Source organism: Pseudomonas sp. NY15356 (genome assembly GCF_048068175.1).
Lineage (GTDB): Bacteria > Pseudomonadota > Gammaproteobacteria > Pseudomonadales > Pseudomonadaceae > Aquipseudomonas > Aquipseudomonas putida_K.
Genome location: NZ_JBLUPW010000012.1, coordinates 1 through 55507, shown reverse-complemented (window position 1 = coordinate 55507; position 55507 = coordinate 1). Strand labels below are relative to the sequence as shown.

The 55507-nt window shown below is 63.9% G+C and carries 52 protein-coding genes, 1 tRNA gene and 2 pseudogenes; 35 read left to right on the top strand and 20 right to left on the bottom strand.

The window, feature by feature from the left end; translation table 11 throughout:
- Positions 1-19: 19 nt before the first annotated feature.
- Positions 20-1237 (bottom strand): glycosyltransferase family 4 protein, encoded by a 1218-nt coding sequence (locus tag ACNFCI_RS12065; RefSeq protein WP_368829204.1) that lies wholly within the window; start codon positions 1235-1237, stop codon positions 20-22.
- 166 nt (positions 1238-1403) lie between these two features.
- Here ACNFCI_RS12065 and ACNFCI_RS12060 point away from each other — a divergent pair.
- Positions 1404-2126: pseudogene (locus tag ACNFCI_RS12060) on the top strand (PAS domain-containing protein); the annotation flags it as partial.
- A 162-nt stretch (positions 2127-2288) separates the two neighbouring features.
- Positions 2289-2720 (top strand): methyl-accepting chemotaxis protein, encoded by a 432-nt coding sequence (locus ACNFCI_RS12055; RefSeq protein WP_411969659.1) that lies wholly within the window; start codon positions 2289-2291, stop codon positions 2718-2720.
- A gap of 59 nt (positions 2721-2779) precedes the next feature.
- Here ACNFCI_RS12055 and ACNFCI_RS12050 read toward each other — a convergent pair whose 3' ends face one another.
- Complete coding sequence (locus ACNFCI_RS12050) at positions 2780-3424, bottom strand: hypothetical protein (RefSeq protein ID WP_368829202.1); 645 nt, start codon at positions 3422-3424, stop codon at positions 2780-2782.
- 81 nt (positions 3425-3505) lie between these two features.
- Positions 3506-4255 (bottom strand): sulfate transporter CysZ, encoded by a 750-nt coding sequence (gene cysZ, locus ACNFCI_RS12045; RefSeq protein WP_084858543.1) that lies wholly within the window; start codon positions 4253-4255, stop codon positions 3506-3508.
- 327 nt (positions 4256-4582) lie between these two features.
- Here cysZ and trxB point away from each other — a divergent pair, with 327 nt between their 5' ends.
- Positions 4583-5545, top strand: coding sequence for a thioredoxin-disulfide reductase (gene trxB / locus ACNFCI_RS12040; protein ID WP_224456886.1), 963 nt, complete (start codon positions 4583-4585; stop codon positions 5543-5545).
- 136 nt (positions 5546-5681) lie between these two features.
- Here the strand turns inward: trxB and nadC are convergent, their stop codons facing one another.
- A complete protein-coding gene (nadC, locus tag ACNFCI_RS12035; RefSeq protein WP_084858541.1) occupies positions 5682-6530 on the bottom strand; it encodes a carboxylating nicotinate-nucleotide diphosphorylase in 849 nt (282 codons plus the stop codon).
- A gap of 246 nt (positions 6531-6776) precedes the next feature.
- On the opposite strand from nadC, the gene ACNFCI_RS12030 reads away from it, so the two are divergent.
- From ACNFCI_RS12030 to ACNFCI_RS12010, 5 genes and pseudogenes are all read left to right on the top strand, one after another.
- Positions 6777-8930 carry a DUF1631 domain-containing protein gene (locus ACNFCI_RS12030; RefSeq protein ID WP_368829201.1) on the top strand — a complete coding sequence of 718 codons (2154 nt, stop codon included), beginning with the start codon at positions 6777-6779 and terminating at the stop codon, positions 8928-8930.
- Between the two features lie 75 nt (positions 8931-9005).
- On the top strand, positions 9006-9572 hold the full coding sequence (ampD, locus tag ACNFCI_RS12025; RefSeq protein ID WP_368829200.1) for a 1,6-anhydro-N-acetylmuramyl-L-alanine amidase AmpD: 567 nt from the start codon (positions 9006-9008) through the stop codon (positions 9570-9572).
- The gene (gene ampE, locus ACNFCI_RS12020) at positions 9569-10399 is read left to right on the top strand and encodes a regulatory signaling modulator protein AmpE (protein ID WP_368829199.1); all 831 of its coding nucleotides are present in this window, start codon (positions 9569-9571) and stop codon (positions 10397-10399) included. Before ampD ends, ampE begins: the two co-directional genes overlap by 4 nt.
- 216 nt (positions 10400-10615) lie before the next feature.
- Positions 10616-11731 (top strand): annotated as a pseudogene (locus ACNFCI_RS12015) (methyl-accepting chemotaxis protein); the annotation flags it as partial.
- Entirely contained in the window at positions 11705-12634 is a 930-nt protein-coding gene (locus tag ACNFCI_RS12010; RefSeq protein ID WP_416768004.1) for a methyl-accepting chemotaxis protein, read from the top strand. The pseudogene ACNFCI_RS12015 and the gene ACNFCI_RS12010, both read left to right, overlap by 27 nt.
- Before the next feature lie 14 nt (positions 12635-12648).
- On the opposite strand, the gene ACNFCI_RS12005 is transcribed toward ACNFCI_RS12010, so the two are convergent.
- A complete protein-coding gene (locus ACNFCI_RS12005; RefSeq protein ID WP_324814061.1) occupies positions 12649-13425 on the bottom strand; it encodes a TatD family hydrolase in 777 nt (258 codons plus the stop codon).
- Between the two features lie 2 nt (positions 13426-13427).
- Positions 13428-14423 (bottom strand): catabolite repressor/activator, encoded by a 996-nt coding sequence (gene cra / locus ACNFCI_RS12000; RefSeq protein ID WP_084858535.1) that lies wholly within the window; start codon positions 14421-14423, stop codon positions 13428-13430.
- Between the two features lie 285 nt (positions 14424-14708).
- Between cra and ptsP the strand changes: the two genes are divergently transcribed.
- From ptsP to ACNFCI_RS11985, 3 genes are read left to right on the top strand one after another with little or no spacing between them, the layout of a single operon-like run.
- Positions 14709-17561, top strand: a complete 2853-nt coding sequence (gene ptsP, locus ACNFCI_RS11995; protein ID WP_368829198.1) for a phosphoenolpyruvate--protein phosphotransferase — start codon at positions 14709-14711, stop codon at positions 17559-17561.
- A gap of 1 nt (position 17562) precedes the next feature.
- A complete protein-coding gene (gene pfkB / locus ACNFCI_RS11990; RefSeq protein WP_368829197.1) occupies positions 17563-18510 on the top strand; it encodes a 1-phosphofructokinase in 948 nt (315 codons plus the stop codon).
- On the top strand, positions 18507-20243 hold the full coding sequence (locus ACNFCI_RS11985; protein ID WP_368829196.1) for a PTS fructose-like transporter subunit IIB: 1737 nt from the start codon (positions 18507-18509) through the stop codon (positions 20241-20243). The genes pfkB and ACNFCI_RS11985 overlap by 4 nt, the downstream gene beginning before the upstream one ends.
- A 110-nt stretch (positions 20244-20353) precedes the next feature.
- Here ACNFCI_RS11985 and ACNFCI_RS11980 read toward each other — a convergent pair whose 3' ends face one another.
- Positions 20354-20581, bottom strand: coding sequence for a DUF3820 family protein (locus tag ACNFCI_RS11980; RefSeq protein WP_084858531.1), 228 nt, complete (start codon positions 20579-20581; stop codon positions 20354-20356).
- Positions 20582-20780: 199 nt separating this feature from the next.
- Between ACNFCI_RS11980 and ACNFCI_RS11975 the strand changes: the two genes are divergently transcribed.
- A complete protein-coding gene (locus ACNFCI_RS11975; RefSeq protein ID WP_084858530.1) occupies positions 20781-21257 on the top strand; it encodes a ferritin-like domain-containing protein in 477 nt (158 codons plus the stop codon).
- Here ACNFCI_RS11975 and ACNFCI_RS11970 read toward each other — a convergent pair.
- The 6 genes from ACNFCI_RS11970 to norR all read right to left on the bottom strand — a co-directional run bounded on the left by ACNFCI_RS11970 (position 21254) and on the right by norR (position 28371).
- Entirely contained in the window at positions 21254-22750 is a 1497-nt protein-coding gene (locus tag ACNFCI_RS11970) for a diguanylate cyclase domain-containing protein (protein ID WP_368829195.1), read from the bottom strand. The genes ACNFCI_RS11975 and ACNFCI_RS11970 overlap by 4 nt on opposite strands.
- Before the next feature lie 131 nt (positions 22751-22881).
- Positions 22882-24213, bottom strand: a complete 1332-nt coding sequence (locus ACNFCI_RS11965) for an OprD family porin (protein WP_368829194.1) — start codon at positions 24211-24213, stop codon at positions 22882-22884.
- 205 nt (positions 24214-24418) lie between these two features.
- On the bottom strand, positions 24419-24643 hold the full coding sequence (locus ACNFCI_RS11960; RefSeq protein WP_368829193.1) for a hypothetical protein: 225 nt from the start codon (positions 24641-24643) through the stop codon (positions 24419-24421).
- Positions 24644-24836: 193 nt separating this feature from the next.
- Positions 24837-25571, bottom strand: a complete 735-nt coding sequence (locus tag ACNFCI_RS11955; RefSeq protein ID WP_368829192.1) for a YkgJ family cysteine cluster protein — start codon at positions 25569-25571, stop codon at positions 24837-24839.
- Positions 25572-25723: 152 nt separating this feature from the next.
- Positions 25724-26623 (bottom strand): chemotaxis protein, encoded by a 900-nt coding sequence (locus ACNFCI_RS11950; RefSeq protein ID WP_084858525.1) that lies wholly within the window; start codon positions 26621-26623, stop codon positions 25724-25726.
- Positions 26624-26817: 194 nt separating this feature from the next.
- Positions 26818-28371 carry a nitric oxide reductase transcriptional regulator NorR gene (gene norR / locus ACNFCI_RS11945; RefSeq protein ID WP_324814410.1) on the bottom strand — a complete coding sequence of 518 codons (1554 nt, stop codon included), beginning with the start codon at positions 28369-28371 and terminating at the stop codon, positions 26818-26820.
- A gap of 156 nt (positions 28372-28527) precedes the next feature.
- Here norR and hmpA point away from each other — a divergent pair, with 156 nt between their 5' ends.
- The 10 genes from hmpA (at position 28528) to ACNFCI_RS11895 (ending at position 38820) form a co-directional block, all read left to right on the top strand.
- Positions 28528-29703: an NO-inducible flavohemoprotein gene (gene hmpA, locus ACNFCI_RS11940; protein ID WP_084858523.1), complete on the top strand. Its 1176-nt coding sequence runs from the start codon at positions 28528-28530 to the stop codon at positions 29701-29703.
- A gap of 528 nt (positions 29704-30231) precedes the next feature.
- Positions 30232-30738 (top strand): disulfide bond formation protein B, encoded by a 507-nt coding sequence (locus tag ACNFCI_RS11935; RefSeq protein ID WP_084858522.1) that lies wholly within the window; start codon positions 30232-30234, stop codon positions 30736-30738.
- Between the two features lie 559 nt (positions 30739-31297).
- Entirely contained in the window at positions 31298-32242 is a 945-nt protein-coding gene (gene cyoA, locus ACNFCI_RS11930) for a ubiquinol oxidase subunit II (protein WP_084858521.1), read from the top strand.
- A gap of 3 nt (positions 32243-32245) precedes the next feature.
- Positions 32246-34264 carry a cytochrome o ubiquinol oxidase subunit I gene (cyoB, locus tag ACNFCI_RS11925; RefSeq protein ID WP_084858520.1) on the top strand — a complete coding sequence of 673 codons (2019 nt, stop codon included), beginning with the start codon at positions 32246-32248 and terminating at the stop codon, positions 34262-34264.
- Positions 34265-34267: 3 nt separating this feature from the next.
- Positions 34268-34891, top strand: a complete 624-nt coding sequence (gene cyoC / locus ACNFCI_RS11920; RefSeq protein ID WP_084858519.1) for a cytochrome o ubiquinol oxidase subunit III — start codon at positions 34268-34270, stop codon at positions 34889-34891.
- Complete coding sequence (gene cyoD, locus ACNFCI_RS11915) at positions 34891-35223, top strand: cytochrome o ubiquinol oxidase subunit IV (RefSeq protein WP_043208038.1); 333 nt, start codon at positions 34891-34893, stop codon at positions 35221-35223. Before cyoC ends, cyoD begins: the two co-directional genes overlap by 1 nt.
- Before the next feature lie 11 nt (positions 35224-35234).
- Positions 35235-36122 (top strand): heme o synthase, encoded by an 888-nt coding sequence (gene cyoE / locus ACNFCI_RS11910; protein ID WP_224456863.1) that lies wholly within the window; start codon positions 35235-35237, stop codon positions 36120-36122.
- A 323-nt stretch (positions 36123-36445) separates the two neighbouring features.
- Positions 36446-37654: an alanine transaminase gene (gene alaC, locus ACNFCI_RS11905; protein ID WP_416768001.1), complete on the top strand. Its 1209-nt coding sequence runs from the start codon at positions 36446-36448 to the stop codon at positions 37652-37654.
- A 150-nt stretch (positions 37655-37804) separates the two neighbouring features.
- Positions 37805-38182, top strand: a complete 378-nt coding sequence (locus ACNFCI_RS11900) for a YkgJ family cysteine cluster protein (protein WP_084858516.1) — start codon at positions 37805-37807, stop codon at positions 38180-38182.
- 98 nt (positions 38183-38280) lie between these two features.
- Complete coding sequence (locus tag ACNFCI_RS11895; RefSeq protein ID WP_084858515.1) at positions 38281-38820, top strand: hypothetical protein; 540 nt, start codon at positions 38281-38283, stop codon at positions 38818-38820.
- A gap of 15 nt (positions 38821-38835) precedes the next feature.
- On the opposite strand, the gene ACNFCI_RS11890 is transcribed toward ACNFCI_RS11895, so the two are convergent.
- Positions 38836-39315, bottom strand: coding sequence for a DMT family transporter (locus tag ACNFCI_RS11890; RefSeq protein ID WP_084858514.1), 480 nt, complete (start codon positions 39313-39315; stop codon positions 38836-38838).
- 90 nt (positions 39316-39405) lie between these two features.
- Between ACNFCI_RS11890 and ACNFCI_RS11885 the strand changes: the two genes are divergently transcribed.
- Together ACNFCI_RS11885 and ACNFCI_RS11880 are read left to right on the top strand one after the other, a co-directional pair.
- On the top strand, positions 39406-40323 hold the full coding sequence (locus ACNFCI_RS11885) for a LysR family transcriptional regulator (protein ID WP_084858513.1): 918 nt from the start codon (positions 39406-39408) through the stop codon (positions 40321-40323).
- A gap of 87 nt (positions 40324-40410) precedes the next feature.
- Positions 40411-40797 carry a lysozyme inhibitor LprI family protein gene (locus ACNFCI_RS11880; protein ID WP_084858512.1) on the top strand — a complete coding sequence of 129 codons (387 nt, stop codon included), beginning with the start codon at positions 40411-40413 and terminating at the stop codon, positions 40795-40797.
- 226 nt (positions 40798-41023) lie between these two features.
- Here the strand turns inward: ACNFCI_RS11880 and mnmH are convergent, their stop codons facing one another.
- Both mnmH and selD read right to left on the bottom strand, forming a co-directional pair.
- The gene (gene mnmH, locus ACNFCI_RS11875) at positions 41024-42133 is read right to left on the bottom strand and encodes a tRNA 2-selenouridine(34) synthase MnmH (RefSeq protein ID WP_368829188.1); all 1110 of its coding nucleotides are present in this window, start codon (positions 42131-42133) and stop codon (positions 41024-41026) included.
- The gene (selD, locus tag ACNFCI_RS11870; RefSeq protein ID WP_084858510.1) at positions 42134-43168 is read right to left on the bottom strand and encodes a selenide, water dikinase SelD; all 1035 of its coding nucleotides are present in this window, start codon (positions 43166-43168) and stop codon (positions 42134-42136) included.
- Positions 43169-43291: 123 nt separating this feature from the next.
- Here selD and ACNFCI_RS11865 point away from each other — a divergent pair, with 123 nt between their 5' ends.
- The 5 genes from ACNFCI_RS11865 to ACNFCI_RS11845 all read left to right on the top strand — a co-directional run bounded on the left by ACNFCI_RS11865 (position 43292) and on the right by ACNFCI_RS11845 (position 47394).
- Positions 43292-44146, top strand: a complete 855-nt coding sequence (locus tag ACNFCI_RS11865) for a putative selenate ABC transporter substrate-binding protein (protein ID WP_196143669.1) — start codon at positions 43292-43294, stop codon at positions 44144-44146.
- On the top strand, positions 44143-44937 hold the full coding sequence (locus tag ACNFCI_RS11860) for a phosphonate ABC transporter ATP-binding protein (RefSeq protein ID WP_416768000.1): 795 nt from the start codon (positions 44143-44145) through the stop codon (positions 44935-44937). The genes ACNFCI_RS11865 and ACNFCI_RS11860 overlap by 4 nt, the downstream gene beginning before the upstream one ends.
- Entirely contained in the window at positions 44931-45758 is an 828-nt protein-coding gene (locus ACNFCI_RS11855; protein WP_416767999.1) for a PhnE/PtxC family ABC transporter permease, read from the top strand. Before ACNFCI_RS11860 ends, ACNFCI_RS11855 begins: the two co-directional genes overlap by 7 nt.
- On the top strand, positions 45755-46522 hold the full coding sequence (gene phnE / locus ACNFCI_RS11850) for a phosphonate ABC transporter, permease protein PhnE (protein WP_416767998.1): 768 nt from the start codon (positions 45755-45757) through the stop codon (positions 46520-46522). Before ACNFCI_RS11855 ends, phnE begins: the two co-directional genes overlap by 4 nt.
- A 575-nt stretch (positions 46523-47097) precedes the next feature.
- On the top strand, positions 47098-47394 hold the full coding sequence (locus ACNFCI_RS11845; protein WP_224456851.1) for an addiction module antidote protein: 297 nt from the start codon (positions 47098-47100) through the stop codon (positions 47392-47394).
- A 9-nt stretch (positions 47395-47403) separates the two neighbouring features.
- On the opposite strand, the gene ACNFCI_RS11840 is transcribed toward ACNFCI_RS11845, so the two are convergent.
- From ACNFCI_RS11840 to ACNFCI_RS11825, 4 genes are all read right to left on the bottom strand, one after another.
- Positions 47404-47883 carry a GNAT family N-acetyltransferase gene (locus ACNFCI_RS11840; RefSeq protein WP_084858505.1) on the bottom strand — a complete coding sequence of 160 codons (480 nt, stop codon included), beginning with the start codon at positions 47881-47883 and terminating at the stop codon, positions 47404-47406.
- A gap of 234 nt (positions 47884-48117) precedes the next feature.
- Positions 48118-48375 (bottom strand): DUF3077 domain-containing protein, encoded by a 258-nt coding sequence (locus ACNFCI_RS11835; protein ID WP_172403054.1) that lies wholly within the window; start codon positions 48373-48375, stop codon positions 48118-48120.
- Positions 48376-48389: 14 nt separating this feature from the next.
- Positions 48390-48623 (bottom strand): hypothetical protein, encoded by a 234-nt coding sequence (locus ACNFCI_RS11830; RefSeq protein WP_084858502.1) that lies wholly within the window; start codon positions 48621-48623, stop codon positions 48390-48392.
- A 491-nt stretch (positions 48624-49114) separates the two neighbouring features.
- Positions 49115-49199, bottom strand: a tRNA-Leu gene (locus ACNFCI_RS11825).
- Positions 49200-49307: 108 nt separating this feature from the next.
- Between ACNFCI_RS11825 and queA the strand changes: the two genes are divergently transcribed.
- The 6 genes from queA to ACNFCI_RS11795 all read left to right on the top strand — a co-directional run bounded on the left by queA (position 49308) and on the right by ACNFCI_RS11795 (position 55373).
- Positions 49308-50357, top strand: a complete 1050-nt coding sequence (gene queA, locus ACNFCI_RS11820) for a tRNA preQ1(34) S-adenosylmethionine ribosyltransferase-isomerase QueA (RefSeq protein ID WP_324814478.1) — start codon at positions 49308-49310, stop codon at positions 50355-50357.
- Between the two features lie 14 nt (positions 50358-50371).
- Positions 50372-51487 carry a tRNA guanosine(34) transglycosylase Tgt gene (gene tgt, locus ACNFCI_RS11815; RefSeq protein ID WP_167358102.1) on the top strand — a complete coding sequence of 372 codons (1116 nt, stop codon included), beginning with the start codon at positions 50372-50374 and terminating at the stop codon, positions 51485-51487.
- A gap of 39 nt (positions 51488-51526) precedes the next feature.
- On the top strand, positions 51527-51862 hold the full coding sequence (gene yajC, locus ACNFCI_RS11810) for a preprotein translocase subunit YajC (protein WP_010223473.1): 336 nt from the start codon (positions 51527-51529) through the stop codon (positions 51860-51862).
- A gap of 63 nt (positions 51863-51925) precedes the next feature.
- Positions 51926-53788 (top strand): protein translocase subunit SecD, encoded by a 1863-nt coding sequence (secD, locus tag ACNFCI_RS11805; RefSeq protein WP_084858497.1) that lies wholly within the window; start codon positions 51926-51928, stop codon positions 53786-53788.
- A gap of 10 nt (positions 53789-53798) precedes the next feature.
- Positions 53799-54707: a protein translocase subunit SecF gene (gene secF / locus ACNFCI_RS11800; RefSeq protein ID WP_224456847.1), complete on the top strand. Its 909-nt coding sequence runs from the start codon at positions 53799-53801 to the stop codon at positions 54705-54707.
- 117 nt (positions 54708-54824) lie between these two features.
- Positions 54825-55373, top strand: coding sequence for a glycine zipper 2TM domain-containing protein (locus ACNFCI_RS11795; RefSeq protein ID WP_084858495.1), 549 nt, complete (start codon positions 54825-54827; stop codon positions 55371-55373).
- Positions 55374-55507 lie beyond the last annotated feature (134 nt).

Sequence of the window (55507 nt, the reverse complement as noted above, 5' to 3'; positions counted from 1 at the left end):
CGATGGGGCCTTGAGGTGATCAACCGTGCGGTGCTGTCGAGCCAGGCTTGGTCGCCAACGCACCATTCACTGCTCCGCCATCCTGGCTGGCAACCTGACGGCACGCACCGGCCAGATATCCCTCGAACTGCTCGATGATCGTGGGCCAGCCTTGTCGACTGGCATGCTGGCGTGCATTCAGGCGCACCCTGCGCAAGGTTTCGTCTTCCTCCAGCAACCAGCACGCCGCGTCGATGAACCCCGCCTGGTCACCCGGCATGGCCAGGCTCCCGCTATGCCCATGACGGATATGCTGGGCGGCGGCCGCTTCGTCGTAGGCGACCACGGCCAGGCCTGAGGCCAACGCCTCGAGTACCACGTTGCCGAACGTCTCGGTCAGGCTGGGGAACAGGAACAGGTCGCCGCTGGCATAGTGCTCTGCCAGCGCTTCGCCCCGCTGCGCACCGCAGAACACGGCATCGGGCAGCGACTGCTCGAGGCGCTCGCGTTGTGGCCCGTCGCCCACGACCACCAGGCGCATGCGCCGCTGTGGATAAGCCTTGTGCAGTGCGTCCATGCAGGGCTGCAACAGCCCCAGGTTCTTCTCCGCAGCCAGGCGGCCGACATGGATCACGGCGATATCGTCCGGCCCCAGGCCCCATGCCTGGCGCAACGCTTGGCTACGCCGGGCCGCGTTGAACAGGTAGGCATCGACCCCCCGTGCCATCAGCCCCAGGCGTTCGAAGCCCCGGCGCTCCAGCTCCAGGCGCTGGCTGGCACTGGGCACCAGGGTGACCGCGGTGCGCCGGTGAAACCATCGCAGGTAATGGGTGAGCAGGCGGGTCAGCAGGCCCAGGCCATATTGCCCCGAGTATTGCGGGAAGTTGGTATGAAAACCGCTGACCACAGCGATGCCCAGGTGGCGCGCGGCACGCAGGGCGTTCAGCCCCAACGGGCCTTCGGTAGCGATGTAGAGCACATCCGGGCGTTGCCGACGCCAGCGTCGTACCAAGGTGCGCTTGGTTGTTTCCCCCCATTGTAGGCCCGGGTAGCCGGGCAACGGCCAACCGCGGCAGAGCAACAGGTCGTCGGTGTCACGACTGGCGTTGTCGCTGGCCTGGCGAGGGCGTATCAACTCCACTTGGTGCCCGCGTTCACGCAAGCCATCGCTGAGGCGGCCAAGGGTATTGGCCACGCCATTGATTTCGGGTGGAAAGGTTTCGGTGACCAGGGTGATGCGCAGGGGCGGTATGTTCATGACAAAAGTGTCCGCCTGGGCTGTTGCGTTCATGTGACAGATTCGTGGCTGGCTGGTGACGCGGGTTTTGCCCGTGTGAACATTTCCTCGCGGGGCACTCAAGAATCCTTCGGGGCCAGCCGATGCAGAAGTATCCAACGGTCGGGGTGCGCTCCCGGGAGCGGTCATGTTCAACAGCAAACTCAAAAAAGAAATCCAGCAACTGCGCGAGGACCTGATGTCCGTCGAGCAGGTCAAGAGCAGCCTCGACAGCGAGATGCTGGTCTTGCAGCTTGGCCCCGACGGTCGTATCGAGACGGTCAACAGCAACTTCGAGCAGGAGATGCTTTACCGCGCCGAACAACTGATCGGGCGCAATATCGAGGACATCGTCCCAGCCCATGTGAAGCAGCTGGACTTCTATCAGCGCATGAAAGGCGCCATTACCCGTGGCGAGCACCTCAACGGCGCCTTCCGCCTGCTGCGTGGCAATGGCCAGGAAGCCTGGCTGCGTTCGATCCTGCAACCGGTCAAGAGCAGCGACGGGCGAATCCGCTATTTCAGCCTGCATTCGAGCGACCTCACGCGCACCATCGAGACCTCTCGCGAGCATGAAAGCCTGATCAAGGCCTTGATGCGTTCGACCGCGCTGATTGAGTTCAACCTGCAAGGCGAGGTGCTGACCGCCAATGACCGTTTCCTGCAGGCCATGGGGTATTCCCTGGAACAGGTGCGCGGCAAGCATCACCGTATTTTCTGTGAACCTGAGGAAGCCAATTCGCCGGCCTACCAGGCCTTCTGGGACAAGCTGCGCCGTGGCGAATTCGTCGCCGACCGGTTCAAGCGCATCGACGCCCATGGTCGGGTGGTGTGGTTGGAGGCATCCTACAACCCGATCATCGATGCCCATGACGTGCTCTACAAAGTGGTCAAGTTCGCAACCGTGATCACTGACCAGGTCAACCAGGAGCTGGCTGTTGCCGAGGCTGCGGATATCGCCTACAACACATCGTTGGGCACCGATGCCAGTGCGCGCAAGGCCACGGATGTGGTGACCCAGACCGTCGATGTGATGCGTGGCCTGGAGCGTTCCATGCAGGACGCGGCCCAAGGCATCCAGGCGCTGGATACACAATCTCGGGTGATCGGTTCGATCATCAAGACCATCAGCGACATCGCCGGGCAGACCAACCTGCTGGCGCTCAACGCGGCTATCGAGGCGGCGCGGGCAGGCGAGCAGGGTAGAGGCTTCGCGGTGGTGGCCGACGAGGTGCGCCAGCTGGCCTCGCGTACCAGTACGGCTACCGACGAGATTGCCAAGGTGGTTCTGCAGAACGAGCAACTGGCCCAGGCGGCGGTGGATATCATCGACACCAGCAAGCGCCAGGCTGAGCAGGGGTTGGCGTTGGCCGCCGATACTGGTGGGGTGATCGTCGAGATCCAGGAAGGTGCGCAGAAGGTGGTGGATGCGGTAGGGCGATTTTCCAGCCAGTTGAGCCTTTGAGCGAGCGCTGAAAAAGGCCTGCGCCGCAAACTGCGCGCAGGCCCGGGGTATTTCAGACGTCAGGCGATCACACCTACCTTCATCATCATGTCGAACGTTTCTTGCAGGGCGGCCCAGAAGGTGCCGTCGGTATCGGCAAGTACCTCACCTGTACGATGGTCTTCATACTCGACGAGTGCCGGCTTTTGCAGGTTTCCGGTAATCAGTGCCCAGGTCAGGAATATGGCGGCAGGAGAGCGCTCGGAGAAATCATCCTTGATGTGGATGAGCCAATCCCCCGAAGGATCCAGACCATGGTTCGACAGGACGTCCTGAAAAACGAAGTGCACATGCGTCTGCACTTTGTCGAATGCTTCGTGCTCCGCATTGGTGAGGTCCGGCCCCTCCTTACCCACGCGACCACGCAGGCCCAGCGGGCCCAGTGGGTCGATTGGACCTACTGACGAGGCTATGATCTCGAGTGCACCGGACTGGTCGAGCTTGGCAGGTTCTTCCGGCTCTTCGCGTTCAGGTTCGACGGGTTCTTCCGGCTCTTCGCGTTCAGGTTCGACAGATTCTTCAGGATGTTCAGGCTCTGGCTCGGCAGAGTCTTGTGGTGCTTCCAGTTCCGCCTCGGCAGGCTGTTCAGGTTCTGCCGTCATGGGAACGCTTTCATCAATCCCCTCGTCCTGAACATCCACCTTCAACTTATCGTCGTCAATCATCTGGTCATCCTCCAAAGATGCGCACCACAGGGTGCCGGCGATGATTGAGCCACTGATTCGAAGCCAGCCTAGGGTATATAACTACCGCGGGTTCTGTTTACCGGACGCTCCCTCTCGCACCCAGAACAAGGTGGCACCTGCGACCGCCGCCGGCATCATCACCACGTTCACCAGCGGAATCATCAGCGCCAGGTAGGTGATGCCGCCAAAGCCCAGCGACTGCCAGCGCTTCTCACGCAGCCAAGCGAGCATGTCCTGCCAGCTCATCTTGTTGTTGTCCGCCGGGTAGTCGATGTACTGGATGGCCATCATCCATACCCCGAAGATCAGCCACAGCGGTGCGGCCACCACATTGACCACCGGGATCAACGAGAGGATGAACAGGCCGATGGCCCGCGGCAGGAAGTAACCCAGCTTGCGCATTTCGCGGCCCAGGGTACGTGGCACCATGGCGATCAGCTCACCCCAGCTGAAGGCGGGGAAGGTGTCCTCGCCGCGCACCACCACCTCGACCTTTTCCGCGAGGAAGCCGTTGAACGGCGCCGCGATGATGTTGGCCACCAGGGTGAAGGTGAAGAACACCATCAGTATCACCAAGGCGACGAACAGCGGCCAGAGAATGTAGGTGAGAAAGCTCAGCCAGCTCGGCAGGGTGGGCATCAAAGCGTCGACCCACAGGCTGAACTGGTGCCCGGCAAAATAGATGAGGCCGCCAAACAGCAATAGGTTGACCGCCAGCGGCAGCAGGACGAACAGCCGCAGGTTCGGGCTCATGACCAGTTTCAGCCCTTCGCGCAGGTACTGGGGGCCAGAGAGGACAGGGGCTTGCATCGAGACGCTCCGGATCAAAGGGAAAACGCGCTGACCTTACCCGAGTTTGCCCGCACGACGAAAGGCGCCAATCCTAGAAGCAATGGGCTGTAACAAAAGCGAGTGAAGATTTTCTATCGGTTTTCAGCTTGGATAGAAGCACTCTATAAGGTGGATTGTCGAAGGATATTTCCTTAATCTCTGCGACCTCGCTACAGTGCGCTCAACTTTTGGGTTTCGGATCTACGCGTTGTAGCCTTCCCCAAGTGCTGCGTAGATCCCTTTTAATTCCAGCCGGTGCTGCCGGCACACCGATGCCGGCCGCGGCCGCCTCGACAGGAGTTCGACATGTCTGAAGTACGTCATTCGCGCGTCATCATTCTCGGTTCCGGCCCTGCCGGTTACAGCGCCGCGGTCTATGCCGCCCGCGCCAACCTCAAGCCGCTGCTGATCACCGGCATGCAGGCTGGCGGCCAGCTGACCACCACCACCGAAGTCGACAACTGGCCAGGCGACCCCCACGGCCTGACCGGCCCTGCGCTGATGCAGCGCATGCAGGAGCATGCCGAGCGCTTCGAAACCGAAATTGTCTTCGACCACATCAATGCCGTGGACCTGGCCAACAAGCCGTTCACCCTCAAGGGCGACAGCGGCACCTACACCTGCGATGCCCTGATCATCGCCACCGGTGCCAGTGCCCGTTACCTGGGCCTGCCGTCGGAAGAGACTTTCATGGGCAAAGGCGTTTCGGCCTGCGCCACCTGCGACGGCTTCTTCTACCGCAACAAGCCGGTCGCCGTGGTGGGCGGTGGCAACACGGCCGTAGAAGAGGCGCTGTACCTGGCCAATATCGCCAGCAAGGTGACCCTGGTACACCGTCGCGATACCTTCCGCGCCGAGAAGATCCTGGTCGACAAGCTGCACGCCCGTGTGGCCGAAGGCAAGATCGAGCTCAAGCTCAACGCCACCCTGGACGAAGTGCTGGGTGACGACATGGGCGTGACCGGTGCCCGCCTGAAGAACAACGATGGCAGCAGCGACGAAATCAAGGTCGACGGCGTATTCATCGCCATCGGCCATACGCCGAACACCTCGCTGTTCGAAGGCCAGCTGACCCTCAAGGACGGCTACCTGGTGGTCAACGGTGGCCGTGAAGGCAACGCCACCGCCACCAACGTCGAAGGGGTGTTCGCTGCAGGCGACGTGGCTGACCACGTCTATCGTCAGGCGATCACCTCCGCCGGTGCCGGCTGCATGGCGGCACTGGACGTCGAGCGCTACCTGGACGGCCTGGCCAACGCGTCGTTCTAAGCTCCGTAATGGGGCCGCTTTGCGGCCCTTTCGCGGCACAAGGCCGCTCCTACACAGACCGCATGTTCGTATGTAACGCGGTCCCCTGTAGGAGCGGCCTTGTGCCGTGAAAGGACCGCGAAGCGGCCCCAGTCGTTTACAGGCTAAGGCGCATGGACAGATCCACCGCCTTCACATCCTTGGTCATGGCACCAATGGAAATGTAGTCCACCCCCGTCTCGGCAATCACCCGCAGGGTGCTTTCATTCACGCCGCCGCTGGCCTCCAGCTTGGCCTTGCCGGCGGTGATGCGCACGGCCTCGCGCATTTCATCGAGCGTCAATTCGTCGAGCATGACGATATCGGCACCGGCTGCCAGCGCCTGGCGCAGCTCGTCCAGGCTTTCCACTTCGATTTCCACCGGTTTGCCCGGGGCGATCTTGTGCGCCGCAGCAACCGCCTCGGCTACCCCGCCACTGGCCGCGATATGGTTTTCCTTGATCAGGAAGGCGTCATACAAGCCGATGCGATGGTTGTCGCAACCGCCACAGGTCACGGCATATTTCTGCGCCAGGCGTAGGCCTGGCAGCGTCTTGCGGGTATCGAGCAGGCGCACCTGGGTGCCTTGCACCAGGTCGGCGAGAAAACGCGCCCGGGTAGCCACGCCGGACAACATCTGCAGGAAGTTCAGCGCCGTGCGTTCGCCACTGAGCAATGAGCGCGCCGGGCCTTCGAGGTGGAACAGCGCCTGGTTGGCCTTGGCCCGGTCCCCGTCGGCCACCTGCCAGTGTACGGCCACCCGCGGGTCGAGCTGGCGGAACACCGCATCGACCCAGGCGGTACCGGCGATGGTGCAATCTTCGCGGGTGATGATGGTCGCCTTGGCCAGGCGCTCGGCCGGAATCAGCTGGGCGGTGATGTCGCCGCTGCCGATGTCTTCCAGCAGCGCACGGCGCACGTTGGCTTCGATTTCGGCGGTCAGGTCGGCGAGGCGTAGGTTCGGCATGGTCGGCTCCACAAGCTAGGTGCCGGCGATTATAGGGCAGGGGGCCGACGTGTACAGCGCCAACCACACCGGTGACCTTTGGTCAGGACGAGTGAGCATTTCGCCGAACCCATGGTCAGTTGGGAGCGTAAGCAGATCGCGCTAGAAGCTGTCAGATTTTTTACCGATAATGCGACCAGTATTTGGCGTCATGGTTTTGACTGGTTCAGATCATTCGAATAGATCACCCCTATCAAGGAGTCCGGGATGCAGATAGAAGGCAAGGTGGTGCCGCTGGCGGCGGCCATCGATCGAGGGCCGCGTGCGTCCTTGCCTTGCCTGCCGGTTCCGCTCTTGCAGGTACGCGACCAGGCGGCGTTGCACTTGCGCCTGGCCCTGCAGACGCTGTTCGACAATGCCGACGACACCCTCTTCGAAATGGCCGACAAGGCCAGCGAACGCTTCGAGCAGAACCTGTACTTCGAGGCGATGCGCGACCTGCGCCTCAAGCGCAAGAACATCGAGCGCGGGTTCCTCGACCGGTTTCACGATGCCTTCGCCCGGCTCAACCAGGCCGATGAGCGGCAATCGGGCGTAGCCGACCGCTCACGCAGCACTGCGCAACTGGAGCGCTCTGCGGCTGTCGAGGCGATGGTCGCGCGAGTATTGTCCCGGGATGGTCAGGCGCTCAAGCAACTGACGTTACGCTTCCAGGTCCTGCTCGAAACCCCTCTGGCCCAAAGGCTTGCGCTGGGGCCTGAGTCATTGTGCGACCACTTCCTGCAAGCCGGGCGCGACCTGGGGGTAGGGCCGAAGGTCAAGCTGGTCTTGCTGAAACTGTTCGAGCGCTATGTGTTGCGCGAAATCGATCAACTGTACGAGCAGGCCAACCAGTTACTGGCCAATGCTGGCATATTGCCTGAACTCAAGGCTGCGCCGCGCCGCCGCGCCGAGGACCACCGGCATCTGGAACGACCGGCCACTGGCCTGGCCAAGGCCGACGAGCCCCAGGCCGACGATGCCAGCCAGGTATTCTTCGACGCGCTGACGCCCTTGCTGGCGCCACTGCGAGGCCGCGTTGCACCTCGGGTGCAGCAGGTGCCCGGCGCACAGCCGGTCAGCACCGCCGACCTGTTGCGGCTGCTCTCCCATCTGCAGCACTACGTGCCTGCCACCTGTGAGGGCGATGATTTCGATCTGGGCCAGCAGCTGGAGCAGCTGTTGCTGCGGGTGAGCGTGCGCAGTGGTACGCGCCGTTGCATCGCCACCGCCGACGAGGACACATTCAACCTGGTCGGCCTGTTGTTCGCATTCATCCAGAAAGATAACAACCTGCCTGCGGCCGTGCGTGAGCTGATCGAACGGCTGCACATTCCGTTGCTCAAGGTGGCATTGCTCGACAAGGCCGTGTTCAGCCGTGCCAGCCACCCGGCCCGGCGCCTGCTCAACGAGATCGCAGCGGCTGCCATTGGCTGGGAAACCAGCAACGAGGGGCTGCACGACAGCCTGCAACTGCGGGTAGAGCGTATCGTCCAGCGATTGCTCAACGAGTTCACCGATGATCCACGGCTGTTCAGCGAGCTGCTCGAGGACTTTCTGGCCTTCAGCCAGCAGGAGCGCCGCCGCAACGAGCTGCTCGAGCAACGCACCCGTGACGCCGAAGAGGGAAGGGCGCGTGCCTTGCAGGCTCGCCTGCAGGTGCAGCAAGAGCTGAACGTGCGCCTGCATGGCCGGGTTCTGCCGCAGGCGGTGGTGCATATGCTGGTCCAAGGTTGGAGCCAGGTCCTGCTGCTGGCCTGGCTCAAGCACGGCGAAGGTTCCGCAGGCTGGGCCGAAGGGCTGGCGACCATGGACGCGCTGCTGGCGAGCATTGCCCCGCACCACGAGCCCTCGGCGCGCGAGCGCTTGCTGCAGCAGGTGCCGGGGCTGCTCAAGGCCCTGCGCGAGGGCCTGGCGGGTGTGGTCATGGACGCGGTCGCGACCCGCGAATTCTTCCAGCAGTTGGAGCAATTGCACCTGGCTGCCTGCGTGGGTGCACCGGGCAGCGCCTGTGCCGTGGAGCACGTGCTGGTGGCCGAGGAAGTCATCCTGGCGGTGGCCGACGAGCCAGCGTGCGGCCCTTTGCTGCAGCCGGACATGCAAGGGCCGGAGCTGGCCCAGGTGCAGCGGCTGAAGGTCGGTGCATGGGTCGAGGTAATGGATGACGACGAGTTGCTGCGCTGCAAGCTGGTCGCCAGGATCGACAGCCATGACCGCTTCGTCTTCGCCAACCGCACCGGCATGAAGGTGCGCGAGTGGAACCGTGCGGGGCTGGCCCAGGCCCTGCGCCGCGGCGAACTGCGCCTGCTGGACGACGGGCTGTTGTTCGAGCGGGCCTTGGAGGCAGTGCTCGGGCGCTTGCGCCGCCAGGCGGATAGCTGAACAATCATTTACATGCAAGCGCATCGGGTGCGGGGCATACTGGTTACCTCCCCGGCGATTTTCAGGAACTGCTCCATGCAATTGGACCGTGCGACAGGCTGGTTCTCCGGCGTTACCCATTGCCCCTCGCCCAACTTCAATGCGCGCCCCGAAGGCGAAGCCATTTCCCTGCTGGTCATCCACAACATCAGCCTGCCGCCAGCGTGCTTCGGTACCGGCAAGGTGCAGCAGTTTTTCCAGAACCAGCTCGACCCAGGCGAGCACCCTTATTTCCAAGACATCTGCCACCTCACCGTATCGGCGCACCTGTTCATCGAGCGTGACGGTGCGGTGACCCAGTTCGTGTCTTTGCTCGACCGGGCCTGGCATGCGGGTGTCTCGAGCTTCGACGGGCGCGAGGGTTGCAACGATTTTTCCATTGGCATCGAGCTTGAAGGCACCGACGAGCTGCCCTACTCCGATGCCCAGTACGCTACCTTGGAGCAGCTGACCCGCGAGATTCGTCGCGCCTGGCCGGTGATCGGCCCGCAGCGCATCTGTGGCCACAGCGACATCGCCCCGGTACGCAAGACCGACCCGGGCCCGGCCTTCGACTGGTGCCGCTATCGCGCGGCGCTGCAGTGCAATGAGGACAATGCATGAGTTTCCTGGTGTTGGTGCTGGTGCTTTGGGTCGAGAAATTCTCCGCCCTGCGCCAGCGGCTGCAACGTGATGGCTTCTTCCTGGGCGAGCTGGTGCGCCTGGAGCGCAGCGGCAAGGTACACCCCTGGTGGACTCTGGCCATTCTGGTGCTGGCGCCGGTGGCGTTGCTGGCTCTGCTGTTGCATGTACTGGAGCCGGTGGCCTACGGGTTGCTGGCATTGCCGGTGCATTTGCTGGTGCTGATCTACAGCCTCGGCCGTGGCGATGCCAAAGCGGCCCTGGGGCCGTTCCGGGATGCCTGGCGCCGGGGAGATGACCAGGCCGCCCTGCATGTGGCCGAGCGTGACCTGGGGTTGGCCGCCGACGATGCGCAAAGCTTGTTGATCCGAGTGCAGGGCCACTTGCTGTGGCAGGCGTACCAGAGCTTTTTCGCGGTGATCTTCTGGTACTTCCTGCTGGGACCTGGAGCCGCCCTGGCCTATCGCCTGCTGGCCCTGTGCGCGGGCAACAGCCGGCAACCGGCGCTCAAGGAGCGGGCCGAGCAGCTGCGCCATGCCATGGACTGGCTGCCGGTGCGGGTGCTGGCGTTGAGCTTTGCCTTGGTCGGCAACTTCGTCGCTGTGGTGCGGGTGATGCTGCACGAGCTGCTCAACTGGCACATCAGCGCCGGGCACCTGGTGGCGCGGGTCGGGCGGGTGGCCGATACGGTGCCCGAGGAAGAAGACGACCAGCGTGGGCTGGGGCGGCTGGACAGCCTCTGGGAGCTGCTGCTGCGTTGTGCGGTGCTGTGGTACGCGTGCTTTGCGCTGTGGACCGTGTTGGTCTGACGGGGCGTGCAGGTTTTGGGGCTGCCTTGCAGCCCTTTCGCGGCACAAGGCCGCTCCTACACGAGCGAGATATCCACAGGCTGGTGCAGCCCAGCCACACAGCCTCGACTCCTGCTTAACCTTAAATTACAAACCTTGGATTCGTTCTGCGCTATACAGGTCGCCTGGCCGTTAATGGCCTTGTGCTACCTCAAAGAATAAAAAGAATCCAAGGAGATGCGCATGCTGCGTTTGCTCTATCCGGCCATCGTCCTGATGGACCGGCTGAGCTTCGGCCTGAAGTTCAGCCTGATCAGCGCCCTGTTCTTCGTACCGATGCTGGTCACCAGTTTCTACCTGGTGCGCGGCGTCCATGACCAGTTCCATGCCACCCGAGTCGAGCTTCAGGGCCTGGCTCCTCTGGCGAGCGCCCTGGCCTTGCGCGGGGAGCTGGAAACCCTGGGCAATCTCTTGCAGATCAACATGATGCTCGGCCAGTCGGGGCAGGCCGGCGATCTGGAGCAACGTATCGGGCACAGTCAAGAGCAGGTCGCAGCGAAGCTGCAGGCGCTACTATTCGACGACCCACAACTGCAGGCCCGGCGCGACGAGGTGGGCGAATCGTTTGATCGGGCCCGCAACGAGTCTTCCCTGCAAAGCAAGGCGGCCCTGGTGGACAAACTGCTGGTGCAGGCCCAGGTACTGGCCAAGCAGGTGGCCAGCCATGTGGGCCTGGACCAGGACAGCCAGGCCTCGGTGCGCCACTTAAGCGAGGTGCTGGGTGTCGCCACGGGCCAGGTGACCCAGGCGCTGGGCGAGGGCCGGGCGATGGGCGCCACGGCCCTGGGTCGAGGCTTCATCGACTCCTCTGGCAGCGCCCGTTTCGAAGACTTGCTGCAACGGCTGGAGCGGCTGGCCGCCGACTACGGCATTCGACTGGACGAAACCTTGGCCGCCGACCCGCAGGCCAAGGCCGCCCTGGCCGAGCTGGCCCAGGCCAGCCAGGCGACCATCAAGCAGGCGGCCGGCCTGTTCGAAGAACAGGTGGTGATGGCCGAGACCCTGGATGCGCCCTGGGCCGGGTTCTACCAACAGGTCAGCGGTCTGATGGCACAGACCTACCGGCTCAACGACGCCATTCTCACTCACTTGCAGGTGCAGTTGCAGGCGCGTCTGGGTGAGCACCGGTTGCGCATGATTGCCCTGGTCGGCGCGCTGGCCGTGGTATTCGCGTTGATCATCTACCTTGCCGGTGGCTTCTACGTTTCCATCCGCCAGACGCTGGGCAACCTCGGCTCGGCCATGGACAAGGTCGCCGCCGGAGACATGACCGTCAGTTTTTGCTCCCGCAGCCAGGACGAGTTGGGCGAACTGGGCCAGGGGTTCAACCAGACCGTGCAACGCATGCGCGAGCTGATCGGCCAGGTCAGCCGCACGGTTGGCCAGGTCGAGGTGCAGGCCGGTCAGGTGCTGGCCGTGTCGGTACACAGCAGCCAGGCCATCGGCGGCCAGCGCGAGCAGATCGAGCAGGTGGCTGCGGCCATGAACCAGATGAGTGCCACATCCCAGGAAGTCGCGCGCAGCGCAGCCTTGGCCGCTGAAGGCGCGCAACAGGTCAATCGTGAAAGTGCCACGGGCCGTGGCCTGGTGGAGAGCCAGCAGGGCAGCATCGCCCGCCTGGCCAGCGAGATCGACCACACGGTGGCCGCGGTCAACCAGCTGGCCGGCGACAGCCAGGCCATCGGCCGGGTGCTGGAAGTGATCCGCAGCATTGCCGAGCAGACCAACCTGCTGGCCCTGAATGCGGCCATCGAGGCCGCTCGGGCCGGCGAACAGGGCAGGGGGTTCGCCGTGGTCGCCGACGAGGTGCGGACCCTGGCCAGGCGCACCCAGGACTCCACCGAGGAGATCGCCCAGATGATCCTGCGCCTGCAGGAAGGCGTGAGCGCGGCGGTCAGGGCGATGGGCAGCAGCCACCAGATGGCCGCCGGCACGGTGGACGAGGCTCGCCAGGTGCAGCAGGCGCTGGGCAATATCCTTGGGGCGGTGGGTGGCATCGTCGAGCAGAACCAGCAGATCGCCGCCGCCGTCGAGCAGCAGACGGCGGTGGCCCACGATATCGACCAGAACATCGTGGCGATCAACCGCGCCGCCCAGGATACGACCCAGGGGGCCAACCAGACCGAGGATGCCAGCCGGAACCTGTCAGCCCAGGTGCTGGAGCTCAAGCGGCTGATCGGGGCATTTCGTATCTAAGCAATGGGCCGGTGCTACCAGCCGAACAACTCACAGGCATTTTGGGTACTGGCCTCGGCCAAGCGTTCGGCCTCGAGGCCCATCACCTCGGCCAGCACGCCGGCGATCTGCGGCAGGTGCTCCGGGCTGTTGCGCACCCCAGGGAACATCGATGGCGCCATGTCCGGCGCATCGGTCTCCAGCACCACGCTTTCCAGCGGCAGGCGTGGCAGCGTCTTGCGCAGGCGCAGCGCCTGGGGCCAGGTGGCGGCACCGCCCAGGCCCAGCTTGAAACCCAGCCGGATGTACTCGCGAGCCTCTTCGTAGCTGCCGGCGAAGGCATGGATGATGCCGGCGCGGGCGGGTTTGTAGCGCTTGAGGGTGGCGATCACCTGGGCGTGGCTGCGGCGCACATGCAGCAGGGCGGGCAGGGCAAAGTCGCAGGCCAGTTGCAGTTGCGCCTCGAACAGTGCTTGCTGGCGGCCTTTGTCCAGTTCCGGCAGGTAGAAGTCCAGGCCGAACTCGCCCACCGCGCACAAGCGCGGGTCGCCTTGCAGACGCTGCAGCCAGTCGCGCAGCTGAGCCAGGTGCTCGGGGCGGTGCTGGTCAAGGTACACCGGGTGCAGCCCTAGCGCGGCATACAGGTTGGGCGTGCTGCAGGCCAGGTCCCACACGCGTTGCCAGTTGTCCTGATACACACCCAGCACCACCATGCGCTCCACGCCGAGGGCCGCCGCGTTGGCCAGCAGGCGTTGGCGGTCGGCGTCGAAGTCGGGGAAGTCCAGGTGGGTGTGGGTGTCGATCAGGCGCATGGTCAACCTGCGCTGATGCGTTGTTTGAACGTACGCGCCACGGCATGCACGCCGGGCTCGTAGCGTTTGTCTTCGATGGCGGCCAGGGCCAGCTCCAGGGCGGTGGCGGCGATCTGCCCGTGCTGCTGGGCCATGGCGTTGACCGGCAGTGGCAAGAAGTCCAGCAACTGGTTGTCACCGAAGGTCCCCAGCTGCAACTGGCGCGAATCGGCCGGGCGTGCCTGCAGGGTGTCGAACACGCCTTGCAGCAGTACATAGGAAGTGGTGACCAGGGCATCGGGCAGGCCGCCGAAATCCTCGATCAATTGCTGCATCAGACGCTGGCCGCATTCACGGCTGAAGGCCTCGCCCTGATAGCGGCGTACCTGGCCCTCGAACGGTTGCAGCGCTTCATCGAAACCGCCGGCGCGGGCCTGGCTGACCGACAGCTCCGGGCGTGCGCCGATTAGGGCGATGGTGCGCGGGCGCGTGTCCAGCAGGCTCTGGGCCAGTTGGCGGCTGGCATCGCGATCGTCGCTGATCACCGAGCAGAAGTACGACGGGTCCATGCGCCGGTCGATGGCGATCACCGGCAGCCCCTTGTCCTGTAGCTCGCGGTAGCTTTCGTCGTCCGGCGGCAGGCAGCTGGCAACGAACAGCGCATCGCAGCGTCGGGCGCGGAACAGTTGCTGCAACTGCCGTTCGCTGTCCGGCTGGTCGTCGCTGCTGGCGATCAGCAACTGGTAGCCACGAGCGCGTGCTCCTTGCTCGAGCTGCTTGGCGATACGGGCATAGCTGGGGTTCTCCAGATCCGGGAGAATGAAGCCCAGGGTCCGGGTGTGCCGGCTGCGCAGGCCGGCAGCCTGGGGGTTGGGCGTGAAGCCGTGGGCCTCGACCACCGCACGCACGCGCTCGACCGTGCTGTTGCTGATGCGCTGCTGTTCGGCCTTGCCATTGATGACGTAGCTGGCGGTGGTCACGGACACACCGGCCAGACGGGCGATATCGCTGAGTTTCACCGAATTTTCCTTGTTATTACCGGGGCTGCTGCAGAGCTTGACCGGGTAGTGTGACCCAAGGGCCAGGCCGTGCGCAGGCGACCATTGTCGCAATTGTCCGACAGGATGGGGCTTTTTCGTCGCAAGATTATCGAGTAACGTGGCCTCCTGGTCAGGTTAAACGATTCAGCAGGTGATTTTCCTGCCGCGGCTTGCCATCCGCGCAAGGTCGTCGAACTGGCCCTTTTCGTGAATTTCACAACAATACCTCAGTACCCGACCCCGGGGCTGCAAAAGGAGAAGGTCATGCTGGAGCTCGCTCAGGAGCAGATCGCCATGGGCCAGGTGGCCGCCGACAAGGCCCAGGCGTTGCGCCTGCTGGCCGATCGGCTGGTCGCTGACGGCCTGGTCGCCGAAGGTTACCTGCAAGGGCTCGAGGCCCGTGAGGCGCAAGGCTCGACCTTCCTCGGCCAGGGTATCGCCATCCCCCACGGCACGCCGCAGACCCGCGACCAGGTGTTCGCCACCGGTGTGCGGCTGCTGCAGTTTCCCGAGGGGGTCGACTGGGGCGACGGCCAGGTCGTCTACCTGGCCATCGGCATCGCGGCCCGCTCCGACGAACACCTGCGCCTGCTGCAACTGCTGACCCGTGCCCTGGGCGAGACCGACCTGGCCGAGGCCTTGCGCCGGGCCAGCTCCGCCGAGGCCCTGCTCAAGCTGCTGCAGGGCGCCCCCCAAGAGCTGGCGCTCGATGCGCAGTTGGTGGGCCTGAACCTGGCGGCCGAGGATTTCGACGAGCTGGCCTGGCGTGGTGCGCGCCTGTTGCAGCGCGCCGGGTGCGTCGAGGCAGGCTTTGCCAGCGTGCTGCAGCAGGCCGAGCCGCTACCCTTGGGCGAGGGCCTGTGGTGGCTGCACAGCGAACGCCAGGTGCGCCAGCCAGGCCTGGCCTTCGTTACGCCACAGCAGCCGCTGCGCTATCGAGACCAGCCGCTCAACGGCCTGTTCTGCCTGGCCAGCCTGGGTGTTGCCCACCAGGCCTTGCTCGAGCGCCTGTGCGAGGTGTTGATCGAAGGCCGTGGGCAGATGCTCTACCAAGCCACCAACAGCCGCGACGTGCTCGAGGTGCTGGGCGGCGAGGCGCCGAGCGACTGGCCCAGTGCGCGCATCGTCCTGGCCAACCCCCATGGCTTGCATGCCCGGCCGGCTAAAGTGCTGGCGCAACTGGCCAAGGGCTTCGAGGGCGAGATCCGCGTGCGTCTGCTCGACAGCGGCCAGCCGGCGGTGTCGGCCAAGAGCCTGAGCAAGCTGCTGGGCCTCGGTGCCCAGCGTGGCCAGGCGCTGGAGCTGATCGCCGAACCGAACATTGCCAGCGATGCGTTGCCGGTGCTGCTGGCCGCCATCGAGCAGGGCCTGGGTGAAGACGTGGAACCCCTGCCCGAGCAGGCCGTGCTTGTTGCACCGGTTGCCGTCGAAGCGCTGCAAGCCCCTCCCGCCGGCAGCCTGGTCCAGGGCATCGGTGCCGCGCCGGGCATCGCCAGTGGCCCGGCCCATGTCCATGTCGAGCGCGAGATCGACTACCCCCTGCGTGGCGAGTCGCCTGCTCAGGAGCGCCAGAAGCTACGCCAGGCCCTGGAGGTGGTGAATGCGGAACTGCAGGCCTTGGTGCAACGCAGCGACAAGGCCATCGGCGAAATCTTCGTCACCCACCAGGAAATGCTCGCCGACCCGGGCCTGGGCGATGAGGTCGAGCTGCGCCTGGCCCAGGGCGAAAGCGCCGCGGCCGCCTGGATGACCGTCATCGACAGCGCCGCGCGCCAGCAGGAGGCGCTGCATGACGCCCTGCTCGCCGAGCGTGCCGCCGACCTGCGTGACATAGGCCGACGTGTGCTGGCGCAACTGTGCGGGGTCCAGGCCGTACCTGAGCCCCAGCAGCCTTATGTGCTGGTGATGACCGAGGTCGGCCCGTCCGACGTGGCCCGCCTGGACCCGGCACGGGTGGCCGGTATCGTCACCGCACAGGGCGGTGCCACCGCCCACAGCGCCATCGTCGCCCGTGCCCTGGGCATCCCGGCGGTGGTCGGCGCAGGGGCGGCGATCCTGCTGCTGGAGCCCGGCACGCCTTTGCTGCTAGACGGTCAGCGTGGCCGGGTCAGCGTGGCGCCGCCCGCCGAGGAGCTGCAACGTGCCCTCGCTGAACGTGACCTGCGCGAGCAGCGCCTGCAGGCGGCCTGGGCCAAGCGCCACGAACCTGCAGTGAGCCGCGACGGCCGTGCCATGGAGGTGTGCGCCAACATTGGTGAGAGCACCGGCATCGACAAGGTGGTGGAGCACGGCGCCGAAGGCGTTGGCCTGCTGCGTACCGAACTGATCTTCATGGCCCACCCCCAGGCACCGGACGTGGCCACCCAGGAAGCCGAATACCGCCGCGTGCTCGACGGCCTGGCCGGGCGCCCGCTGGTGGTGCGTACCCTCGACGTGGGCGGCGACAAACCGTTGCCCTACTGGCCGATCGCCGCCGAGGAAAACCCCTTCCTCGGTGTGCGTGGCGTGCGCTTGACGCTGCAGCGCCCACAGGTGATGGAAGACCAGCTGCGTGCCTTGTTGCGCGCCGCTGACGATCGCCCGTTGCGGATCATGTTCCCGATGGTCGGCCAGGTGCACGAGTGGCGCGAGGCCAAGGCCATGGTCGATCGCCTGCGCGAGGAAATCCCGGTCGCCGACCTGCAGGTCGGCATCATGGTCGAGGTGCCTTCGGCCGCCTTGCTGGCATCACAGCTGGCTCGCGAGGTGGACTTCTTCAGCATCGGCACCAACGACCTGACCCAATACACCCTGGCCATCGACCGTGGCCATCCAAGCCTATCGGCCCAGGCCGACGGCCTGCACCCGGCCGTGCTGCAACTGATCGACATGACCGTGCGCGCCGCTCATGCCCAGGGCAAGTGGGTCGGTGTGTGCGGCGAGCTGGCGGCCGACCCGCAGGCGGTCGCGGTGCTGCTCGGCCTGGACGTGGACGAGCTCAGCGTCGCCGCCCGCAGCATCGCCGAAGTCAAGGCACTGGTTCGCCAGGCCGATCACCAGACCGCCCGCGCCCTGGCGCGCGAGGCCCTGCAACAAGACAGCGCCGCCGCGGTACGGGCGCTGGTGGAGCGTTACTGAAATGGCCAAGATCCTCACCCTCACCCTCAACCCGGCGCTGGACATCACCGTCAGCCTGCAGGCCCTGCACCTGGGCCTGGTCAACCGTAGCCAGGCCCAGCACAGCCACGCCGCCGGCAAAGGCCTGAACGTGGCGCAGGTGCTGGCCGACCTGGGCCATCGCGTGACCGTGGGTGGCTTTCTCGGCCGCGACAACCTGGCGCCGTTCGAAGAACTCATCGCCTGGCGCGGTTTTACCGACTGCTTTGTTCGGGTGCCTGGCGAAACCCGCAACAACATCAAGCTGGTCGAGGCCGATGGCCGCGTCACCGATATCAACGGCCAGGGGCCTGAAGTCGACGAGGCCGCCCAGTCCGCCCTGATGCGGCGCCTTGAACAGGTGGCGGCAGGGCACGATGCGGTGGTGGTGGCCGGCAGTTTGCCAAGGGGTGTCGATGCCCAGTGGTTCCAGGCGTTGTTGCTGATGCTCAAGGGCAAAGGCCTGAAAGTTGCCCTGGATACCAGCGGTGAAGCGTTGCGTGCAGGTCTCAAGGCTGAGCCCTGGCTGGTCAAGCCCAACACCGAGGAACTGGGCGAGGCGTTCGGTATCGTCATGCACAACCCGGCCGACCAGCGTGCGGCTGCCCAGCGCCTGTTGGCGTCGGGCATCGAGCACGTGGTGGTGTCCCAGGGCGAGCAGGGCGTCAGCTGGTTCGCCCAAGGCCTGGCCTTGCACGGGCAACCGCCCAAGGTGCGGGTGGCCAGCACGGTCGGCGCCGGCGATTCGCTGGTGGCCGGCATGGTCCACGGCCTGCTGCAAGGCGAGCCGGCCGGGCAGACGCTGCGCCGCGCTACTGCCATCGCTGCCCAGGCGGTGAGCCAGGTCGGCTTCGGTATCCGTGACCGGGAACAGCTGGCGCGCCTGGAAAGCGCCGTGCAACTGACAGAACAACAAGAGGGTTGCCGATGAACATCGCCATCATCACTGCCTGCCCCAACGGCCAGGTATCCAGTGTGCTGAGCGCGCGCCTGCTGTCGGCGGCCGCCCAGCAGCGGGGCTGGAGCACCAGCGTCGAGGTGCAGGACGCCGAGCACCCCGAACGCTGCCTGAGCCCGGCGCAGATCGCCGAGGCCGATTGGGTGCTGGTGGTCAGCACCGGTGCCGTGGACCTTGCCCGTTTCGTCGGCAAGCGCGTCTACCAGAGCACGCCCGCCCAGGCCCTGGCCGACCGCGGCAGTTTCCTCGACGAAGCCGCGGCCAAAGCCCAAGTGCTGCAGCCGCTGGACGCCGAGCAAGTGCCGCCGACTGCTGCCGTGCCCAAGCTCGTCGCAGTCACCGCCTGCCCCACGGGCGTGGCCCATACGTTCATGGCAGCCGAAGCGTTGCAGCACGCCGCCAAGGAGCTGGGCTACCAGCTCACCGTGGAAACCCAGGGCTCGGTGGGCGCGCGTAATCCATTGCCTGCCGAAGCCATCGCCGAGGCCGACGTGGTGCTATTGGCCGCCGACATCGAGGTGCCGACGGCGCGCTTCGCCGGCAAGCGCATCTACCGCTGCGGCACCGGCATCGCCCTCAAGCAGGCCCGCGCCACCCTCGACAAGGCCTTGGCCCAGGGCAAGGTGGAGGCGGCGGGTGAGGCGACCGGCGAGGCCGTGAAAAAGGGCGAGAAGGCCGGCGTCTACAAGCATTTGCTCACGGGCGTCTCGTTCATGTTGCCGATGGTGGTGGCTGGCGGCTTGCTGATCGCTCTGTCGTTCGTCTTCGGCATCGAAGCCTACAAGGAGCCTGGTACCTTGCCGGCGGCGTTGATGCAGATCGGTGGCGAGGCGGCCTTCAAGCTGATGGTGCCGTTGCTCGCCGGCTATATCGCCTGGTCCATCGCCGACCGGCCCGGGCTCGCCCCCGGCATGATCGGCGGGCTGCTGGCCAGCACCCTTGGGGCCGGCTTCATCGGCGGCATCGTCGCAGGGTTCCTGGCGGGCTACAGCGCCAAGGCCATCAGCCGCTGGGCGCGCCTGCCGAGCAGCCTCGATGCTCTCAAACCGATCCTGATCATTCCGCTGCTGGCCAGCCTGTTCACGGGCCTGGTGATGATCTATGTAGTCGGCCAACCCGTGGCGGCCATGCTTGAGGGCCTGACGCACTTTCTCGACAGCATGGGCACGACCAACGCGGTCCTGCTCGGGCTGCTGCTGGGCGGGATGATGTGCGTCGACTTGGGCGGGCCGATCAACAAGGCGGCGTACGCGTTCTCGGTGGGGCTGCTGGCGTCGTCGAGCTACGCGCCGATGGCTGCGACCATGGCCGCGGGTATGGTGCCGCCGATCGGCTTGGGCATCGCCAGCTTCCTGGCCCGGCGCAAGTTCGCCCAGAGCGAGCGCGAGGCAGGCAAGGCGGCGTTGGCGCTGGGGCTGTGCTTTATTTCCGAGGGCGCGATTCCGTTCGCGGCCAAGGACCCGCTGCGGGTGATCCCGGCGAGCATTGCCGGTGGCGCATTGACCGGTGCCTTGTCGATGTACTTCGGCTGCAAGCTGATGGCACCCCATGGCGGCTTGTTCGTGTTGCTGATCCCCAATGCGATCAACCACGCGTTGCTGTACTTGGTGGCGATCCTGGCCGGAAGTTTGCTGACGGCGGTGGTATATGCGGTGATCAAGAAGGGCGAGCGGGTGGAGCTGGCGGTGGCGCCGGTAAAAGGCTGAGTCCTATTGGCCCCTGAGGGGGCAATCGCCGGCAAGCCGGCTCCCACAGGTATGGCGGCTCTGAGGACAGCGCAGGGCAGGTGGGAGCCGGCTTGCCGGCGATAGCTGTTTCAAGGCTGGTGCTGCTGTTTGCGCCGCAACGGCACCAGCAGTTCCCCCAGCCCGTTGTGATCGATCTCGTGCATCAGGGCCAGCAACCCGCCCAGCTCCCCAGCCGGGAACCCCTTGCGCGCGAACCACGCCAGGTAGTCGCCCGGCAGGTCGGCGATCAGACGCCCCTGGTACTTGCCGAAGGGCATGGTGCGGGTAACCAGCAGTTGCAGGGATTCGGGTTTCATCGGACGGCCTGGCAGTGCAAAGCGCCGACCATACTGCAAAGTGCACGAACGCCCAAGCGGCAATCATGCAGAACGCCTCGTCACGGGTTGCGCTTGTTGGGCGTAATTTATTGTTTTAAAACGAAATTATCTTATCTCTTGGCTTGGCACGATGCCTGCTCTTCTATAAGGGACTATCACCTGCCAAGGAGTTCTCGCCATGAGTCATCCCAACAAAGACGTGATCGACGTACTCAACGACCTGATCGAATACAGCAAAGACGGCGAAAAAGGCTTCAAGGAGTCGGCCGAAGATGTGAAGAACACCGAACTCAAGGCGTTCTTCGTCCAGCGTGCCGGCGAATGCGCCAGTGCCGCCGCCGAGCTGCAGGGCGAGGTGCGTCGCCTGGGCGGCGACCCGGAAACCTCCACCAGCCTGAGCGGCGACCTGCACCGGGGCTGGGTCAACTTCAAGTCGATGCTCACCGGCAAAAGCGAGGAGGCGGTGCTCAACGAGGTCGAGCGCGGTGAGGACTTCGCCCTCAAGGCCTACAAGGACGCGCGCGAGAAGCTGGTCAAGCTTGGTCGCACCGCCAGCGACGAGACCTATGCCTTGGTGGAAAAACAGCTGCAGGGCGTGCAACGCAACCATGACCAGGTAAAAGCGCTGCGCGACGCCGCGCGTGCCCGCTCCTAGTCCGACGGGCCTTCTACGCGGTTGCGGCCGTTGGCCTTGGCCCGGTAGAGCGCCTCGTCCGCCGAACCCAGCAAGCCTGTGAGGTTTTGCTGGGTGCCGGGGGTGTGCAGGCTGATGCCGATGCTCACGGTCACCGGCTGCTCGTCATTGCCGAATGGCGGCAGCGCCTCCACGCTGGCGCGTATGCGTTCGGCCAGCAGCCTGGCACCGGGCAGATCGGTATCGGGCAACACCACTTGGAATTCTTCCCCGCCATAGCGCGCAGCCAGGTCCGCCGGGCGGCGGATGCAGCGCTCTATCGTCTTGGCGACCTCGCGCAGGGCATGGTCGCCGCCGGCATGGCCGTGACGCTGGTTGAACGACTTGAAGTGGTCCACATCCACCATGAGGATGGCCAGCGGCTGGCGGTTGCGCTGGGCGCGGGCCCATTCCTGGCGCAGTACCTGGTCCAGCCGTCTGCGGTTGGCGAGCCCGGTGAGGCTATCGGTGGCCGCCAGCGCTGCCAGGCCTTGCTCGGCTTCCTGGCGTCGGCGCAATTCGCGCCCCAGCAGCAAGGTCAGCCAGAGGATACCGACGCACAGCAGGCCCGTGGCGACGCTGACCAGGATCGCGGTACGGCGCCAGGACTGGAATACCTCGTCGGAGGCGTCCACCACCAGCACGATCAACGGCAGGTCGGCGACCCGGGCGAAGGTATAGATGCGCTGCACCCCGGCGTGCTCGGACCTGGCAGTGAAACTGCCGCTGCGCTCGTTGAGGATGCGTTGGAAGTTGGGCCGCTCGCTGTAGTCGCTGCCGATCATCGGGTCTTGCGGGCGCGAGGGTTGTCGGGCCAGCAACTGGCCGTCCGTGTTGAGCAGGTTGATGCTGCTGTCCCTGCCGATATCGAGGCGTTCGAACAGTTCGGTGAAATACGACAGGCGTAATGCGCCGGCGGCGATCCCGGCGAATTCGCCGTTGGGGCCGGAAATCCGGCGGCTGAAGCTGATGCACCAGTCCAGGTCGCCCAGCCGCGCCTTGAACGGTGGGCTGATGAACAGGCCCAGGTCCGCTCGGTCGCGGTGGGCCTGGAAAGCCACCGAATCGGCAAAATTGGCCTGGCGCGGGCGCGCATGCAGCGAGTCGCCCAGTACATCACCGTGGGCGCCGAGCCAGAGGATATCCCCGCGCACCGGGGCGGCGAAGGTCTGGTTGAAGAGGATCTGCTGGCGCAGTTCCGGCGAGCTGTTGAGCAGCTCCGGATGCTTCACGGCCCAGATCACCCCATGCAGGGACTGGTCGTAGAGTTCGACGTTGCGCAGGATGTCGCTTTCGATGAGCTGGACGATATTGCCCGATGAGCGTTTGGCCGACTGCTCGACGCTGTCGCGCTCGCGGGCCAGCAGGTAGCTGACGATGGCCACGATGGCAAGCACGGCGAGGCAACTGCCCAGGTTGAGGATCAGTTCGGGGTGCGACCTGTACAGGGAAGAACGCGATGATCGAGTGGGCATGCTCGCTACTGCACGGGCGGGGCCATTACGCGGCGGCGGTATTCTAGGGAAGTGCGCAGGGGCGAACAAGGTTCGTTCGATGGAAAACAAGGGGCCGCGCTGCGGCCCGCCTTGTTCTGCCGGGCGTGCGGTCAGAAGATGTTCAAGGGGTAATCGACGATCACCCGCACTTCATCGTTGTCGCTGTTGTCATCGATATCGGCATAGCCCTGGCTGCCGCGGTGGGTGGCGTAGCGCAGCAGCACCGACAGGTCCTTGAGGTTGCCTTGCTGGAACACGTACTTGATATCCAGGTCGCGCTCCCAGTGCATGGCGTTCTTGCCCTCGGCGTTGTAGTAGCCGTAGTAGTCGTTCTGGGCAGCCTTGGTCAGGTCGGCTTCGCCACGCGAATAGGAGACCGAGGTGCTCAGGCCGGGGATGCCGACGCCGGTAAAGTCATAGTCGTACTGCAGCTTCCAGGAACGCTCGTTGGGGGCGTTGAAGTCCGAGTACATGCGCGAGTTGTCCAGGTATACGCTGTCGCCCAGGTTGATGTAGTCGAACGGCGTGTTGCCGTTCACGCGCTGGTAGGCGGCGGTGATGCTGTGGTAGCCGGCGTTGACGGTGAAGTGCAGGCTGTAGGTGTTGTTGTCGATGTTGCCCAGCAGCGCCTGGCCGGTGTCCTGGGTGTGGTAGAAGTGCAGGCCGGGGTTGAGGCTGACCAGGTCGTTGACCACATAGGTGTAGTCGAAGTCGACGTAGTACTGGTTCCAGATGTCCTTCAGTTCAGCGGCATACAAGTTGGTGTTGATGTTCTCGGTGCCGTTCCAGGACAGGCCGGCCCAGCTCAGGTGGTCGCTCTTGGTGCCGTCCGCCAGTTGTCCGTAGTAGGTGTCGATGCGGCGATGGCCGCTTTGGTTGTAGGGCTTGGTGAAGCTGACCTGGCCGCCTTCGAGCAGCAGGCCGTCGATGCTGGTGTTGGTCAGGCTCACGCCGCGGAAGGTCTGCGGCAGCATGCGGGTTTCGCCGCCGGCGATCACCGGGTTGGTGAGGAACAGGTCGCCGGCCTTGAGTTCGGTGTCGAAGGCCTTGAACTTGACCGCCGCGCCCGCGGTGGAGAATGAGCGCGGGGCTGCGCCCAGTTCGCCGTTGTCCTTGATGTGTTCAGGCAGGATGCTGGTACCGGCATGGCCGCCACCGCCATCGAGCTTCAGGCCCAGGATGCCGTGTGCATCGAGGCCGAAGCCGACCACGCCTGGGGTGTAGCCCGATTCGAAGCGCGCCACGGCGCCCTGGCCCCATTCGCGCAGGTCACGCACGCCTGGGTTGAGGTTGTTGCGGTTGAAGTAGGCATTGCGAAAATGCAGGTTCAGGGTTGCCCCTTCGATGAAGCCATCAGCCTTGGCTTCATCGGCGTGTGCTGCTACAGGCATCGTTGCGGCAAGTGCAACGAACAACGGGGTAAAGCGAAACGCGGAAGACACCGGTACGAGCTCCTTTGGTCTGGCGGTGAGGCGTTGTTGTTTTCGGGTTTTGCAAGTTTCTTTATGAATACGTAACAGCGTGGCTGATAATTCGAGCACATAAAAAAAGCCGCTGATCGGCAGCGGCTTTAAAAGGCTAACATATCGACGCCCAAGGCGCCCACGGGCTAGCCGAGGGAAAAACAGGGAGCTACGGAATCGTCGATCAACTCTCGGCCTGATCGTCGGCAACCACCTTGGAAGCAGTCTGCTGCACGTCTTTCGCTGCATCTGCCTGTTGCGCGGCATAGGCGTCGCGCGCGGTTTGGTGAACAGCGGAAAGTTCGGCGTTACGGGCTACGAAGGCCGGCGATTCTTCAGCCATGGCCAGGGGCGACAGCAACAGGGACGACAGGACGAAAACGCTGGCAATACCCATACTGTTGGACATTTGAAACAACCTTCTTGCAAGGCAAGTGTGAATTGGGACAGGCGTAAGTTAGTCCTAACACAGGCTCGGAAACAGGCTTGAGTTGGATAAGCACTGTTGCGTAAAAAGTAATGATCGAGTCCATGAAATAACCGGATTTCACCGCAAACCCGCGTAGTTGAGCGCTTGCCATGCAGCTCCGATGGCAGGGGTGTCAGAATCCGATGAAGGCGTAGTACACCGGTGCTTCGGCGGTGGTCTGCAGCCCATGGCTGGCCAGCGTTTGCGCAAGGGCAGGGGCTTCGACGTGAAGCGTCCATGGCGCATGGTTGTCATCCGGTACTTGGGCCAAGACCTGGGCAAACGGCTCCATCGCCGGTAGGTAGGCGGTGAAGCCGTTGCCCTTGAGGGCGCTGGTGGTCATGCCCAGGGCCTGGCAGATGGCGACCTTGGCCGCGATGTCGTCGCGGTCGGCCTGGCGCGAGGCCTCGATCAGGGCGGCCAACTGTGGGTCCACCGGCAGTTGGCCATGGATCAGCGCAGGGCCTTGTGCCCAGGCCTCGGGCGGGCAGTCCTTGTTTTCCGGGCGCAGGGGCAGGTGCGGGTTGATCTCCGCCGGGTAGATGCGACACACCAATGGGCGGCTTTCATAGATGGTGCACAGGTCGTTGTCGTCCAGGTTGCGACAGCGGCCAGGGTTGAACGCGGCGAAGGTCACCGAGACCCACAGCTCGGCTTCGCCGCAGGCCACCGGGCAGGAACGGCGCAGCACATGGTCGCGCTGTTCGACGGGCATGCCAGGGCCGTCTTCGACGAAGCCTTCGATCAACACCACCACCTGACCGCCGCTGGCGGCCCACTGGCGAGCTTCACCCAGGGTCAGCGGAACGTGGTGGCCGGTGCAGCACTTACCGCAACCGGTGCAGGCGAAACGGATGGTGTCGTTCACGGTATACCTGGGCTCCATGGGCTGACGCGGGCGTGGTGGCCAGGAAGGGGCTGAGAAACTTCATGCGCGATCCGGCAAGAAAACGACCGAGGGACGCGAATTATGCCCGACTCGCCCCGGGCGGCAAGCCAGGGCGTTTGTCACTGGATATATCAGTGCTCGGCGAACACCACGGTGCGCGCGGCCACCACCAGGCAATCGGTCAGCTCTGGCGAGGAGAACTTGGTGAGAATGGCATTGGCCCCGGCCAGCCGAGCCTTCTCGGCACTCATGGTGCTGTCCAGCGAGGTGTGCAGCAGCACATAGAGATGCTGGAAGTCCGGGCTTTCGCGCAGTGTGCGGGTAAAGGCGTAGCCGTCCATCTCGGACATCTCGATGTCCGAGACGATGATGTTGATCTCCCGCTCGGTACCTTGCAGCTCCAGCAGCACGCTGATCGCGTCCTTGGCGCTGCGCGCGGTATGGCATTCGATACCCAGGTTGCGCAGGGTGTGCACCGATTGCTGCAGGGCGACCTGGCTGTCATCCACCACCAGGATGTTCGCAGCGGCCAGCAGGCTCGCGTCTTCTTCGCCGAGCTCGCCGGGGTGGGGCTCGGGCTCGGGTGGGGCGATGGCGTGGATGACCTTCTCGATGTCCAGCACCTGGACCAAGGTATCGTCCACACGGGTGACGCCGGTGATGAACGATCGGGTACCGGAGGCGTAGGGGGGCGGTTTTATGTCAGTGCTCAGGCAGTGCACGATGCGGCTCACGGCCTGTACGTGCAGGCCTTGGCGCGATCGGCTGATCTCGGTGACGATCAGGCAGCCGCCGTCCGGGTCGGCCAGGGGCTGTTCGCCGATGGCGCGCGACAGGTCGATCACCGACAGCGGGTTGCCACGCAGGGTGGCTACGCCTTTGACGTGAGGGTGCGACTCCGGCAGCTTGGTCAGCGCAGGGCAGGGGATGATTTCGCTGACCTTGAGCAGGTTGATCGCCATCAGCTTGCCGCTGCGCAGGGTGAACAGCAGCAGGGACAACGAGTCCGCACGGGCGTTTTGCGTGGCCATGGGCAACCTTCGAGTCTGTCGGTAATAAAGGAGGTTGCCGGGTTATCGGCTTGTTCTGACCAGGCTTTAGGTGGTGGCGGGCCAATCGTTGGGGCAAGCCCGCTCCCACAGAGTCTCCACAGGGTTCCAGGTGGCGCCGTCCTGTAGGCGTGGACTTGCCTCGCGATTGGGCTGCGCTGCGGCCCTGCTTTTTGTCAACGCAACCCTAGGCGCTTGGCCAGCCGGCTGAGGTTCGCTCTATCCACACCAAGCTCCCGCGCCGCCGAAGCCCAATTGTCCTGGTGCTTGACCAGGCAAGCTTCGATCAAGCGTCGCTGGTAGTCGTCCACCGCCTCGCGCAGGCCGCCCTCGGGCAGGGTGGCCAACGGGGCGGCGGGGGGCGGTGTCGGCTCGGCGTTGGCCGGCAGGGTAGGGCGCAGGTCCAGGTCGCTGGCTTCCAGGGTCAGGATACGCGGGCGCTGGGCATGCTGGCCGAGCGCCTTGAGTGCCGAGCGGCCGATCAGGTGTTCGAGCTCGCGCACGTTGCCCGGCCAGTCGTAGGCCAGCAGGGCAGCCTGGGCGTCAGCACTCAGGCGCAGGCTGTTCAGGCCCAGGCGCGAACGGTTCTGTTCGAGGAAATAGCCGGCGATCAGCAGCACGTCGCGACCGCGCTCACGCAGCGGCGGGACCAGCAGCGGATAGACGCTCAGGCGATGATAGAAGTCGGCGCGGTAGTTGCCGTTGCGCACCTCTTCGGCCAGGTCGCGGTTGGTGGCGGCGATCAGGCGAACGTCGACCCGGTGCTCCCGGTCCGAGCCCAGGCGCTGCAGTTGGCCACTCTGCAGCACCCGCAGCAGCTTGGCCTGCACGGCCAAGGGCAGTTCGCCGACCTCGTCGAGGAACAGCGTGCCGCCGTTGGCCAGCTCGAACTTGCCCCGCCGTTCGCCATGGGCACCGGTGAAGGCGCCGCGTACATGACCGAACAGCTCGCTTTCCACCAGGGTGTCCGGCAGGGCCGCGCAGTTCAGGCTGATCAGCGGTTTGTCGGCGCGGGCGCTGGCACGGTGCAGGGCCTGGGCCACCAGCTCCTTGCCCACGCCGGTCTCGCCGGTGATCAGCACGGTCAGGTCGCTGCCGCCGACCAGGCGGATTTCCTCCAGCAGGCGCTTGTGTGCCTTGCTCTGGCCGATCAGCTCCTTGTCCAGGCCACTGGCCTGGCGGTAGACCTCGGCGCGCTGGTGTTCGTCCTCGGCGCGCAGCGCCAAGTCCTCGATGCGTTCGGCCACGGTGACGGTGGCGGCGGCGAGGCTGGCAAATGCCTGCAGCGCGTCCAGTTCCAGGCTCTGGAACTGCCCGGGAGTGAGGGCGTCGAGGGTTACCAGGCCCCAAGGTCGTTCATCGACCATCAGGGGGCACCCCATGCAGTCGTGCACGTGCAGGTCGGCATGGGGCGCGTTGACCAGGCCATCGTAGGGGTCGGGCAGTTCGCTGTCGCTGGCGAAGCGGGTCGGTTCGCTGCGGCTGAGCAGGATCTGGAAGCGGGGGTGTTCGCTGACCTTGAAACGTCGCCCGAGGGTGTCGGCCGACAAGCCATCGACGGCCAACGGCACCAGCCATTCGCCATCCAGGCGCAGCAATGCGGCGGCATCGCATGGCAGCAGGCCGCGCATAGCTTCAAGCAGGCGGCGGTAGCGTTCCTGGTCGGGCAGGTCGCGGGACAAGTCGCTGACCAGGGGCAGCAGGCTGGTGAGTAGGGGCTTTGCAGTCATAAGGACTCCTGTTGGTCGATATGACTATACGCCTGTCGATGTCGTTTTGACTCTCCCGTGCATGGAACCCCCGGATTCATTGGCCGGAAAAGTTGGCACGATTGGTGATAGAGCCAAGGCAGTCAAGTTCAAGCCACAGGCTCAGGAGTCATTGCAATGCTCAATGCCGAACAACGTGCAATCATCAAGGCCACCGTTCCGCTGCTCGAAAGCGGCGGCGAAGCCCTGACCACCCACTTCTACAAGATGATGCTCAGCGAGTACCCCGAGGTACGCCCGCTGTTCAACCAGGCCCACCAGGCCAGCGGCGACCAGCCGCGTGCCCTGGCCAACGGCGTGCTGATGTATGCTCGCCACATCGACCAGCTGGAACAGCTCGGCGGCCTGGTCGGCCAGATCATCAACAAGCATGTCGCCCTGCAGATCCTGCCCGAGCACTATCCGATCGTCGGCAGCTGCCTGTTGCGTGCCATCGAGGAAGTGCTGGGCAAGGAGATTGCCACCCCGCAAGTGATCGACGCCTGGGGCGCAGCCTATGGCCAACTGGCGGACATCCTGATCGGTGCCGAGGAAAACCTCTACAAGCAGAAGGAAGAGGCCGTCGGCGGCTGGCGCGGTACCCGTGAATTCCGCTTGGTGCGTCGCGAGCAGGAAAGCAGTGAAATCACCTCGTTCTATTTCGCTCCGGTGGACGGCAAGCCGGTGCTCAAGGCCGAGCCTGGCCAGTACATCGGCCTGCAGCTGTTCGTCGACGGCACCGAGCAACGCCGCAACTATTCCCTGTCGGCCCTGTGCGATGGCGAGCAGTACCGCATCAGCGTCAAGCGCGAAGAGGGCGGCAAGGTCTCGAACTACCTGCATGACCAGTTGATGGTCGGCCAGACCCTGCAGCTGTTCCCGCCGTCCGGGGACTTCACCCTGGCCGCCAGCGACAAGCCGCTGGTGCTCATCAGCGGCGGCGTAGGCATCACCCCGACCTTGGCCATGCTCCAGGCTGCACTGCAGACCCAGCGCCCGGTGCATTTCATCCATTGTGCGCGCAACGGCGCGGTGCATGCCTTCCGCGACTGGATCGATGGCCTGGCCGCGCGTCACCCGCAGCTCAAACGCTTCTACTGCTACGAGCAGGCCGGCCATGGCGAGGCCGATGCCGTGGGCCTGTTGAGCCAGGAACAACTGGGCCAGTGGCTGCCTGGCGAGCGTGACTTGGATGCCTACTTCCTGGGCCCGAAAGGCTTCATGGCAGCGGTCAAGCGCCACCTGAAGGGCCTGGGTGTACCGGAGCAGCAGAGCCGCTACGAGTTCTTCGGGCCGGCGGCGGCGCTGGAGTAACGATCCGATAACAGTGTGGCCCGATCGCCGGCAAGCCGGCTCTCACAGGAACGCCCAGATCCAGGCATTGGGTGTCTCTGTGGGCGCCGGCTTGCCGGCGATGCGGATGCCAGGGTTGTCCCCAATCGCTGGCAAGCCAGCTCTCGTGCGCGGTGCTCCCGAACGTGGGTAATCGAGACGAAACGAACGTGACATCGCACGTGCGGGGGCTGGCTTGCCAGCGATTGGGCCTTGTTGGCCTTCCTTTATATAGAAGGAGATGAAATAAGCAGGCGCAATTTCATCTTTAATCTTCCATTAATCACGGTATCCTTCACTCCCGGGTGTCGAGGGGCTTTCCCCTGCCTGACATCCGGGCTGTCGCTTTTGGCGGTCGTCGTTGAACCGACGTCGCTCCGTCTGGTCAGAAATCGTCATCGGATAGCCCCTGCACAGTGCCAGCACGCCGCTCCTCGACGCACGTGTAGACTGTCGCCGGGCAGGCCAACGCCCCCCAGGCACTGCCACTATCCATCGAAGGAACCGGTAATGAACGAACAAACCTCGCACCTGAACCGCGAACGGCGCTTCCTGGTGCTGCTGGGCGTGATCTGCCTGTCGCTGATCGGCGGCGCTCTCTACATGCAGGTGGTGCTCGGCGAGGCGCCGTGCCCGCTGTGCATCCTCCAGCGCTATGCACTGTTGTTGATCGCGGTGTTCGCTTTCATCGCCGCGGCCATGCCCGGGCGTCGCAGCCTGACCTTCTTCGAAGCCTTGGTGGTGCTCAGCGCAATCGGCGGAATCGTTGCGGCCGGCAACCATGTGTATATACTCGCCCACCCGATGGTCAGTTGCGGTATCGACACCCTGCAGCCGATCGTCGACGACCTGCCGCTGGCACACGTGTGGCCGCTGGCATTCCAGGTCGATGGATTCTGCTCCACGCCCTACCCGCCGATCCTGGGGTTGTCCCTGGCGCAATGGGCACTTCTGGCGTTCGTCCTCACCACGGTCCTGGTGCCGCTGGGCATCTACCGCAACCGTCGCCGGGGTTAGACAAAAGTCCCCCTTCGAGGCCCCTCTGTTGCATGGCGAGATAACATCTTTACCTCGCCTCACGCTTGACCCAGATCAACGACAAAGCCTTGCAGTATGCGGGTTACAGCGCTATCAAGCGGGGTGCGACAAACTGTCGCGAAGTTGATTTTTTGAGCAGTATTGTTACCGATTCGGTAAAAGACTGTTGCTCAATAAGTCATAGTCAAGGGGGGGCGACCTATCTACAATCGCCCCCAATTTCCGTTCGGCACTGCTTGCGAGTCGCAGGATTGGAGGAAGCCGCAGCGCTTTCTTTTGCTGACTTCGACAAGTTTCGCCCAACGGCGATACCGGGCGGACCCCCCTCCGCGTTTTCCCGCACCAAATGGACTTGGTCTGAAGTACAGGCCGTTAGCCTACGAACCATAAAGCACCGTAAACCCGCTCGCGCCCAGGTCCAGCAGTCGGACCACAGGCAGGAGCGAATTCGAGCCCGAAATGCTGACGCTTGGCAGGACGAAGTGTTGGCGACCAAAACACAAATTGCATTGAAGCAAGCTGATCTAGAGGTCGTGAGATGAGTAAAAAGCGTTACCCCAGACTGTTTGGCATATTGCCCTTTTTAGGCATGCTTTTACTCAGTGGGTGCAACTGGACCCTGCTCGATCCAAAGGGCCAGGTGGGCATTGAGCAAAAGAACCTGATCCTGATCGCCACCGGCCTGATGCTGCTGGTCGTCGTCCCGGTCATCATCATGACCATCGCGTTCGCCTGGAAGTACCGTGCTTCCAACAAGGCTGCCACCTACACCCCCGACTGGTCGCACTCGACCAAGATCGAAGCGGCTGTCTGGATCATCCCGATCCTGATCATCATCGCCCTGGGCTATGTCACCTACCACTCCACCCACAAGCTGGACCCGTACCGTCCACTGGATTCCGACGTGAAGCCAGTGCAGATCGACGTGGTCGCGCTGGACTGGAAATGGCTGTTCATCTACCCGGAACAGGGCATCGCCACGGTCAACAAGATCGTCTTCCCGGCCAATACCCCGGTCAACTTCCGTGTGACCTCCGATGCCGTGATGAACTCGTTCTTCATCCCGGGCCTGGGCGGCCAGATCTACGCCATGGCCGGCATGACCACCAAGCTGCACCTGATCGCCAACGAGAACGGCGAGTTCGACGGTATCTCCGCCAACTACAGCGGCGCCGGTTTCACCGGCATGAAGTTCAAGGCTACTGCAACCTCCCAGGCTGACTTCGACAAGTGGGTCGCCGAAGTCAAGCAGTCGCCGAAGAAGCTGGATAAGGCTGAATACGAAGCCTTGGCCAAACCTAGCGAAAACAACCCAGTCACGCTGTACAGCGAGGCTTCGGCTGACCAGTTCCAGATCATCGTCGACAAGTACGAAGGCATGAACCGCGGTCGCCCGAGCCACGAAGAAGTAGGCAGCAAGGAACTGGCCACTACCAAGGGTGTGGAGTCGAGTATGCAACCAGCTGCCGGGGCAGAGGAGTAAGAGATGTTCGGTAAACTAAGTCTGGAGGCGATACCCTATCACGAGCCGATAGTCATGGTGACGCTTGCCATGATTGCGCTCGGTGGTATCGCTCTCGTCGGTGCTATCACCTATTTCCGCAAGTGGACCTACTTGTGGAGCGAGTGGCTGACCTCGGTCGACCACAAGAAGATCGGGGTGATGTACATCATCGTCGCGATGGTCATGCTGCTGCGCGGCTTCGCCGACGCCATCATGATGCGTACCCAGCTCGCTGCCGCTACCGGTGGCGCCGAAGGCTACCTGCCGCCTGAACACTATGACCAGATCTTCACCGCCCACGGTGTGATCATGATCATCTTCATGGCGATGCCGTTCTTCACCGGCCTGATGAACCTGGCGGTTCCGCTGCAGATCGGTGCACGTGACGTTGCCTTCCCGTTCCTGAACTCCCTGAGCTTCTACCTGCTGCTGGCAGGCGTGCTGCTGGTCAACATCTCCCTGGGCGTTGGCGAATTCGCCAAGACCGGTTGGGTTGCCTATCCGCCGTTGGCGGGCATCCAGTACAGCCCGGGCGTGGGTGTCGACTACTACATCTGGGCGCTACAGCTCTCAGGCCTGGGTACGACGCTGACCGGCGTGAACTTCCTCGTCACCGTGATGAAGATGCGCGCGCCTGGCATGAAGCTGATGGACATGCCGATCTTCACCTGGACCTGCACCTGGGCCAACGTGCTGATCGTCGCTTCGTTCCCGATCCTGACTGCTGCTCTGGCCCTGCTGACCGTTGACCGTTATCTGGACTTCCACATCTTCACCAACGAGCTTGGTGGGAACCCGATGATGTACGTCAACCTGTTCTGGGCATGGGGTCACCCTGAGGTCTACATCCTGATCCTGCCGGCCTTCGGCGTGTTCTCGGAAGTCACCTCGACCTTCGCAGGCAAGCGCCTGTTCGGTCACCACTCGATGATCTACGCATCGGGCGCGATCGCCGTTCTCGGCTTCGCGGTCTGGCTGCACCACTTCTTCACCATGGGTGCCGGCGCCAGCGTCAACACCTTCTTCGGCCTGGCGACGATGCTGATCTCCATTCCGACCGGTGTGAAGCTGTTCAACTGGCTGTTCACCATCTACCAGGGCCGTCTGCGCTTCACCGCGCCGATCATGTGGACCCTGGGCTTCATGGTCACCTTCTCGATCGGTGGTATGACCGGCGTCCTGCTGGCTGTTCCAGGTGCTGACTTCGTTCTGCACAACAGCCTGTTCGTGATCGCCCACTTCCACAACGTGATCATCGGTGGTGCGGTATTCGGCTACATCGCCGGCTTCGCCTACTGGTTCCCGAAAGCCTTCGGCTTCACCCTGAACGAGAAGTGGGGCAAGGCTGCCTTCTGGTTCTGGATCTCCGGCTTCTACGTAGCGTTCATGCCGCTGTACGCCCTGGGCTTCATGGGTATGACCCGTCGTCTGAACCACTCGGACAACCCGGCTTGGGAACCCTACCTGTACGTTGCCGTCGTCGGCGCCGTCCTGATCCTGTTCGGTATCGCTTGCCAGCTGATCCAGCTGTACGTATCGGTCCGCGACCGCAACCAGAACCTGGACGTCACTGGCGATCCATGGGGTGGCCGTACCCTGGAATGGTCGACTTCGTCGCCACCTCCGTTCTACAACTTCGCCCACATGCCTGAGAAGGTTGGCCTGGACGCCTGGCACGAAGCCAAGGAAGCCGGTGTTGCCTACAAGCCTGCGGCCAAGTACGAAGCGATCCACATGCCGAGCAATACCTCCACCGGTTTGTTCATGGGCCTGTTCCTGACCATCTTCGGCTTCGCTTTCATCTGGCACATCTGGTGGCTGGTAGGCGCGAGCCTGGTTGCAACCATCGCTGTCTTCGTTCGCCACGCCGCGCGTGACGACCAGGGCTACATGGTTCCGGCCGAAGAAGTGGCGCGCATCGAGGGCGAGCGCATGAAAGCGCTGGCCAAAGCAGGTGCTCTGCCTGCCGGCGCACGTGTCGAATCGTTTGAGCGGGTGTAATCAATGTCCAGTCAAGTAATCCACGCCGGCGCTCATGGTCACGACCATGGGCACGACGATCACCACCACGACTCGGGCCAGATGACCGTACTCGGTTTCTGGCTGTACCTGATGACCGACTGCATCCTGTTTGCGTCGCTCTTCGCCACCTACGCGGTGCTGTCCGGCAGTTTTGCCGGCGGCCCGTCGGGTCATGACATCTTCCAGCTCGATTTCGTAGCTGTTGAAACCGCACTGCTGCTGCTGTCGTCGATCACCTTCGGCTTCGCCATGCTGCAGATGTTCAAAGGCAACAAGGGTGGCGTGCTGGGCTGGTTGGCCATCACCTTCCTGTTCGGTGCCGGCTTCATCGCGATGGAAGTCTATGAGTTCCATCACCTGATCGGCGAAGGCTACGGCCCGAACCGCAGCGGCTTCCTGTCGGGCTTCTTCGCCCTGGTAGGGACCCACGGTCTGCACGTGACTGCCGGCCTGATCTGGATGGCTGTCCTGATGTACCAGATCAGCACCAAGGGCATCACCCCGACCGCCAAGACCCGCATGAGCTGCCTGAGCCTGTTCTGGCACTTCCTGGACGTGGTCTGGATCTGCGTCTTCACCGTCGTCTACCTGCTGGGAGTTCTGTAATGGCTAGCGCACACGACACTCATCACGAAGGCAACCACGGCAGCGTCAAGTCGTACGCGATCGGCTTCATCCTGTCGATCATCCTGACCGCGATCCCGTTCGGTCTGGTGATGTACCCGAGCCTGCCGAAGAACCTGACCGTCCTGATCGTGGTGGCCATGGCCGTCATCCAGGTGGTGGTGCACTTGGTGTACTTCCTGCACATGGACCGCTCGAAAGAGCAGCGTTCCAATGTGTCTACGTTCCTGTTCACTACTCTCGTAATCGCTCTGCTGGTCGGCCTGTCGCTGTGGATCATGTTCAGCATCCACATCGAAATGATGGCCAAGTGAGGTAAGACTGCATGTCCGTGAAGCACTTTATCCAAATCACCAAACCGGGGATCATTTTCGGTAACGTGCTTTCCGTGGCAGGCGGTTTCTTCCTTGCCGCGAAGGGCCATGTGGACTTCGCCCTGTTCCTGGCGGTGGTGGTAGGTACCTCCCTGGTCGTCGCGTCCGGATGCGTGTTCAACAACTGCATCGACCGCGACATCGACCAGAAGATGGAGCGCACCAAGAACCGCGTCATGGTCCAGGGTGGCATGTCGCTGCCCTTCGCGCTGGCCTATGCCACCCTGCTCGGGGTGGCGGGCTTCAGCTTGCTGTATGTCCAGGCCAACCCGCTGTCGGCGTTCTGCGCGCTGGTCGGCTTCGTCGTCTACGTGGGCTTCTACAGCCTCTGGCTCAAGCGCAAGTCGGTGCACGGCACCCTGGTCGGCAGCCTGTCCGGTGCCATGCCGCCTGTGATCGGCTATTGCGCCGTGAGCAACAGCTTCGACCTGGCTGCAGTGACCTTGCTGGTGATGTTCAGCCTGTGGCAGATGCCGCACAGCTTCGCCATCGCCATCTTCCGCTTCAAGGACTACAGCGCCGCCAACATCCCGGTCCTGCCGGTGGCGCGCGGTATCCTGGCAGCGAAGAAGCAGATCGTGCTGTACGTGCTGGCCTTCGTGCTGGCCACCCTCATGCTCACCCTTGGTGGCTATGCAGGGCTTGGCTACCTGGCCGTTGCCGCCGCCATGGGCCTGTACTGGCTGTACATGGCCTGGGGTGGCTACAAGGCTGAAGACGACAGCAAGTGGGCGCGCAAGGTATTCGGTTTCTCCATTCTCACCGTCACCGCCCTGAGCGTGATGATGTCGGTGGACAGCCAGACCGCTACCGACGTGCTCATGACCTACGCACGCTGACAGTCGCCTGTTACACGAAAAGCCCCGGCCAATGTTGCCGGGGTTTTTTTTATCTGTTCGGGCCCTATCGCTGGCAAGCCAGCCCACAGGTATGGCGGTGTCCCTGAAAACAGCGCATGGCAGGTAGAAGCAGGCTTGCCGGCGATAGGGCGCCCCTGAAACTCCTTATTCAGTGTTTGCAAAAAATAGATCTGAAAATATCTGATAAAACAGGAAATTGCCCTTTACAGGGTCCATGTTTCGGCACTATCTTCTGTTCCAGGCCGCCGCAGCGGCCAGCGTCGCTCGGACGGTTCCGGGCGCTTACGTACTCAGAGGAAGCCATGGCCAACCCAGGTTCGCCGCGCCGTTTTGCGCGCATCGATCGTCTCCCCCCTTACGTCTTCAACATTACCGCCGAGCTCAAGATGGCGGCCCGCCGTCGTGGCGAGGACATCATCGACCTGAGCATGGGCAACCCCGACGGCGCCACCCCGTCGCACATCGTCGAGAAACTGGTGCAGGTCGCCCAGCGCGAAGACACCCACGGCTATTCCACCTCCCGCGGTATCCCACGCCTGCGCCGGGCCATCTCGCATTGGTACAAGGACCGCTACGACGTCGAGATCGACCCGGAAAGCGAAGCCATCGTCACCATCGGCTCCAAGGAAGGCCTGGCACACCTGATGCTCGGCACCCTCGACCATGGCGACACGGTGCTGGTGCCCAACCCCAGCTACCCGATCCATATCTATGGTGCGGTGATCGCAGGCGCCCAGGTGCGTTCGGTGCCGCTGGTGCCGGGCGTGGACTTCTTCAACGAGCTGGAGCGGGCGATCCGCGAGTCCATCCCCAAGCCGAAGATGATGATCCTGGGCTTCCCGTCCAACCCGACGGCCCAGTGCGTCGAACTGGACTTCTTCGAGCGGGTGGTGGCCCTGGCCAAGCAGTACGACGTACTGGTGGTCCACGACCTGGCTTATGCCGATATCGTCTACGACGGCTGGAAGGCCCCCTCGATCATGCAGGTGCCCGGTGCCAAGGACATCGCCGTGGAGTTCTTCACCCTCTCCAAGAGCTACAACATGGCCGGCTGGCGCATCGGCTTCATGGTCGGCAACCCGGAGCTGGTCAGCGCCCTGGCGCGGATCAAGAGCTACCATGACTACGGCACCTTCACCCCGTTGCAGGTCGCGGCCATCGCTGCGCTCGAAGGCGACCAGCAGTGCGTACGCGATATCGCTGAGCAATACCGCCAGCGCCGCAACCTGCTGGTCAAGGGGCTGCACGAGATCGGCTGGATGGTCGAGAACCCCAAGGCCTCGATGTACGTCTGGGCGAAAATTCCCGAAGCCTATGCCCACCTGGGCTCGCTGGAGTTCTCCAAGAAGCTGCTGGCCGAGGCCAAGGTCTGCGTGTCGCCCGGCATCGGCTTCGGCGACTACGGTGACGACCATGTGCGCTTCGCCCTGATCGAGAACCAGGACCGTATCCGTCAGGCGATCCGGGGCATTCGCCAGATGTTCCGGGCCGATGGCCTGACCCGCAAGTGACGGCTAGAACGGGGCCCCGAAACGGCCCCGTTCTTCCCGGATCAGCGGCAAACTATTTTTGCTTTACCCCTCTTCTCAGCCACCCCGGCTTGGATTGAAAATGGCGCGCGGGCCCAGCCCCGAAAACAACAACTTTCCCTCCGTGCCATCATGTCCGAATACAACCCTTGCCTTGACTGCGGCGCCTGCTGCGGGTACTTCCGTGTGTCTTTCTTCTGGGGCGAATGCCAGTCCGCCGGTGGCCTGGTGCCCGATGACCTGGTGGTGCAGATCAACCCGACCCGCGTCGCGATGATCGGCACCGATGCCAAGCCCTGCCGCTGTACGGCCCTGGATGGCGAGGTCGGCAAGCAGGTCGCCTGCACCATCTACGAAAACCGCGCTTCCCCATGCCGTGAGTTCGAGGCCTCCTGGGTCAATGGCGTGCACAACCCCAGCTGCGATGCCGCACGCGCTCACTATGGGCTGCCGCCGCTGGAAGCCAATGAGCCGCATTGGCCGGAGGATGACGGCGCCGAAGTCGCCTGAGCCATGGGTGAAATAGGTCGTGGCGTTGGTTCCGCCTGTCACCTGACGGCTGGGTGCGGTATGGTCATGGGCTTGTCGTTATCCGATGGAGCTCGCGGTTGCCTGCCTATTACCTTACCTTCAGCCTGGCGCTCTACCTGCTGGGGCTGTGTTTCGAGGGCGCCTTGACCAGCGCCGGCCGGCACATGCCCGCATTGCAGATGCTGCTCTACGGGCCTTGGGGCGTACCCTTCGGGCTGTACCAGTGGTTCGCCAACCCATTGCTGGCGCTGGCGGTCCTGGCGCACCGGCGTTTTCGCCGCCTGGCGCTGCTGTTGGGGCTGGGGGCCCTTTACCTGGCCGCCAGCAGCCTGGGTATCGAACGGCTGCCGGACAACCAGAGCTACGCGTTCCAGGATGTCACCGGCTTTGGTGCCGGCTTCTATTTGTGGTTGCTGGCGATCGCGTCGTTCTGCCTGGGCCAGGCCTGGTGGTGTTGGAAGGCCAGGCGCGCCGACGACATGCCGGCCTGGCACTGGCTCGATGTCGGGCTGATCGCGGCGCTGGCCGTGGTGATGTATGCCGGTACCCAGATGCCCGCACTGCATTTCGATGTGGACAAGGTGCTGATGCCGCCAGAACAGCCGCAGGCCTTGTAGCGCTCGCGCGCAGTGCTAGGAGGCACGCGACGTACCCCATTGCACGACCAGCATGCCGATCACGATCATGCCCACCCCGGCCAGGCGAATAGCATTGACCGGCCGCTCCGGCAGCCCCATCAACCCCCACTGGTCGATCAGCAGCGACGACAGCACCTGCCCGGCGATCACGCAGACGATGAACCCCGCCGCTCCCAGCCGGGGTGTCAGTACCAGCGCGGCGGTGATATAGAGCACGCCCGCTACGCCACCGAACCAGGCCCACCAGGGGGCCTGGGCGAGATTCTGCAGCTGCGGCGCAGGCGCGCGCATGACCAGCAAGGCCGGTACCAGCATCAACAAGCTGACCATCAGCGATACCCCGGCCGCCCACAGCGGGTGACCCAGCAGGCGGCCCAGGGCAGCATTGCTGCCGGCCTGGAAGGGCACCGCCGCGCCGGCCAGCAGGGCAACGAGCAAGGGGAGGAGGGCGGACAGCGTGAAGGCCTGTGGCATCGGGAACTCCTTTGGAAAAACACTAGGCGCAGTGTTGTTTATCCATTTCAATGATGGAAATTCGAACGTTGCACAGGCTCTATTCGCACTATGGATGATCTTCGCCGCATCGACCTCAATTTGCTCCTGACCCTGCATGCCTTGCTCAGCGAACAGCATGTCTCCCGCGCTGCGGTGCGCCTGCACCGCAGCCAGCCTGCAGTCAGCCATGCGTTGGCGCAGCTGCGTGAAATCTTCTCCGATCCCCTGCTGGTGCGCCGGGGCGGCCGCCTGCACCTGAGCAGCCGGGCCCAGGCCCTGCGCGAGCCGCTCGAGCAGGCGCTGGAGCAGTTGGACGGCTTGCTGGGCAGCCCGCGCTTCGAGCCGAGTCGGGCGCGGCGAACCTTTCGCCTGGCCATGTCGGACTATGGCGCGCGGGTTGTATTGCCTGGGCTGATGGCTCTGCTCAGGGCCGAGGCTCCGGGGATCGACCTGGTGGTTTCCCAAGGCAGCCGGGAAGCCATGCTCGGGCAACTGATCGATGGCGAGGTGGACCTGGCCCTGGGGGTATTCCCCGAATTGCCGTCCGAAATTCAGGTGCAGGTACTGTTCGAAGAGTCTTTCGTGTGCCTGGCCGACCGCCAGACCTTGCCACCCCGAGGTGGGCTGCCGCTGGATCGTTGGCTGGCTCGCCCTCATGTATTGGTGGCCGTGCGGCCGGGCATCGACAACGAGATCGACCTGGCGCTCCAGGCGCTGGGCGAGCGACGTCGCATTGCCTTGACCTTGCCGCACTGGGGCGTGGCCCAAGGGCTGATCATCGGCACCGACCTGGTGCTTACCGTGGCCCGTCGCAGCCTGGCAGGCGCCCGCCTGGCGCCGGGCTTGCGCTGCTTCGAGCCACCGTTGGCCATTGCGCCCTTTGGTTTTACCCAGGCCTGGCATTCGCGACGCGAGGGCGATGCAGGGCACCGATGGTTGCGCGAGCGGATCCGCGCCTTGTGCGAGGCGGGCCAGGCGCAAGAGTAGGACGTGTCCGATTTTTCCGGGCTACGGCTGATCCAGCGGGTGGGAGTGCTAGGCTCTGGCTCCTATGCCAACGTACAAGGAGCGCACATGACCCGCTATTCCCTGGCTGCCATCGTCCTCGCCTGCTGTGCCATTCAGGCCCAGGCCGAGGCGCCGTCGTCGTCCTACTCGCAGTGCATGGACAAGGCCATGAGCACCCTGGCCATGAGCAACTGCATCGTAGCCGAGGCCCAGGTGCAGGATGAGCGCCTGAATCGCGTCTACAAGCAACTGATGGCCAAGCTGGAGCCAAGCCAGCAGAAGGCGCTGCGCGATGTGCAGCGCACGTGGATCAAGTACCGTGATGAAAACTGCGCGTTTCATGGGCAGGTGAGCGGCGGCACCGCCCGCCAGCTCGAAAGCGGCATGTGCCTGATGGACCTGACCCGGGAGCGGGCGGCGGAGCTGGAGCGGGTGCTGAGCCCGGGGCAATGACAAGCCAGTCCTGTGGGAGATCACCCAGCCCTTCGGGCTGCGCTGTCGCGCAGAGAACAAGCGGCCAATGCTGCTGCCCCTGTGGGAGCGGGCTTGCCCCGCGATCAATGGCGAAGCCCTTGCCATACAGTCGCGATGACAGGGTCGGCCCAATCGGGGGGCAAGTCGGACCGCCGCTCCTACAGGTTCTGCGCAACACCAGGAAGTTCGTGCATGCGCTGGAGCGCTAGCGGGGTTCCCGCCTGACCCGGGCCTTCAGGTATTCGCGCACTTCCACGCCATCGCCAGCGAACTCGATGCGCTCGGCCTTGGCCTCGCGCTGGTAGGCGTACATCGGGTCGTAATACTCCTTGAGCAAGACCTCCAGCCAGCCGCGATGCAGATCCACCTGGCCACTGCGCAGCTGCTCATCCAGTGCCTGGCGCAGCAGCTCGGACATGCGCTGGTAGCGCTCGCCACCAAGCCGCTTGCGAATGTTGTCCATGCTTTGCGTCAGCCGTTCGGCATACAGGTGGCGCCCCTGGTCTTCGCCGTACCTATCGATGAATTCGGCGAACAGACTTACCCCGTAGTCGCGCAGCAGACGCTCCACACGGTTGTCGAAGCTGTCTTCGAGCCATACCAGCGGGTATTGCTGCATGCCGTGGTACAGCTCCAGGGGTACCGAGCAACTGCCGATGATGCGCCCTTCGTCTTCCAGCACGAACTGCTGCATGCCACGGGCACGTTTCCTGAGAATGTCGATGGCCAGCTGGTTCTCGAAGTCAATCTGCGCCGGCTGCGCGGTGGCGCGCTTGCCGAAGCTTGAACCACGATGGTTGGCATGGCCTTCCAAATCCAGAACGTTGTCCAACTGCAGCAGCACATCGGTCTTGCCCGTCCCCGTCAGCCCGCCGATCAATACGAAGTCGCATTGGTCGACGGCTTGCAAGGTGGTATCGAGCAGGAAGGTGCGCATGGCCTTGTAGCCGCCCTCTACCTTCGGGTACTGAATGCCGGCTTCATCCCTGAGCAAGGCCTGGACGAGCTGCGAGCGCAGGCCGCCGCGGAAGCAGTACAGGTAGCCCTCGGGATGGGCCTGGGCGAATGCCACCCAGGCCTCCAGGCGAGTCTGCTTGATGGCCCCGGTGACCAACTGGTGGCCCAGGGCAATGGCGGCGTCCTGGCCGTGCTGCTTGTAGCAGGTGCCGACTTTCTGCCGCTCCTGGTCGTTCATCAAGGGCAGGTTGACGGCGCCGGGGAAGGCACCCTTGGCAAATTCGATCGGCGCGCGCATGTCCATCATCGGCACGTCATCGAGGAATAGCTGGCGGTAGTCGGTGCAGTCGTTGCGCATTCAAAGCACCTCGACCGCGTGGGTCTGTCGCTCGACCAGCTCGCCGATCGGCGAGAGGGCCAGGTTCAGTTCTGCCGCCATGGCGAGGAACTCGGCCTCGCCTTCGGGGCTGACCGCTACCAGCAGCCCACCGCTGGTCTGCGGGTCGCACAGCAGGTGTTTCTGATCATCGCTCAGGGCACCGATCTTGTGGCCGTAGCTGTCGAAGTTTCGCAGGGTGCCGCCAGGAATGCAGCCCTCGGCCAGGTAGTGATCGACACTGGGCAGGCGTGGTACGGCGTCGTAGCGCAGGTGCGCGGTCAGGCCGCTGCCTTCGGCCAGCTCCACCAGGTGGCCGAGCAGGCCGAAGCCGGTGACGTCGGTCATGGCCTTGACCCCGTCGAGCTTGCCGAAGCGGCTGCCGGGGGTGTTGAGGGTGCACATCCAGTCGCGGGCAAGGCCTTGGTCCTGCTCGCGCAGCTTGGCCTTCTTCTCGGCGGTGGTGAGGATGCCGATACCCAGTGGCTTGGTCAGGTACAGGCGGCAGCCTGCGCTGGCGGTGTCGTTGCGCTTGAGGTGGCGCTTGCCGACCACGCCGGTGACGGCCAGGCCGAAGATCGGCTCGGGGGCATCGATGGAGTGGCCGCCAGCCAGCGGGATGCCCGCTTCGGCGCACACGGCACGACCGCCACGGATCACTTCGCGGGCCACCTCGGGCGGCAGCACGTTGACCGGCCAGCCGAGGATGGCGATGGCCATCAGCGGGTCACCGCCCATGGCATAGATATCGCTGATGGCGTTGGTGGCGGCGATGCGGCCGAAGTCGTACGGGTCGTCGACGATGGGCATGAAGAAATCGGTGGTCGAGACCACGCCGCGCTCATCGTCCAGCGCATAGACCGCCGCGTCGTCGCGCGAGGCGTTGCCGACCCAGAGTTTCGGGTCCAGGGCCTGGGTGCCGCTCTCGGCGAGGATCACATCCAGCACCTTGGGTGAAATCTTGCAGCCGCAGCCAGCGCCATGGCTGTACTGGGTCAGGCGAATCGGTTCGCTCATACGCACCTCGAATTTTCGTGATGCGCGATTGTAGCAAAGCTGGCCTTTGCGCCAGCGACTCTTATAATTCCCCTCCGTCGGCGCGTCGCCGGCCCTTTCCCCGCTATTGAACCGGAGAATCCCATGCTCAAACGTCCCCTGGCGGTCGCCGCCGGCCTCGTGCTGTCTTGCTGTGCCGTCATTGCCCAGGCTGCTGATACCCTGCGGGTGAGTGCCATCCCCGATGAGGCACCGACCGAACTGCTGCGCAAGTTCAAGCCACTGGGTGAATACCTCTCCAAGCAATTGGGCATGGATGTGAAGTTCGTACCGGTGGCCGACTACCCGGCCGTGGTCGAGTCGTTGGCGTCCAACCGCCTGGACATGGCCTGGCTGGGCGGCTTCACCTTCGTCCAGGTGCACCTGAAGGACCCGACCGCCACGCCACTGGTGCAGCGTGAACAGGACGCCCAGTTCACCTCCAAGTTCATCACCGCCAACCCGGATGTGAAGAGCCTGGCCGACCTCAAGGGCAAGTCGTTCGCCTTCGGTTCGATCTCGTCCACCTCCGGCAGCCTGATGCCGCGCTACTTCATGCTCAAGCAGGACAACATCAAGCCTGAAGGCTACTTCAGCCGTGTGGCCTACTCCGGTGCCCACGACGCCACGGTCGCCTGGGTCCAGGCCGGCAAGGTCGACGGCGGTGTACTGAACGCCAGCGTCTGGCAGAAGCTGGTCGACGCCGGCAAGGTCGATACCAACAAGGTCAAGGTCTTCGCCACCACGCCGACCTACTTCGACTACAACTGGACCGTGCGCGGCAACATGGACCCGGCCTTGAAGGAAAAGATCAAGGCCGCCTTCCTCGCACTGGACCCGGCCAACCCCGAGCACAAGGCGATCCTCGACCTGCAGGCCGCCAGCCGCTTCATCGAAACCAAGCCTGAGAACTACGTGGGCACCGAGCAGGCCGCACGCGAGGCCGGTCTGCTCAAGTGACTATCCATCTGCACGGTGCGAGCCTGAGCCATGGCCAGGTCCGCGCGCTCGATGCGGTGAGCCTGCGTATCGACAAGGGTGAGCGGGTCGCGATCATCGGCCCCTCGGGGGCCGGCAAGTCCAGCCTGCTGCATGTGATGGCCACGGCTGTACAGCCCAGCGCCGGGCGCCTGGAACTGCTCGGCGAGCAGCCCTGGGCGCTGTCGGCCAGGGCCCGGCAGCGCCTGCGCGGGAGGGTGGGGCTGGTGCATCAGGCGCCGCCCTTGCCGCCACGCCAGCGTGTGGTTACCGCAGTGCTGGCCGGGCGACTGGGGCAGTGGGGCACGTTGCGGGGCCTGCTCAACCTGGTCTACCCAACCGACGTGCCGGGCGCGCGTCAGGCCTTGGCGGAACTGGGCCTGGCCGACAAACTATTCGTCCAGTGCGGCCAGTTATCCGGCGGCCAGTTGCAGCGCGTCGGCATTGCCCGTGCGTTGTACCAGCGCCCTGACGTCTTGCTGGCCGACGAGCCGGTATCGGCCATGGACCCGGTGCTCGCTGACCACAGCCTGGCGCTGCTCAACCGCCACGCCCAGACCAACGGCGTAACGCTGGTGGCCAGCCTGCATGCGGTGGAGCTGGCGCTGGCGCATTTCCCCCGGGTGGTGGGTATCCGCGATGGCCAGGTGGCGTTCGACTGCCCGGCCCAGGCGGTGACCGAGAGCCTGCTCGACGCGCTGTACGCCAACGAGCAGTTGGGCTCGCCGCCCACGCCGGGGCCGACCCTGACGGTACAGATTCCACGATGCTGAAGGTCGACGCCCGCGACCCGGCGGCTTGGCCCCGGCTGTTGCTGACCCTGCTCGCCCTGGCCGCGCTGTGGCCGGGCTTGCGCCTGAGCGAGCTCAACCCGGGTGTGCTGCTGCAGGCCGAAAACCGCCAACAGATGGCCAGCTTCGCCAGCGGGTTCTGGCCGCCGGCCCATGATGCCGATTTCCTCTCGCTGCTGTTCGAGGCGACCTTGCAAACCCTGGCCGTGGCTACGGCCGGCATGGCCCTGGCCTTGCTGCTGGCGGTGCCGACCAGTTTGCTGGCCAGCCGTGCACTGTCGCTGCGTGCGGCTTCCCGCGGCGGGCGTCCGGGGCTGTGGTCGCGGTTGCTGCGCCTGCCGGTGCGCGGGCTGCTGGTGTTCCTGCGCAGCGTGCCCGAGATCGTCTGGGCGTTGCTGTTCGTCCGCGCCGTGGGGCTGGGGCCGACCGCCGGGGTGCTGGCCATCGCCATCACCTATGCCGGCATGCTGGGCAAGGTCTATGCGGAAATCTTCGAATCGGTGGACCAACGCCCAGCCCATGCTTTGTTGCAGGCGGGTAGCGGGCGGCTTACGGCATTCTTCTACGGCATTCTGCCGGGTGCGGCGGCGGAGGTGGTGTCCTATACCGTCTACCGCTGGGAATGTGCCGTGCGCGCCTCGGTGGTGATGGGCTTCGTCGGTGCCGGTGGGCTGGGGCAGCAGATCGACCTGTCGATGCGCATGTTCGCCGGGGCCGAGGTGGCGAGCATGCTGCTGGCATTCCTGGTGCTGGTGATGCTGGCCGACGTGCTCAGCCGCGTGCTGCGGGGGAGGCTGGCATGAACCGGATGATCAACCTGCTGGTAGTCATCGCGATTCTCGCCGCCGTGGTGGCGTCGTTCGGCTACCTCGAGCTGGACATGGCGTCGGTGGTCGGCAACGGCGGGCTGGCGCAGATGGGCGAATATGCACACCGCTTCCTGAGCCCGGACCTGTCCGCCGAGCACCTGCGGGCCGTAGGCAAGGGCGCGTTGGAGACCCTGGCCATGTCTGGCCTGGGTACGCTGCTGGCAATGGTGCTCGGTCTGTTACTGGCGTTGCCGGCCGCTGGCCGCTTCGGCTGGCCGCTGCAGGGCGCTGCGCGGCTGCTGCTCAACGCCTTGCGTGCAATCCCTGAGCTGGTCTGGGCCGCCCTGACCGTACTCGCCGCAGGCCTGGGCCCCAACGCCGGTACCCTGGCCCTGGCCCTGCATACCGCAGGCGTATTGGGCCGGCTGTTCGCCGAGGCCCTGGAAAACGCGCCCGCCGAGCCTGCCGCCGCCATCCGCCTGCAAGGTGGCAGCCAGGCTGCGGCGTTCTGCTTCGGCACCTTGCCCAACCTCTGGCCGCAACTGCTTGCCTACAGCCTGTACCGCTGGGAGAACAACATCCGCATGGCCAGCGTGCTGGGCTTCGTCGGTGCCGGCGGGTTGGGGCAGATGCTCTACACCACCCTGAGCCTGTTCCAGGAAGCCCAGGCCAGCACCGTGATCATCGGCATGCTGGTGCTGGTGCTGCTGGTGGATGCCTTCAGCGACGTGCTGCGCCAGCGGTACGTGCGCGCCTGAGCCATCCCTGGGGCTGCCTTGCGGCCCCACATGGATTTCGTAAGTCTTGAGAGCGGCACGATCTCGGTGGGAGCTAGCGACAGCCTGCGATGGGCTGCAAAGCAGCCCCAAGCCTTCAAACGCTGGAGCCCGTCCAGACTCAAGGGGCCGCTTTGCGGCCCATCGCAGGCTGTCGCCAGCTCCTACCAAGCAAGCGGAGCCTGGGCCGTATTTGCTGCATGGTTGAGAAGTATGTATTGAACCAACCGAAGGCAATTTGAGCGTGTCCAGCCCCATACAATCTCCCACAGATATGGCGCTGGTCTCGAGGGCGGCAGTGCCCCTGTGGGGGCGGGCTTGCCCCGCGATCGAGCGTAGCACCCGTTATCTGATGTCTCTCGAACAGCGACGATAAAGCTCACCCAATCGTGGAACCGCACTGACTATCTCATCGCTGGAGCGCTTGTCAGAGTGAACCGCTTCCAAATCTTGTTGGGCTGTATCCACTGGGATACGATCCTCCTGCTGGCAGGTGGGGACAAGTCCTCTCAGGCCTCCGATATCCTCAAAGCCAGGCAGCTCGCGAAGGAGATGAAATGAAAGAGAAGCTGATCCCGTTTGACATGGCTACATTGCTGGACAGCGATGAGGCCATCAGTGAATACCTGAGCCAGGTGCTGGCCGATGGTGACAGCGATGAGATCATTCGTGCACTCGGGCATATCGCCAGGGCGCGGGGAATGTCCAAGATCGCTGCAGACAGCGGCCTGGGGCGTGAAAGCCTTTACAAGGCGCTAACGCCAGGTGCTAAGCCTCGCTTCGATACCGTTCTGAGGGTCGTTCGTGCGTTGGGAATCGACCTTTTGGCACGACCCCATTTCGTATCGCGCTGACGTAGGTGCTCATATGAGCGTTTGACTCATCTGTACCAGCGCGACCCGGCTGCCGTCCGGTGCCTGCCGTTCCTCGATACCAAACGGCACGAACCCCAGCTGTGGATAAAGCAGCAGCCCCGCCGTGTTGTGGTTGAAGCACGACACCCACACCTCGCGCGCGGCGAACTGTTCACGGGCCAAGTCGATCATGCACTGCACCAGGTAACGTGCTACGCCACGGCCACGGGCGGCCGGAGCGACCACCACGTTGCCCAATGCACATACGCCACCGTGCTCGGCCTTGTAGAAATTGGCGAAGCCCAGCACCACGCCATCCCCTTCGATCACCGTCGACCCGCTGCGCTGGGCGATGGCATCGCTCAGTTGGTCCGGCGTGAGCGGGTAGGTGGCCTTGGGGAACATATAGAACAACTCATCCGCACCTTGCGGGAAACAGCAGATGGCGGCGATATCGTCGTGGCGCACGGGGCGGTGTGTCAGCTTCATGGGGTATGCCTTGGATCAGTGGGGCTCACTTCAAGGATACATCGAAGGCGAATGCGTGCCCTTGCACTGTCCCCTTGTAGGAGCGGGCTTGCCCCGCGATCAAGGGCGAAGCCCTTGCCATGCCGGTGTGTTTCCAGGCCCGGCCAATCGCGGGATAAGCCCGCCCCATAAGGCTCCGCGGATCAAAGGGCAATGCATCGTTCTATGAGAGAGCGGGCTTATCCGGCGATGAGCCTATGGCTGTGCGCGCTGGCGCCCAACCTCCACGTCATCCATGATCGCCTTGGCCATATCGCTGAGCAGATGTGCCGCCCAGCCGAGGTCCGCCTCGCCATCGGTCGCCGCCAGCAGCGTCATTCGCCGCACACACTGCAGCATCGCCGAGGCCTGGTCCAACGCCAGGATTGCATCCTGTCCCGGCTCCACCCGAAACAAAGGCGCATCACCCGTGCCGTAGCCAAAGCAGGTCACGCCTACTGTCTTGCTTGTCATCGTCATGCTCCTTGTCAGTGGCGTACCTGAACCTTGCTCAGCGCCATTTCCACCATACCGCGAGCCGCCTCGATCTCGTGCATCGTGGCCAGGGTCAGCGCCTGGGCGGATGAGGCCTGATGGGCGAGGGTGTTCTGCTGGGCGATGGAGAGGGCGCAAACCAGGTATTCGGAGGTCTGCATGAGGATGTCTTCGAGAGAATGGGCGAGCTCGGTGGGGTAGGGTGGGTCGGGGACGATCTTTAACATGGTGGTCTCCTAGCTTCGAGAAGGCGCCACCACCATTTGCTGTCAAACAAGAGGGTGGCGGCAGTACGCGGGTTGACAGACCGAGGAAGCTAGGCACTCGGCGCGCCCGAAGGCGCCCCACGTACAACCGCCATAAAAGCGAGCTGATGCGTCGGTAGCTTCGAATCGGCCTGTCAAAGCCGGTCGTTGAATTGGCAACGACAGGCCGAGACTAGAACCCGATCCAGAGCACCGCAATGGCTTGAAAGGGGTAGGAAGTATGTTTGGGAAACAGCCTACAGGGAATGCGGAAAATCTGAAAATTTGAAGCAGTCGCGCATACCCTGTAGGAGCGGGCTTGTCCCGCGATCAAGGGCGAAGCCCTTGCCATGCCGACGCGTTTCCAGGCCCGGCCAATCGCGGGGCAAGCCCGCTCCTACAGAGACGGCGCCATGGCCTTTCAAATCCCAGGCATAAAAAAACCGACCATAAGGTCGGTTTCTTTCGGATCTTGGTGCCCCGAGGGAGACTCGAACTCCCACTCCTTTCGAAAACGGATTTTGAATCCGCCGCGTCTACCAATTCCGCCATCAGGGCTTGTGGGGGCGCAGTATAGAGAGCCTCCGTGGGTCGGTCAATCGGGTTTCATGGTCAATTTTCACTCTTTGGGCTAAACTTTCCGGCCCTGTCGAACCGAACACCATCATGCGCGTCGCCGATTTTTCCTTCGAACTCCCCGATTCCCTGATCGCCCGCCACCCCCTGGCCGAGCGCCATGGCAGCCGTCTGCTGGTCCTCGATGGGCCGAGCGGTGAGCTGGCGCACCGCCAGTTCACCGACCTGCTCGACTACCTGCGCCCTGGTGATCTGATGGTATTCAACAATACCCGGGTGATTCCGGCGCGGCTGTTTGGCCAGAAGGCCTCCGGCGGCAAGCTGGAAGTATTGGTCGAGCGCGTGCTCGACACCTACCGGGTACTTGCCCATGTGCGCGCCAGCAAGGCGCCCAAGCCGGGCACGCAGATCCTCATCGACGGTGGCGGCGAAGCCGAGATGGTGGCGCGCCATGAGACCCTGTTCGAGCTGCGCTTCAGCGAAGAAGTGCTGCCGCTGCTCGAACGTGTCGGCCACATGCCGCTGCCGCCCTACATCGACCGCCCGGACGAAGGCGCCGACCGCGAGCGCTACCAGACCGTCTACGCCGAGCGCGCCGGTGCCGTGGCCGCGCCGACCGCCGGCCTGCACTTCGACGAAGCGCTGCTGGAGAAGATCGCGGCCAAGGGCGTCGAGCGGGCCTTCGTTACCCTGCACGTGGGCGCCGGTACCTTCCAGCCGGTGCGGGTCGACAAGATCGAAGACCACCACATGCATAAAGAATGGCTGGAGGTCAGCCAGGACGTGGTCGACGCCGTCCAGGCGTGCCGTGCCCGAGGGGGCCGGGTGATCGCGGTGGGCACCACCAGCGTGCGTTCGCTGGAAAGTGCCGCCCGTGACGGCCAGCTGAAGGCCTTCAGCGGCGACACCGACATCTTCATCTACCCGGGCCGGCCGTTCCATGTGGTCGATGCCCTGGTCACCAACTTCCACCTGCCGGAGTCCACGCTGCTGATGCTGGTCTCGGCCTTCGCTGGCTACCCCGAGACCATGGCTGCCTACGCGGCGGCGGTCGAGCAGGGGTACCGCTTCTTCAGTTACGGTGATGCCATGTTCATCACCCGCAATCCGGCGCCACGCGGCCCCGAGGATCAAGCATGAGTCGCACCTGTCGAATGTCGTTCGAACTGCTGGCCACCGACGGCAAGGCCCGTCGCGGCCGCCTGACCTTCCCCCGTGGCACGGTGGAAACCCCGGCGTTCATGCCAGTGGGTACCTACGGCACGGTCAAGGGCATGCTGCCTCGCGACATCGAGGCCATCGGCGCCGAGATCATCCTGGGCAACACCTTCCACCTGTGGCTGCGCCCAGGCACCGAGGTGATCAAGAAGCACGGCAGCCTGCATGATTTCATGCAGTGGAAGGGCCCGATCCTCACCGACTCCGGCGGCTTCCAGGTATTCAGCCTGGGCGCCATGCGCAAGATCAAGGAAGAGGGCGTGACCTTCGCCTCGCCGGTCGACGGCTCCAAGGTGTTCATGGGGCCGGAGGAGTCCATGCAGGTCCAGCGCGACCTGGGCTCGGACATCGTGATGATCTTCGACGAGTGCACGCCGTACCCGGCCGAGCACGACGTGGCGCGCACCTCCATGGAGCTGTCGCTGCGCTGGGCCCAGCGCTCGAAGAACGCCCACGCCGACAACACCGCGGCGCTGTTCGGTATCGTCCAGGGCGGCATGTACCAGGACCTGCGCATGCGCTCGCTGGAAGCGCTGGAGAACATCGGCTTCGACGGCCTGGCCATCGGTGGCCTGTCGGTGGGCGAGCCCAAGCACGAAATGATCAAGGTGCTGGATTACCTGCCTGGCCAGATGCCCGCTGACAAACCTCGTTACCTTATGGGGGTAGGCAAACCCGAGGATCTTGTAGAGGGTGTGCGCCGCGGCGTCGACATGTTCGACTGCGTGATGCCGACGCGCAATGCGCGCAACGGCCATCTGTTCGTCGATACCGGGGTGATCAAGATCCGCAACGCGTTCCATCGCCATGATGATTCGCCGCTGGATCCGACCTGTGACTGCTACACCTGCACCAACTTCTCCCGCGCCTATCTTCATCACCTGGATAAATGTGGCGAAATGTTGAGCAGCATGCTGAATACCATCCACAACTTGCGCCATTACCAGCGCTTGATGGCCGGTTTACGCGAGGCTATTCAACAAGGTAAATTGGCCGCCTTTGTCGACGCCTTCTACGCCAAGCGCGGGCTGCCCGTGCCGCCCTTGGACTGACTGTTTGCACTTATAAACTTATAGCAACTGGAGTGCCCAATGAGCTTTCTGATTCCCGCCGCCTACGCGGACGCTGCTGCCCCTGCCGCCGGCCCAGCCGGTACCGGCTTCGAATGGATCTTCCTGGTCGGTTTCCTGGTCATCTTCTACCTGATGATCTGGCGCCCGCAGGCCAAGCGTGCCAAGGAGCAGAAGAACCTGCTGAGCAACTTGCAAAAAGGTGACGAAGTTGTCACCAACGGCGGCATCGCCGGCAAGATCGTCAAAGTGGCCGACGACTTCGTGGTCCTGGAAGTGTCCGACAACGTCGAGCTGAAGTTCCAGAAGGGCGCCGTGGCTGCGACCCTGCCAAAAGGTACGCTCAAGGCTATCTGAGTTACCGGTTTTCTTTTCCAGTCGGGGCGCGCAACGCGCCCCGCGTCTTGAACGGGCGGCGTGATGCTGAACAAATACCCTCTGTGGAAATACCTGCTGATCCTGGTGGTACTGGCGATCGGCTTTATTTATTCCGCTCCCAACCTCTACCCGGATGACCCGGCGGTGCAGATCAGCGGTGCGAGCTCTGCGCTGCACGTGAGCCAGGCCGACCTGGACCGCGCCACCAAGGCGCTGACCGATGCCGGTATCGCCGTCAAGGGCGGCAGCCTGGGCGAGAAGGGCAGTGCGCTGGTGCGCCTGACCAACCAGGAAGACCAGCTCCCGGCCAAGGATGTGGTGCGCAAGGCACTGGGCGATGATTACGTCGTGGCCCTGAACCTGGCCCAGACCACCCCGCAATGGCTGCGCAACCTGGGCGCAAGCCCGATGAAACTGGGCCTGGACCTGTCCGGTGGTGTGCACTTCCTGCTGGAAGTGGACATGGACAAGGCCATGAGCGCCCGCATGAAAGTCTACGAAGGCGAGGTCAAGACCTTGCTGCGCAAAGAGCGCGTCCGCTACCGCAGCCTGCCCCAGCAGGATGGCGGCATCATGCTGGGCTTCGCCGACGATGCCACCCGCGAGCAGGCACGCAGCCTGATCCGCAAGAATTTCAATGATTTCGACCTGACTACCACCGAGCGCAACGAGCTCGCCGTGCTGCGTCTGGCGCTGACCCCGGCGAAAGTGACCGAGATCCGCGAATACTCGATCAAGCAGAACCTGACCACCGTGCGCAACCGGGTCAACGAGCTGGGCGTGGCCGAGCCGCTGGTCCAGCGCCAGGGCGCCAACCGTATCGTGGTCGAGCTGCCAGGGGTGCAGGACACCGCCGAAGCCAAGCGTATCCTGGGCAAGACCGCCAACCTGGAGTTCCGCTTCGGGGCCGAGCCGGGCGCCTCCAAGGCTACCACCGAGGTCTTCGAGTTCCGCGAAGGCGGCCGTTCCGCCGCGGTCGAGCGTGGCCTGATCATTACCGGCGACCAGGTGACCGACGCCCAGGCCAGCTTCGACGAGCATGGCCGTCCGCAGGTCAACATCCGCCTCGACGGCCACGGTGGCGAGCTGATGAGCCGCGCCACCCGTAGCAACGTCGGCCGCAGCATGGCGGTGATCTTCATCGAGCAGAAGCCGATGACCCGCTACGAGAAGCAAGTGGTCGACGGCGTCGAGAAGGACGTGGCGATCCAGACCTTCAAGGAAGAGAAGAAGATCATCAGCCTGGCGACCATCCAGTCGCCGCTGGGTAGCCAGTTCCGCATCACCGGCCTGAACGGCCAGGGCGAGTCGTCCGAGCTTGCCTTGTTGCTGCGCGCCGGTGGCCTGGCCGCGCCGATGTACTTCGCCGAAGAACGCACCATTGGCCCGAGCCTGGGTGCCGACAACATCACCAAGGGTATCGATGCATCCCTGTGGGGCATGCTGTTCGTCTCGCTGTTCATCATTGCCATCTACCGCGCCTTCGGCGTGCTGGCCACCATCGCCCTGGCGGGCAACATGGTCCTGCTGCTGGCGCTGATGTCGCTGCTGGGCGCCACCCTGACCCTGCCGGGCATCGCCGGTATCGTGTTGACCATGGGTATGGCGGTGGACGCCAACGTACTGATCTTCTCGCGTATCCGCGAAGAGATCGCCGCCGGCATGTCGGTGCAGCGCGCCATCCACGAGGGCTTCAATCGCGCCTACTCGGCGATCGTCGATGCCAACCTGACCACCCTGCTGGTCGGCGGCATCCTGTTCGCCATGGGTACCGGCCCGGTCAAGGGCTTCGCGGTCACCATGTCCCTCGGGATTTTCACCTCGATGTTCACCGCCGTCATGGTGACCCGTGCACTGGTCAACCTGACCTGCGGCGGGCGTGACATCAAGAAGCTGTGGGTTTGAGGGAGCTGCGATGAAAACCATCAACTTCATGGGCGTGCGCAATGTCGCGTTCGCCATCACCGTGCTCCTCACCGTCCTGGCGCTGTTCAGCTGGTGGCACAAGGGCCTGAACTTCGGCCTGGATTTCACCGGCGGTACGCTCATCGAGCTGACCTACGAGCGCCCGGCCGACCTCAAGGCGGTGCGTGCCGAGCTGGTCCAGTCCGGCTTCGACGAGGCCGTGGTGCAGAGCTTCGGCGCCACCACCGACCTGCTGGTGCGCATGCCTGGCGACGACCCGCAACTGGGCAACCGCGTTGCCGCGGCGCTGCAGAAGGCCGGGGGCGACAACCCGGCCACGGTCAAGCGCGTCGAGTTCGTCGGCCCGCAGGTGGGTGAGGAACTGCGTGACCAGGGTGGCCTGGGCATGCTGCTGGCCCTGGGCGGCATCCTGGTCTACCTGGCCTTCCGCTTCCAGTGGAAGTTCGCCGTCGGCGCCATCGTTTCGCTGATCCACGACGTGGTGGTGACCCTGGGTATCCTGTCGTTCTTCCAGATCACCTTCGATCTGACGGTGTTGGCGGCGGTGCTGGCGATCATCGGCTACTCGCTCAACGACACCATCGTGGTGTTCGACCGGGTGCGTGAGAACTTCCGCGTGATGCGCAAGGCGTCGCTGATCGAGAACATCAACGTCTCGACCACCCAGACCCTGCTGCGTACCGTGGCTACCTCGGTGTCGACCTTGCTGGCCATCGCTGCACTGCTGTTCTTCGGCGGCGACAACCTGTTCGGCTTCTCCCTGGCGCTGTTCATTGGTGTCATGGCCGGTACCTATTCGTCGATCTACATCGCCAACGTGGTGCTGATCTGGCTGAACCTGAGCAGCGAAGACCTGATCCCGCCAGTCAAGGCCGAGGGCGAGGACGACCGCCCGTAAGCTGTTCCAGGTCGCCGTTTGGCGCAAAGAAAGGCGTGGGTATTGAACTCGCGCCTTTTTTTATGCTCCAAGGCTGGGAGAAGGCGGCTAACCCCGCCGGTATATCAGGAGGTTCACGTGAATAAATCAATGCTTGTGGGTGCGGTACTGGGTGCTGTCGGTGTGACCGCCGGAGGTGCTGTCGCCACCTACAGCTTGGTGAACAAGGGGCCGGAGTACGCCCAGGTTACGGACGTGCAGCCCATCAAGGAAACCATCAAGACGCCACGCCAGGTGTGCAAGGACGTCACCGTGACGCGCCAGGCACCGGTGAAGGACCAGCACCAGATCGCCGGTACCGTGGTCGGTGCCATTGCTGGCGGCCTGCTGGGCAACCAGATCGGTGGTGGTTCGGGCAAGAAGATCGCTACCGTGGCCGGTGCCGTGGGCGGTGGTTACGCGGGCAACAAGGTGCAGGAGGGCATGCAGGAGCGTGACACCTATACCACTACACAAACCCGCTGCAACACCGTCAACGACCTGAGCGAGAAGGTGGTCGGCTACAACGTGACCTACTCCATCGGCGATAAGGTTGGCCGAGTGAAGATGAATCATGAGCCGGGTTCTACCATTCCGTTGGATAAGAACGGCAACCTGGTGTTGAGCGAGAACCAGGCTGGGCAGTAAACCGCGATCTGCCTTTTATGTAGTGTCTAGTCCTGAAATAGGTTTACACCTGTTCAGGTAGGCCGATAGGCCTCAAAACGCCCGATGCACCGCATCGGGCGTTTTGTTTTTCAGGGCCATGTGAGGCCGCTCCG

What these genes read in the sequence shown, in the direction of transcription:
- ACNFCI_RS11900 (WP_084858516.1), top strand. Translation starts at nt 37,805, where the DNA reads ATGTCCGAATACAACCCTTGCCTTGACTGCGGCGCCTGCTGCGGGTAC.
- ACNFCI_RS12050 (WP_368829202.1), bottom strand. Translation starts at nt 3,424, where the DNA reads ATGATTGACGACGATAAGTTGAAGGTGGATGTTCAGGACGAGGGGATT.
- ACNFCI_RS11975 (WP_084858530.1), top strand. Translation starts at nt 20,781, where the DNA reads ATGAGTCATCCCAACAAAGACGTGATCGACGTACTCAACGACCTGATC.
- ACNFCI_RS12030 (WP_368829201.1), top strand. Translation starts at nt 6,777, where the DNA reads ATGCAGATAGAAGGCAAGGTGGTGCCGCTGGCGGCGGCCATCGATCGA.
- nadC (WP_084858541.1), bottom strand. Translation starts at nt 6,530, where the DNA reads ATGCCGAACCTACGCCTCGCCGACCTGACCGCCGAAATCGAAGCCAAC.
- cysZ (WP_084858543.1), bottom strand. Translation starts at nt 4,255, where the DNA reads ATGCAAGCCCCTGTCCTCTCTGGCCCCCAGTACCTGCGCGAAGGGCTG.
- ACNFCI_RS11845 (WP_224456851.1), top strand. Translation starts at nt 47,098, where the DNA reads ATGAAAGAGAAGCTGATCCCGTTTGACATGGCTACATTGCTGGACAGC.
- ACNFCI_RS11835 (WP_172403054.1), bottom strand. Translation starts at nt 48,375, where the DNA reads ATGACAAGCAAGACAGTAGGCGTGACCTGCTTTGGCTACGGCACGGGT.
- secF (WP_224456847.1), top strand. Translation starts at nt 53,799, where the DNA reads ATGAAAACCATCAACTTCATGGGCGTGCGCAATGTCGCGTTCGCCATC.
- pfkB (WP_368829197.1), top strand. Translation starts at nt 17,563, where the DNA reads ATGGCCAAGATCCTCACCCTCACCCTCAACCCGGCGCTGGACATCACC.
- ampE (WP_368829199.1), top strand. Translation starts at nt 9,569, where the DNA reads ATGAGTTTCCTGGTGTTGGTGCTGGTGCTTTGGGTCGAGAAATTCTCC.
- ACNFCI_RS11935 (WP_084858522.1), top strand. Translation starts at nt 30,232, where the DNA reads ATGAACGAACAAACCTCGCACCTGAACCGCGAACGGCGCTTCCTGGTG.
- alaC (WP_416768001.1), top strand. Translation starts at nt 36,446, where the DNA reads ATGGCCAACCCAGGTTCGCCGCGCCGTTTTGCGCGCATCGATCGTCTC.
- selD (WP_084858510.1), bottom strand. Translation starts at nt 43,168, where the DNA reads ATGAGCGAACCGATTCGCCTGACCCAGTACAGCCATGGCGCTGGCTGC.
- ACNFCI_RS11950 (WP_084858525.1), bottom strand. Translation starts at nt 26,623, where the DNA reads ATGGCCACGCAAAACGCCCGTGCGGACTCGTTGTCCCTGCTGCTGTTC.
- ACNFCI_RS11890 (WP_084858514.1), bottom strand. Translation starts at nt 39,315, where the DNA reads ATGCCACAGGCCTTCACGCTGTCCGCCCTCCTCCCCTTGCTCGTTGCC.
- ACNFCI_RS12065 (WP_368829204.1), bottom strand. Translation starts at nt 1,237, where the DNA reads ATGAACATACCGCCCCTGCGCATCACCCTGGTCACCGAAACCTTTCCA.
- ACNFCI_RS11830 (WP_084858502.1), bottom strand. Translation starts at nt 48,623, where the DNA reads ATGTTAAAGATCGTCCCCGACCCACCCTACCCCACCGAGCTCGCCCAT.
- ACNFCI_RS11960 (WP_368829193.1), bottom strand. Translation starts at nt 24,643, where the DNA reads ATGTCCAACAGTATGGGTATTGCCAGCGTTTTCGTCCTGTCGTCCCTG.
- tgt (WP_167358102.1), top strand. Translation starts at nt 50,372, where the DNA reads ATGTCGTTCGAACTGCTGGCCACCGACGGCAAGGCCCGTCGCGGCCGC.
- hmpA (WP_084858523.1), top strand. Translation starts at nt 28,528, where the DNA reads ATGCTCAATGCCGAACAACGTGCAATCATCAAGGCCACCGTTCCGCTG.
- mnmH (WP_368829188.1), bottom strand. Translation starts at nt 42,133, where the DNA reads ATGCGCAACGACTGCACCGACTACCGCCAGCTATTCCTCGATGACGTG.
- ACNFCI_RS11980 (WP_084858531.1), bottom strand. Translation starts at nt 20,581, where the DNA reads ATGAAACCCGAATCCCTGCAACTGCTGGTTACCCGCACCATGCCCTTC.
- ACNFCI_RS12055 (WP_411969659.1), top strand. Translation starts at nt 2,289, where the DNA reads ATGCGTGGCCTGGAGCGTTCCATGCAGGACGCGGCCCAAGGCATCCAG.
- ACNFCI_RS11855 (WP_416767999.1), top strand. Translation starts at nt 44,931, where the DNA reads ATGCTGAAGGTCGACGCCCGCGACCCGGCGGCTTGGCCCCGGCTGTTG.
- phnE (WP_416767998.1), top strand. Translation starts at nt 45,755, where the DNA reads ATGAACCGGATGATCAACCTGCTGGTAGTCATCGCGATTCTCGCCGCC.
- secD (WP_084858497.1), top strand. Translation starts at nt 51,926, where the DNA reads ATGCTGAACAAATACCCTCTGTGGAAATACCTGCTGATCCTGGTGGTA.
- cyoE (WP_224456863.1), top strand. Translation starts at nt 35,235, where the DNA reads ATGTCCGTGAAGCACTTTATCCAAATCACCAAACCGGGGATCATTTTC.
- trxB (WP_224456886.1), top strand. Translation starts at nt 4,583, where the DNA reads ATGTCTGAAGTACGTCATTCGCGCGTCATCATTCTCGGTTCCGGCCCT.
- queA (WP_324814478.1), top strand. Translation starts at nt 49,308, where the DNA reads ATGCGCGTCGCCGATTTTTCCTTCGAACTCCCCGATTCCCTGATCGCC.
- ptsP (WP_368829198.1), top strand. Translation starts at nt 14,709, where the DNA reads ATGCTGGAGCTCGCTCAGGAGCAGATCGCCATGGGCCAGGTGGCCGCC.
- ACNFCI_RS11865 (WP_196143669.1), top strand. Translation starts at nt 43,292, where the DNA reads ATGCTCAAACGTCCCCTGGCGGTCGCCGCCGGCCTCGTGCTGTCTTGC.
- ampD (WP_368829200.1), top strand. Translation starts at nt 9,006, where the DNA reads ATGCAATTGGACCGTGCGACAGGCTGGTTCTCCGGCGTTACCCATTGC.
- yajC (WP_010223473.1), top strand. Translation starts at nt 51,527, where the DNA reads ATGAGCTTTCTGATTCCCGCCGCCTACGCGGACGCTGCTGCCCCTGCC.
- cyoA (WP_084858521.1), top strand. Translation starts at nt 31,298, where the DNA reads ATGAGTAAAAAGCGTTACCCCAGACTGTTTGGCATATTGCCCTTTTTA.
- ACNFCI_RS11840 (WP_084858505.1), bottom strand. Translation starts at nt 47,883, where the DNA reads ATGAAGCTGACACACCGCCCCGTGCGCCACGACGATATCGCCGCCATC.
- ACNFCI_RS11985 (WP_368829196.1), top strand. Translation starts at nt 18,507, where the DNA reads ATGAACATCGCCATCATCACTGCCTGCCCCAACGGCCAGGTATCCAGT.
- ACNFCI_RS11970 (WP_368829195.1), bottom strand. Translation starts at nt 22,750, where the DNA reads ATGCCCACTCGATCATCGCGTTCTTCCCTGTACAGGTCGCACCCCGAA.
- norR (WP_324814410.1), bottom strand. Translation starts at nt 28,371, where the DNA reads ATGACTGCAAAGCCCCTACTCACCAGCCTGCTGCCCCTGGTCAGCGAC.
- cyoB (WP_084858520.1), top strand. Translation starts at nt 32,246, where the DNA reads ATGTTCGGTAAACTAAGTCTGGAGGCGATACCCTATCACGAGCCGATA.
- cyoC (WP_084858519.1), top strand. Translation starts at nt 34,268, where the DNA reads ATGTCCAGTCAAGTAATCCACGCCGGCGCTCATGGTCACGACCATGGG.
- ACNFCI_RS12010 (WP_416768004.1), top strand. Translation starts at nt 11,705, where the DNA reads ATGACCGTCAGTTTTTGCTCCCGCAGCCAGGACGAGTTGGGCGAACTG.
- cyoD (WP_043208038.1), top strand. Translation starts at nt 34,891, where the DNA reads ATGGCTAGCGCACACGACACTCATCACGAAGGCAACCACGGCAGCGTC.
- ACNFCI_RS11880 (WP_084858512.1), top strand. Translation starts at nt 40,411, where the DNA reads ATGACCCGCTATTCCCTGGCTGCCATCGTCCTCGCCTGCTGTGCCATT.
- ACNFCI_RS12005 (WP_324814061.1), bottom strand. Translation starts at nt 13,425, where the DNA reads ATGCGCCTGATCGACACCCACACCCACCTGGACTTCCCCGACTTCGAC.
- ACNFCI_RS11885 (WP_084858513.1), top strand. Translation starts at nt 39,406, where the DNA reads ATGGATGATCTTCGCCGCATCGACCTCAATTTGCTCCTGACCCTGCAT.